Source organism: Leisingera sp. G5_S3_59_S7 (assembly GCF_054968485.1).
Genome location: NZ_JBQKUH010000030.1, coordinates 1 through 53466 on the forward strand (window position 1 = coordinate 1; position 53466 = coordinate 53466).

Consider the following 53466-nt stretch of genomic DNA (forward strand, 5'->3'; position numbering starts at 1 on the left):
GCGGCTTCGCCTGTTGCCTCCCTGCCCCGCTTTGCGGCGGATGCCGCTTCCCTCCGCGAAAACCTTGCCCCGTTCCGGCACAGGTCCTATTCAATCGGAAACCCGGTTGAAGACGGCAGGCAGACACCCCATGCGCATTCTGATCACCAATGACGACGGCATCAGTGCCGAAGGGCTCACCATCCTCGAATCCATCGCCCATGCGGTCGCAGGCCCCGATGGCGAGGTCTGGACCGTGGCGCCCGCCTTTGAGCAATCCGGCGTCGCCCATTGCATCAGCTATACCCGCCCCACCATGCTCAGCCAGCTGGACGAACGCCGTTTTGCCGCCGAAGGCTCACCCGCCGACTGCGTGCTGGCGGGACTGCATGTGGTGATGCACGGCCAAAGGCCCGACCTGGTGCTGTCCGGTGTGAACCGCGGCAACAACTCGGCGGAGAACGCGCTGTACTCCGGCACGCTGGGCGGCGCGATGGAGGCCGCGCTGCAGGGCATCCCGGCCATGGCGCTGTCGCAGTATTACGGGCCTGCCAACCGGGAGACAGACAATCCGTTTGAGGCCGCTGCCGTGCACGGCGCCGCGCTGATCCAAAAGATCCTGGCCGCCCAGCCGCAGGATGCGCAGGACTACCGCCTGTTTTACAACATCAATTTCCCGCCGGTCCCGGCCGCGGACGTCAAGGGCGCCCGCGTGGCGCCGCAGGGGTACCGCCATGGCTGCCATTTCTCGGCTGAGGAGCAGCTGTCGCCCACCGGGCGCCGCTATCTGTGGATCCGCGGCGGCAACCAGCATGTGGAAGCCACGCCCGGCTCAGACGCCGCAGTCAACCTGGACGGCTATATCTCCGTCACCCCGATGCGCGCCGACCTGACCGCGGGCGATGCCATGGATGCGCTGAAGGCGGTCGAATGGACGGGCGAGTGAGCGCAGCAATGAACGGACCCGATCCGGAAACCAAGATGCAGTTCCTGTACTCCGTGCGCTCGCGCGGGGTGACGGACCAGAAAGTGCTGGAAGCGATCGAAGAGATCGACCGCGGCCTGTTCGTGCGCGGCATCTTTGCACAGCGTGCCTATGAGGACGTGCCGCTGCCGATCGCCTGCGGCCAGACCATTTCGCAGCCCTCGGTGGTGGGCATGATGACCCAGGCGCTGCAGCTGTCGCAGCGCGACACCGTGCTGGAGGTGGGCACCGGCTCCGGCTATCAGGCGGCGATCCTGTCGAAACTGGCACGCCGTGTCTACACCATCGACCGCCACGCCCGCCTGGTGCGCGAGGCGCGGGCCGTGTTCGACGGCCTGCGGCTTTCCAATGTGACATCGCTGGTGGGCGACGGCAGCCACGGTCTGCCGGACCAGGCGCCGTTTGACCGCATCATCGTGACCGCGGCCGCCGAGGATCCGCCCGGGCCGCTCTTGGCGCAGCTTAAGACCGGCGGCATCATGGTGCTGCCAGTGGGGCAGTCGGACCATGTGCAAACCCTGATCCGGGTGCGCAAAACCGATGACGGGCTGGAGTATGACGAATTGCGCCCGGTGCGGTTTGTGCCGCTGCTGGAAGGCCTGGGCAAGGACAGTTAGGACCGCTGCCGCAGTTCGCAAGCTGCGTTTGATATTCCTGCGCCGCCCCCGTAAACTGACGGCGGAATTCAGCCGCCGGCTGGATTGCATGGGCTATAGTGATTGACGCGAGAGAATCCCCGCGAAAAAGGGGAAGCGTGTTTTGAGGAGAGCAAGATGACCCGGACCACCCCCACCCGGACCGCATCCCGCGGGCTGCCCCGTATTATGCTGCCCCGGGCACGGCTGCTGGCCCTGCTGCCGCTGGCCGGGGTGCTGGCCGCCTGCCAAAGCCCGCTGGATTACGACCTGCGCGGCCAGCTTGGCGCCTTCAACACCGCCACCGCCGCCCAGTCGGCCACCTCCAGCCGGCCCGCTCCGGACGGCCGCGGCCTGATCACCTACCCCTCTTACCAGGTGGCGGTGGCGCAGCGCGGCGACACCGTCTCGGATGTAGCCGCGCGCATCGGCCTGCCACCGGAGGAGGTCGCCCGCTACAACGGCATGGAGACCGGCGACAAAATGCGCCAGGGTGAAGTGCTGGCCTTGCCGCGCCGGGCGCCTGCCAGCCTGTCCGAAGGCGGCAGCTCCACCCCGGGCTCTGTGGATATCGCGTCCCTGGCCGGCCAGGCGATCGAAACCGCACCGCTGACCTCGCCCAATCCGGGCTCGGTGACGACCACCGCGATCCAGCCGGCGCCCAAGCCGCAGCCTGCCAAGGTGCAGCGCGGCCCTGAACCGGTGCGCCACAAGGTGAAACGCGGCGAGACCGCCTATACCATCTCGCGGCTGTATCAGGTGCCGGTGAAGTCGCTGGCGGAATGGAACGGCCTGGGCAGCGATTTCGCGGTGCGCGAAGGCCAGTTCCTGCTGATCCCGCTGAAAGCAGAGCGCACAGCGGAGGTGACCCCTGCCGCAACCGCCGTTCCGGTGGCGGTGACCGAACCCGGCACCGGGTCCGAAACGCCGGTGCCGCCCAGCGCCAGCAAGCCTTTGCCGGAAGAGAAAGTGGAGCCCGCCGCAGTCAAGCCCGCGGCCGAGACCCTGCCCAAACCGGAACTGCCGAAACCCACCCGCGCCAGCAGCGCGGCGATGGCCTATCCGGTGCGGGGGAAGATCATCAAGACCTACTCGAAGGGCCGCAATGACGGGATCGACATCGCTGCCGCGCCCGGCGCGCCGGTCAACGCCGCCGAAGCCGGCACCGTGGCCGCGATCACCAAGGATTCCAACAACGTGCCGATCGTGGTGATCCGCCACAGCCAGAAGCTGCTGACGGTTTACCAGAACGTCGACAACATCACCGTCAAGAAGGGCGAGAGCGTCGCCCGCGGCCAGCGCATCGCCTCGTTGCGCGGCGGCGATGACGCCTACGTGCATTTCGAGGTCCGCGACGGATTCGAAAGCATCGACCCGCTGAGCTACCTGAACTGACAGAGGTAAAGCTCTGTTAACATGCAAAAGCCCGGCTGGCTGGCCGGGCTTTTCCCGTTTCCGGCAACTCTCAGCGCCCTGTGTGTCCTAGCGCAGCGCCACCCCGTGCCGCCCGGCCAGATCGGTGAAGAATTGCCAGGCGACCCGGCCAGAGCGCGCGCCCCGGGTGGCCTGCCACTCTACCGCCTCCGCCCGCAATCCCTCTGCGTCCACCTTGACACCGTAAGCGGCGCAATAGCCCGCGATCATCGCCAGGTAGTCGTCTTGATCGCAGGGGTGGAAGCCCAGCCACAGGCCAAAGCGGTCCGAAAGGGAGACCTTCTCCTCCACCGCCTCGGACGGGTTGATGGCGCTGGAGCGCTCGTTCTCGATCATGTCCCGCGGCATCAGGTGGCGGCGGTTGGAGGTGGCATAGAACACCACATTCTCCGGCCGCCCCTCGATCCCGCCGTCCAGCACCGCCTTGAGGCTTTTGTAATGCTGGTCGTCATGGCTGAACGACAGGTCATCGCAGAACAGGATAAACCGGTGCTCCGAGCCGCGCAGGTGGTTCAACAGCCGCGCGACCGACGGCAGATCCTCGCGCTGCAGCTCCACCAGTTTCAAGTCCGGGTGATCGCCGGCCAATGCCCCGTGCACGGCTTTGACAAGGCTCGACTTGCCCATGCCGCGGGCGCCCCACAACAGCGCGTTGTTGGCGGCGAACCCCTGCGCAAAACGGCGGGTGTTCTCCAAGAGCGTATCGCGGGAACGGTTGATGCCGACCAGCAGGTCGAGATCCACCCGGTTCACCTGTTCAACGGCCTCCAGCCGCTCCGGCCCCACATGCCAGACAAAGGCGCTGGCCGCGTTGAAATCGGGGGTTTCCAAAGGCGCCGGAGACATCCGCTCCAGCGCCTCGGCAATGCGGGTCAATGCGATCTGGTCCATGGGGTGCCTCCGTCGGTAAGTCGACGGATTTCAAAGCATGTTCCGGCAAGGCCGGCAAGGGGAAGAACCGGCCTAAGCCAGGCCCTTGCGCCGCGCTGCCATTCTGCGGCCGTCCCGGATGTTCAATCCCATCATGGTGAGATTCAGCGCGCCGGCCAGCAGCTCAACGCCCTGCACAAAGACGAAGGCACCGTCAAAGTTTCCGGCACTTGCCTTGGCTTCAAGGAAGAAGGCCGCCGGCAGGAGGATCAGCAAACCGTTCGCGGCAATCAAGGGCATGCGTTTTTTCTTCGCAGCGGCCGGCGCATCTTTACGCCGCCGCCCGATGGCCATGCCAGATCCACCAGCGATGGCCATCGCCGGGATCAGGGCAAACATGCCAATAAGGATTCTGGATTTGACCAGGGCTATGGTTTCCGGTGTTCCAAAGGCCTCGCTCAGCACCGTGGAACTCCAAAACGTCAGGATGATCAGAAAGGCGGTGACACCTGCGGCTGCGTGAATTTTCTGTTTCATGGCTGTTGCATCCCAAACAGGTCAGGCGACGCAATGGTTGGCGACTGCCAGTTTCTTGAACAAATGCGGCCGCGTGACCGCGCTTTCCGGGTATCGGGCAATCCGGCTTTGAAACTCGGGGTTCATGAAGGCCGCGCGAAAGCTTTGGACATCCTGCCAGACAGCATAATTCACGTATGTGGCGCTGCCTGCGATCCCCTTGTGCATCTGCGTCGAAATGTACCCGGGCTGCGACTTCATGAAGTCGGCGTCATGCGCCCAAGCCTCCAGCAAGGCCTGCTCATCAGACGGGTCGATGGTGAACACATTCATCAGAACAACAGGCCCTTCCCGGGCCTCCATCTGATCGGCAAGCGTGACGGCGGCGTCCAGTTCAGCAAGTCCAGGCATGTCGGTTCCTTTCAATTAATATAGCTTGCTATGTATCATTGCATAGCTTGCTATTCAAGTGCAGATGAGAACTATGGAATTCGAGAAAGAAAACTCCGCCGGTTATCTGGTCAACCACACCGCCCGCCTGTTTGCTGCCGGGCTGCAGGAGCGCATCACTCCGCTTGGCATCACCATCGGGCAATTCCCCATCCTGCTGGAACTCTGGGTCAAGGACGGGGTGACCCAGCGCGAGCTTCTGGAAAAACTGGCGCTGGAACAAGCGACCCTGGCCAATACGCTGAACCGCATGGAAAGAGACGGGCTGATCGTCAGAAAGAAACACCCTGCGGACGCGCGGTCGCAGCAAATTTGGCTGACAAAAAAAGGACAGGCGCCCCGGGACAGTGCCTACCAGGCCGCCAACGATCAGAATGAACATTCCCTAGCGCCCCTGTCAGACGAGGAAAGAGAGCAGTTCCTGGGCTTGATGCGGCGGATCATCAATGCTGCGCACAGCGGCTGACTGCACGCCCGGCGGCCTCCTCGCCCCCGGTCAAACGTAAAAAAAGCGCGCCCTCTCAGGCGCGCTTCTTCGTTTCAAACCGTCTCCGGCTTACTTGTCCTTGCCGTCCTCGGCCTCGAACTCGGCCATCATCGGATCGTCTGGATGGGCATCCATCTCATCCTCATCATCATAGTAGCCGTCGGCGCGCAGCTGCGCCTCGCGCTTGGCCTCGACCCGGCGGACCAGGAAGATCGAGATTTCATAAAGCCCGTAAACCACCACAAACAGGATGATCTGGGTGATCACATCCGGCGGCGTCACCAGTGCGGCCAGCACCAGGATCGCCACCACCGCATATTTGCGGACCGAGCCCAGGCCCTCGGCGCTGACCAGACCCGCCTTGCCCATCAGCGTCAGCAGCACCGGCAGCTGGAAACACAAGCCAAAGGCCACGATGAACTTGATCGTCAGGTTCAGATACTCCTGCGCAGAGCCCTGGAACACCACGCTGAGGCCCTGAGTGACCTCCTCGCCGGTAATCGCCTCGCCAGAGGCGCCGAACTGCTGGAAGCCCAGGAAGAAGTCATAGGCCAGCGGGGTGACGACGTAGAAGGCAAAGCTCGCGCCCAGCAGGAACATGAAGGGCGAGGCCACCAGGAACGGCAGGAACGCGCCCTTCTCAGACTTGTACAGCCCCGGCGCCACAAACCGCCACATCTGGAAGCCGATATAGGGAAACGCCAGAATGAAACCGCCCAGGAAGGAGATCTTGATCGCGACAAAGAAGCCCTCCTGCGGGCTGATGAAGATCAGCGAGCAGTCCTGGCCGCTCTCGGCCAGCACCTGGCACAGGGGCGCGGTGAGGAAGTTGAACACCGGCGTTGCCACGGTGAAACAGATCACCATGCCCACGATAAACGCCAGCACCGAATGGATCAGCCGGGTGCGCAGCTCGGCCAGATGTTCGATCAGCGGCGCGCTTGAGTCGTCGATCTCATCCGTGTTGCTCATGGCTTGGCCTCATCATCCGTCTTCAGCGCCGCCTCGGCGGCATCCGCCTTGGCCATCGCCTCTTCCGCCTCGCGCGCCTTGCGCTCCGCTGCGGCCCGCGCGGTGGAGGCCTGGATCTTCTTGGCATCCTCCGCGCGCTGCGCCGCCAGCTTTCCGGTCTCGCTATCGGGATCGAATTTGGTCGGGTCGATCGACGAGGCCATCTCCTGCGCCGCCTGCTTGACCCCGTCCATGGCAGAGCCCATAGGGTTCGACGCGGCCTTCAGGCCCTTGGCGACCTCATTGACTCCGGCCTCATCCGCCGCGTCATGCATCGCCCGGCTGAACTCGCGCGCCATCCCCTTGGCCTTGCCCACGAACCGCCCGACATTGCGGAACAGCACCGGCAGGTCCTTGGGGCCGACCACGATCAGCGCGACAATGCCGATGACCAGCAGTTCGGTCCACCCAAGATCGAACATCCGCGCTTAGACCTTATCTTTTTCGGTCTCGGGGGTCACGTCCTTGGCCGAGTCCGCGGAGTCCTGCTCCAGTTCATTGCTGCCTTCGCTGATGCCCTTCTTGAACGAGGTGATGCCTTTGCCGACCTCGCCCATCAGCGAAGAAATCTTGCCGCGGCCGAACAGGACCAGAACCACAACGGCGATGAGCAGCAGGCCAGGCAGGCCGATGTTGTTGAGCATGAAAGTCTCTCCTTACGTGATCCGGCGCGGATTGGCGGCGCCGGTGGAATTGTTCGCTACGGGTTTAGCGCGCGGGCTGCTTTGAGCGAAAGCAACAAGCCGTGCAGAAATGCCCCCCAGCGGGCGGATTTGGCAGTTTTTGCCGCCCGCCCGCATCCAACTGACAGGTTTATGTCAGTTGCGGTGCGGTAAATCCAGCCCATCACAGCAAATCAGGAGAAACGTGATGACCAAACATGTCGCCGAAATCGTGACCTTCAAACTGGCTGATGGCATCAGCACGGCGGATTTCACCGCTCTGATGCAGCGCACCGAAGGGTTTGTGCGCGCCCAGGCGGGCTTTGTCACCCGCCAGCTGAGCCAGGGCGCGGATGGCCGCTGGACCGACTACGTGGTGTGGAAGGACATGGCCACCGCGCAAAAGGTGGCGCAGGACTTCATGCAGCAGGATTTCAGCCCGGAGGTGATGGCGGCGATTGCCCCCGGCAGCACCCAAATGCGCCACGAAGAGGTTCAGTGGCAGATGGCCCCCTGACCCCTTGGGGCTGCGCCGCTCCCGGGCGGGCGCAGCCCTTGACCTCCTCCCTCCCCCGCGCGAAGGCTAGGGCCATGCGCCGCACCGACCGCCTTTTCGAAATCATCCAGATCCTGCGCGACGGGAAGCTGCACCGCGCCCAGGACATCGCCGAACGGCTGGAGGTTTCCACCCGCACCATCTACCGCGACATGGACACGCTGATGGCCTCCGGCGTGCCGGTGGAGGGTGAGCGCGGCGTCGGCTACATGGTGCGCGAGCAGATCAGCCTGCCGCCGCTCACCCTGACGCCGGAGGAGCTGGAGGCGCTGAACCTCGGCATGGCCATCGTGGCAGAGGCCGCCGATCCGGACCTCAAGGCCGCCGCCCAGTCGCTGGCGGCCAAGGTGGATGCGGTGCTGCCGGAGCAAACCATCGCCGAGGCCGACGCCTGGAAATTCGCGGTCTACCCGTTTGCGGACGCGGCGCGCGCCCTGGCCCACATGCCGGCGCTGCGGGCCGCGATCAAAGCCCGCCAGAAGCTGCAGCTGAGCTACCGCCGCATCGACGGCACCCTGACCGAACGCAAAATCCGCCCGCTGCACATGGAATACTGGGGCCGTGTCTGGACCCTGACCGCGTGGTGCGAAACGCGGCAGGATTTCCGGGTATTCCGGGTCGACCTGATCGAAAACGCACAGGCCCTGCCCGAGCTGTTCGTGGATGAACCCGGCAAACGTCTGCAGGACTACGATCCATACGGCTCCTAAGGTCCTCTCTTCTTCTGGCCGAAAATATCCCGGGGGAGCCGCCACAGGCGGCGAGGACAGCGCCCCCCTGTCCCAGCTCATAGCTTTCACGCCGGGTCTCAGGTCCGCCTCAGGACTGTACGCAGCGCCGCGGAACATCCGGGCGGGCTCACACAGCGCGGCTTGCACCGCGCAGACGCGGAACACTTGGCCTGCCTGCTGCGTTGAGATGCTGACAGCACCAGGAGCCCGCGCCGATGTCCCAATCCCCGCTTCCCCCTACCCTGCATATCGCCCCCACCCTGATCACTCTGCTCGCCGCCTATGCCGTCCTCGGCTGTTTGCTGCTGGCTGGTTCGGTGATAGCCGCCGATTTCGTCGTGCCGGACCATGACTGGGTCGCGGACACGATCAGCGACCTTGGCGCGGGGCGCTATGAATTCATCGTTGATTCGGGGCTCTATGCCTTCTCCGCCGCGCTGGTGGCCATCGCTGTTGCCGCCTCCCATGTGCATCTGGGCGGCCGCGGCTGGAGTTTCGGAATCGTCGCTTTTGCGCTGATGGGGCTGATTGTCTTCCTGGTCGGCGCGCGCAACGAATACGGCGACAGCGACAACGAGGGCGTGGTGATCCACATCTACCTCGTCTACGCACTGGGGGTGCTGATGGCGGTCGCGCCCTGGGTGATGGCAGGTGCGGCGGGTCAGATGGGCCAAGGCTACACCCGGATGCTGCGGGCCATTGCAGTGATCTGGACGCTGACGGCGCCGGTGTTCTTTTTCCTGCCCACCGGCATCGACGGCGTGTACGAGCGCGGCCTGGGCCTGCTGGCGATCGTGGCCGTCTGCACCATGGCGCACTTGCTGCTGCGGTACGGGCGCGCGTTGCGCTGACAGCTGCCGCACCAGCAGTCGATGTGCTGGGGCGGCGTTTACCTTTGTGCAAATACTCCGGGGGGGCCGCCAGCGGCGGCGGGGGAGCGCCCCCTAGCCGAGTTCGAAACTTGTCACGCCGAAAATCAGGTCCGTCTCCAGCTGCGGCGCGGCGCCCCGGTACATCCGGGCGGTCTCAAAAACCGGCGCCAGCCCGAGGCCGCGCGCCATGTCCACCGCCGCAGAATGGGGTTCCGGCACATCCAGGAACACCTCCTGCCCGGCCGGCAGCTCCTGCAGCAGGCGCGCCAGCACTGCCTCCGCCGCCGGACGGGAGGCCGCCACCAGCGGCCCGATCTTGCAGCCGCTGCCGCAGGGCCGAAGGGTGCCGAACCCGGCAAAGTCCCCATCCTGATACGCGGCAAAGGAGTGGTGCCCCTCCGCCCCCAGCCACTGCTGCCAGAAGGCCCGGCGCGGTGCCGGGAAAACGCGGGCGTCCAGCGCCTCCAGCTCCGGCGTGGGGGCACTCAGCGGGGACAGTTCAAAATCCGCAGACGCCTCCGGCCTGTCGGCAGGCACCCCGCCAAAGCGGATATTGCGGTACGCCAGCTCAAAGCCTGAGCGGCAGTAATTCCCTTGCTGATCCACCACCCCGTCAAGGCCGACAACCCGGTCCCCGGCATGTTCCAGCGCGTTCTGCCACAGCGCATAGCCATAGCCCTGCCCGCGGTATTCCGGCGCCACGATGTAGAAGCCGAGGAACGAAAACGCCTGCCCGTAATTCACCACTGAGATGCAGGCGATCATCTGCCCGTCCAGGAAGCCGCCCCAGAATCCTTCGGGATCAACGCTGGCAAAGCACGCCGCATCGCTGTGCCCTGGGTTCCAGCCTTCGCGCGCGGCCCAGTCCACAGCGGTCTCGATTTCAGCCCGCGTCAACGCCCGGATCTGATAGCTGCCCTGCATCTGCACCTCCTGTTTCCCCGGGTGCAGAATGCCCCTTGAACCTCAGGCGGGAAAGACGAAACAGCGGTTGCGGCGCACTGTCAGCCACATCACCCGGCCCTTTTCCGGCAGGAAGACATTCGGCACCGTCGCCTTAAGGACTGAGCCGTCAAAGTCCATGCGGAACTCGACCAGGCTTTCGCTGCCCAGGAAGCGGGCACGCTCCACCACTGCGCGCGCGGCAACACCATCGCTGGGGGTGGGCAGCGGCCCCTGGCCGCCGCGGTCGAAGTCGATGCGCAAATGCTGCGGGCGGAACACGATCTCCACCGCGGTGCCATCGGCCACCCCCGGCGCGAGGAACTCGCCAAAGGCGGTGCGCGCCAAGGCGCCGTTCACCTCGGCCTTCAGCACGTTTACATCGCTGAAGAACGCCACCGCCGCCTTGTCCACCGGGTGAGTATAGACGTTGTAAGGCGCGCCCTGCTGCACGATCTTGCCGCCCCGCATCAGGGCGATCTCGTCGGCCATCCGCATCGCCTCTTCCGGCTCATGCGTGACCAGTAGGACGGCGGCGTCCTCTTCCTTCAAGAGGCTCAGCGTCTCATCCCGGATGCCGTCGCGCAGCCGGTTATCAAGGCCCGAGAACGGCTCATCCATCAGCATGATCCGCGGTTTGGGCGCAATCGCGCGCGCCAGCGCCACCCGCTGCTGCTCACCGCCCGAGAGCTGGTGCGGGTAGCCGTCGATAAAGCGCTTGAGCGACACCCGGTTCAACAGCTCCTCCACCCGCGCGCGCTTCTCGTCCTTGCTGCCCTTCAGGCCAAAGCCGACGTTGTCAGCAACGCTCAGGTGCGGGAACAGGGCAAAGTCCTGGAACATCAGCCCGATCTTGCGCCGCTCCGGCGGCACCCGGAACACGGTGTCGCAGATCAGTTTGCCATCGACATAGATCTCGCCGCTGTCCTGCATCTCCACCCCGGCGATCATCCGCAGCGTGGTGGACTTGCCGCAGCCCGAGGGCCCCAAAAGGCAGGTCACCTGCCCTGCCTGGATCTGCAGTGAGACATCGTCGACCACCGCGCGGCCCTCGAAGAAGCGCCGGATATTGCGGATCTCCAGCCGCGGCGGGGCCATGGTGCTGTGCATCTCGGCGGGGGCAGTGTTCATGAGGCCTCGGGGCTGTTTCCGATGAAAACGCTTGGGTTCACGCCGGGATAGCAACCCTGCTCAGCCGCCGCAAGCGGTCAGAAAAGCCGCGGACGGTCAAGAAACCACGCTGAGGGCGGCGTCCGTCCGAGGGCGGGGAAGCGAAGCGTCCGCCCGTGCGGGCGGACGGACGCTGCCCGGCGGTGCCGCCGGGCGGTAGATTTCAATTGCGAATGGACCGTTCTAACAACACCCTGGCGCGGCGCCGTTCTGCTCCAGCCCGTTGAAAGGCGAATTGCCGCCGCAGCCGGCAAAGATCCCATAATGGGTTTCAAACGAGCCGATGAACTCGAAATGCGGCGCCAGGCGGGTGTCCTGCAGCATCATCCAGGTATTGCCGCAGACCGGAAACACCTTGCCCGCTTCGATGATGTGGTGGTCGTCCAGTGCAAACACATGCGGCGCGTGCTCGATTGTGCCTTTATAGATCACCGCCTGGCCGTAATCCTCGCAGGCGGGCTCCAAGGCAGGCAGCTTGAACAGCCGGTAGGTGGCTGACAGAAACTTGAGCGGCTGCACCCGCTTCTCCAGCACCGGATTTTCGATGGTCAACAGGCGCGAGGTTACCATCCGCGGGTCCTTGAACCCGGTTTCCTTGGCGATGCTCAGGAAGTCATTCCAATACAGCGCCCCGGACAGGCATTCGCCATAGAGCACCTCATCCTCCGCCATCGCCTGCGGCACCCGGCGGTCGGCGTAGACGTCGGAGAAATACATCTCGCCGCCCTCTTTCAGCAGATGATAGGCGCCGCGCAGCACAGCGCCCTTGTCGGTGGCCAAGTTGATCACGCAGTTGGAGACGATGATGTCAAAGGAGCCCGGCTCCAGGTCCAGTTCCTCCAGCTTCTCAATATAGCCGTGGTGGAACTCAACATTGGACTTGGCATAGCCAAAGGCCTCAGCGTGATAGTCCTGATGGCGCCGCGCCACCTCCAGCTGCGCCGGTGTCATGTCGACACCCACCACCTTGCCATGCTCCCCCACCAGCGCCGACAGCGCATAGACATCGCGGCCCGCGCCGCAGCCCAGATCAAGGATGCGCGCGCCCTCCAGCGCCTCCGGCGCGATCAGGCCGCAGCCGTAATAGCGGGTCAGCACCTCGTCATGGATCTTGGACAGAACCGCCTTCACATGGTCCGGCAGATCGTCCGGCGTGCAGCAGGCGTTGGTCTGGAGATCGCCGCTGCCCTGCAGCACCTCGCCGTAATAGGTCTGCACGTTTTCATGTTTCATGGGGGCGCCTTTCCTGATGGTTCCGGACCATTGGGATAGCGCCCCCCAAGCACCCGGGCAATCGGGCTGGCGGGAAGTCTGACGCAAGTGTGATTGAGTGTGCGATACAAAGCTCTGAGGACAGTGCCGGTCCGCGGACGGGCGCTGCCCGGCGTGCCGCCGGGCGAACGAGGAGTGTGTACGTTAACTCACCCTTCCGGCAGCAGCTCAAACGCTGCCTCGGCGCGTACCTTGCCGTTCACCATCAGTTCGATCCGGTGCGGCCCGGGCACCAGTTTGAAGGTCGTCGCATCCCCCTTCAGCTTGTGCTTCTTGCCCAGCTCCAGCGTGCCGCCGGCGATCCTGGCCTGCTTCAGTTTGAACACCTTGGCCGACGCTTTCCCGCCAGGGCGCTGGAAATGCAGGATATAATCCACCAGCACCGGCGCGCCCGCAGCGCCTTCCAACCGGCAGGAGAGCTCCAGCGCCTCGCCGATGCGCACAGCCTCGGGAACTGTGACAAACGCGTCCAAGGCCAGATCCGGATCATACCCCAGCATCGCCATCGCCCGCGGATGGCCCGCCTTGACCAGCCCGCGCAGGGCGTGGGAGGTCATCCAGTCCAGCTCCTTGCGGTCCTGCTGTCCAGCCTCGCGCCAACTTTCCAAGCGGTCCATGACCAGATCTGGATCCTTCTTGGCAACGTCATTCAGATGATTGGCAACCGAGCGGGTGACATAGCGCGTGCCGTCCCCGTGCAGCCGGTCCAAAAGCGGCAGCGGCTCTGCCAGTTGCAGCCCCACCGCTTCACCCCAGGGCAGCCGCGGGCGGGTGCCTTCACTGACCAGCCGCCGCACATGATAACTGCTGTGTCCGGCCCAGTCGTTCATCCGTTCCAGCACCTCCGCGGGCCAGCGGTTCAGGAACGGCCGGATCGCCCATTCCATCGAAAACCGCTGGGTGATCTCTTCCAGCAGGTCCAGCGACAGATCCCGGTGCGCCTCAAGCCCCCGCGCGGCGACATACTCCCCCAAGGGGGCAAAGATGAAATCGCCAAAATCATCATCCGTCTTATCCGGGTCCAGCGGCGGCGGCAGCGCTTTCACCAGCACCGGCGCTGCCTCCGGCAACGGGTCCGGCAAGTGATCCGCCAGCACCTGCGCAATCAGCGTGATCCGCTGCTTCAGCTCCAGCGCCGGCAGCTCCGCCATCACCTGGGCTTCAAAGGTTTCAGCATCAAACCCAGTCTCAGCCGCGGAAAAAAGGCCCGCCAGATAGCGGACCTTGCCGCGGTTGAACAGCTGATCCTTCAGGGAAAAACCGCTGGCCATGCACGGCTCCTTACATCGTGGTGTTGGTGGCGCCGCCGTCCAGCAGGATGTTCTGCCCGACCATGAACCCCGCATGCTGCGAGCACATGAAAGCACAGGTCGCGCCGAACTCCTGACGGGTGCCGTAACGGCCCGCCGGGATGGTGGCACAACGCTGCGCCTTGGCGTCCTCCACCGAGATCCCCTGCGCCTTCGCGGCTCCTCCGTCCAGCGCCTCTGCCCGGTCGGTGGCATGAATGCCCGGCTGCAGGTTGTTGATGATGACGCCCTTTCCCGCCACCTGCCGCGCAGTGCCCGCGACATAGCCGGTGAGGCCCGCCCGCGCCGCATTCGACAGCCCCAGCACCGGGATCGGCGACTTGACCGAGACTGAGGTGATATTGACCACCCGCCCCCAGCCGCGCTCCATCATGCCCGGCACCAGCGCCTTGATCAGCGCAATCGGGGTCAGCATGTTGGCATCCAGCGCCTTGATGAAATCCTCGCGGTCCCAATCGGTCCACATGCCCGGCGGCGGCCCGCCCGCATTGGTGACCAGGATGTCCACGCCCTCAGCCGCATCCAGCACCTGCTGCTGCCCCTCCGGCGTGGTCACGTCGGCGGCCACCGTCACCACATCCACGCCATAGGCGTCACGGATCGCCTGCGCCGAGGCCTCCAGCGCCTCCGCCCCGCGGGCATTCATCACCAGGTTCACGCCTGCCTCCGCCAGCGCCTCGGCGCAGCCCAGACCCAACCCCTTGCTGCTGGCACAGACCAGCGCGCGCTTGCCCGAAACACCCAGATCCATTGTCGTCCTCCCTCGGGAATCTTCACCGTTCGCGCGGAGCTTGCACTGACCGCCCCGCGAAAGCCAGCCCCGCGCGCCCTGCCCCAAACGTTAACTGGTCGGAAAATCCGCCTCTTCCGGACCGTTTTCTGCCACATTTCTGCGGCAAATCTATTGGACAGCGCCCCGCACGGGCCCACAGTGGGAACGAAACACAAAGCCGCTCATGGGACAGACCTTGACCGCCAGCCTCACCTCCGTCCAGGCCTGCCTGGCCGAGCATTTCCGTGCCGAATGCGGCGCCAATGCAGGCGACCCGCTGGGCGTGCTCGAGGATCTGGTGCTGGATGACGTCTACATGCTCGATGCCGCCTCTGCACAGCGGCGGCTGGGCATCGCCGCCCATCACGACGGCAGCCTCTCCATTGCGGAGAACTCCGCGCTTGGCACCCCCGGCGCCGCGCTGCACCTGGATTGCCTGCTGACCCTGATGCCCGACCGCGGCCCCAACACCGAAACCCTGGTGATGGTGGAGGCCGACGCCGAAGGCTACATCGCTGGCATCTACCTGGTGCCGCTCGCCCCCTTGCAGCCGCAGATGCCCTATACCCTGGTCAAGGCTGAGCGCGAGCCTGCCCGGCGCAAGCTGGCGCAGTCGGCCTGCGTCTCCTTTACCCGCGGCACCTGCATCACGCTGTCCACCGGCGCGCAGCGCCCCATCGAAGACATGCGCCCCGGCGACCGCGTCCTCACCCGCGACGACGGCATCCAAGAGGTGCGCTGGGTCGGCCAGTCCACCCTGCGCGCGGTCGGCGATCTGGCCCCGGTCCTGATCCGCAAGGGCGCCTTGAACAACGCCCGCGACCTGATCGTCAGCCCCGCCCACCGGCTGATGGTCTACCAGCGCAGCGACGAGATCGGCGCCGGCGCCCCAGAGATCCTGGTCCGCGCCCGCGACCTGGTGAACGGCGACAGCGTGGTGGTGCTGGACGGCGGCTTTGCCGATTACTTCCAAATCCTGTTCGACCGCCACCACATCATCTACGCCGAGGGCATCGCCGCCGAGAGCACCTTCCTCGACCCCGTCACCCGCCCCGCGCTGCCGGAGGATATCTGGGTCACGCGCTCAGCACACCAGCACGCCCCCCTGCCCGCCGCCCACAAGCGCGGCGCCCATGGGCTGGATGTGAGCCGGTCACTCTTGGACCGGCCTGATGCGGTGGGGCTGCTGAAGCGGGCTTCGTTGCGGTAGGTGCTCAATGAGGCCCCGGCCTGCCAATCCGCTGTGCCTTCAAGCGCCGCCTGATTTGCTCCGCGAAAGTTGAAGTCCTGATCAGGGTGTCACCGCAAAATGCGCTCCAGCAGTTCATGCCGGCGGAACGGTTTTGAGAGGAAGTCGTTCATGCCTGCAGCCAAACAGGCTTCGACATCGCTGGGTTGCGCGTTGGCGGTCAGTGCAATGATCGGACATTCCGGCAGCTCAGCTTGCTGTTCATGCTCGCGTATCAGGCGCGTTGCTTCCAGCCCGCCAAGGACGGGCATGGACAGGTCCATCAGGATCAGGTCACTGCCATCGGCCTTGTAGGCATCCAGCGCAATCTGGCCATTTCCGGCGAAACGAAGCTCGGCACCGGTCGATTTCAGCATCTTGCGAACAACCAACTGGTTGGTTCTGTTGTCTTCGGCCACCAGAATGCGCATGCCCGAAAGCGCCTCTGGCGGCATTCTGGGAACCGGAATGCCGGATTGAATGTTAAGCGCGGTCCTGTGAGCCTGGGAACGGACCGCCGCCGAGGTGCTTGCCTGTTGTGCAGCGCGCCAGTCCGGCTGCGGCAGATCCAAGCCCACCGTAAAGACCGACCCTTCGCCGGGCATGGACGATGCGGTGATTGTGCCCCCCATCCGCTCCACCAGCGCCCGGGTGATCGCCAGCCCCAGGCCGGTCCCCTCAATCACACGCGCAGCGCGGCGGTCGACCTGTTCGAACGCGGAAAAGATCCACTTAAGCTGAGTTTTCTCAATCCCTATGCCGGTGTCGCTGACCTGAATGCGCAGGGGCAAGGTTGCGGCCCCGGGATCATAGGTGACGCTGACGCACACATGTCCGTCTTCGGTGAATTTGATCGCGTTGCCCAGCAGGTTCATCAGAATCTGGCGGATCTTGCTGGCATCGCCGGTAAATTCGCGGGGTGCGTTGTCGGGGTAATCCGTGCGCAGTTCAATGCCCTTGTAGGCGGCTCTGGCCCACAGCAGGGTTCCAACATCCTGAACAAGCTCCAGCAGTGAAAACGGCGCGTCGTGAAGCGATATCTTGTCGGCCTGGATCTTGGAAAAGTCGAGCACGTCATTGATGACACTGAGCAACGCAGTCGCCGAGTTGAAGATCGTGTCTGCAAACAGCTGCTGCTGCTCGTCCAGTTCCGTCTCCTTCAGCAACTCACAGATTCCGATGATTCCATTCATCGGCGTCCTGATTTCATGGCTCATATTGGCCAGAAACCGCTCCTTGGCCTGGCTCGCCTCCTCGGCCTTATCGAGGGCCAGTTTGGTGAGCTCCAGGGCCTCGTCCCGCTCCCGTTCCGATGTGACATCAGACGAGGAGCCGACCAAGTAAGTCAGGCGGCCATCCTTGTTAAACACCGGCCGCAGTGTCGTGCTGAGGTATTTGGCCTTATGCTCCGTGGGAAGGACAATGTCATATGTCGCCTCCTCGCCGCTGCTGATGACTGCCAAATGATGGTTCAAGGCGCGGCGGCCGGTCGCCCCGCCATAAAGCTCAAGCGCCGTCTTGCCTGCGTAATCACTGTACTTGAACTTAGTGAACTGCCGCGACTTAGTATTCATGGCGACATAGCGCGGCAACCCGTCTTTGCCCACCTCCAGGACGATCACGGCAAGTTCAACTGCGTCCAGAATTTCAAAATGATCGGAGAATTCACCCAGTTGCACGTGCCGGTCCTAAAACGGATAAGTCTATAAGTTCCTGTACCACACAGGCCTAGCGTAAACGTTACAGAAAAAGCGTTAGCAAAATACAGGCAAGACAGAATTCGGTCCTGTCCAGCGGCCAGGATACGGGGACAGCCGTTTTCCTTGCCTCTTTCGCGGTTTGTGGATACAGCCACCCGCATGTTGGACACCGCTGCAAACCGCCCCGAACTGCCGCCCGAAATAGCGCGGCGCCGGACCTTTGCGATCATCTCGCACCCGGACGCCGGCAAGACCACGCTGACTGAAAAGTTCCTGCTGTACGGCGGCGCGATTCAGATGGCCGGACAGGTGCGCGCCAAGGGTGAGGCGCGGCGCACGCGCTCGGACTTCATGCAGATGGAGAAGGACCGCGGGATCTCCGTCTCCGCCTCGGCGATGTCTTTTGATTTCAGCGGCTTCCGCTTCAATCTGGTAGACACGCCCGGCCACTCGGACTTTTCCGAGGACACCTACCGCACCCTGACGGCGGTGGATGCGGCGGTGATGGTGATAGACGGCGCCAAAGGTGTGGAAAGCCAGACCCAGAAGCTGTTCGAGGTCTGCCGCCTGCGCGACCTGCCGATCCTGACCTTCTGTAACAAGATGGACCGCGAGAGCCGGGACACCTTTGAAATTATTGACGAAATCCAAGAAATGCTGGCGATCGACGTGACCCCCGCCAGCTGGCCTATCGGGGTGGGCCGCGATTTCATCGGCTGCTACGACATGCTGCGCGACCGGCTGGAGCTGATGGACCGCGCCGACCGCAACAAGGTGGCGGAAAGCATCGAGATCAACGGCCTGGACGACCCCAAGCTGGCCGAGCATGTGCCGGAGCATCTTCTGGAAAAGCTCTTGGAAGAGGTTGAGATGGCGCGCGAGCTGCTGCCCGCCCTGGACCCGCAATCGGTGCTTGAGGGCCACATGACGCCGATCTGGTTCGGCTCCGCCATCAACTCCTTCGGCGTCAAGGAACTGATGGACGGCATCGGCAAATACGGCCCCGAGCCGCAGCCCCAATCCGCCGAGCCCCGTCAGGTCAGCCCGGAGGAAAAGAAGGTCGCCGGATTTGTCTTTAAAGTTCAAGCCAATATGGACCCCAAGCACCGCGACCGGGTGGCGTTTGTGCGGATGGCAAGCGGCCACTTCAAGCGCGGCATGAAACTGACCCATGTGCGCACCAAAAAGCCGATGGCGGTGTCCAACCCGGTGCTGTTCCTGGCCTCCGACCGGGAACTGGCGGAAGAAGCCTGGGCCGGCGACATCATCGGCATCCCCAACCACGGCCAGCTGCGCATCGGCGACACGCTGACCGAGGGAGAGGCGATCCGGGTGACCGGCATCCCGTCGTTTGCGCCGGAATTGCTGCAAGGCGTGCGCGCCGGCGACCCGATGAAGGCCAAGCATCTGGAAAAGGCGCTGATGCAGTTTGCCGAGGAAGGCGCGGCCAAGGTGTTCAAACCCTCGATCGGCTCCGGATTCATCGTTGGTGTCGTCGGGCAGCTGCAGTTTGAGGTACTCGCCTCCCGGATCGAGATGGAATACGGCCTGCCGGTGCGGTTTGAAGCGAGCCAGTTCACCTCGGCCCGCTGGGTCAGCGGCGACAAGGCGGCGGTGGACAAGTTCACCAACGCCAACAAGCAGCACATCGCCCATGACCACGATGGTGACATCGTCTATCTGACGCGGCTGCAGTGGGATATCGACCGGGTGGTGCGGGATTATCCCGACCTGCACCTGACCGCGACCAAGGAAATGATGGTCTGACAAGAACGCCCGGCCTTCCGGGCGTTCTTCCTTGCATCCTTCTGCGGCCGCCAGCAGATTCGCCGGCCCGGCCGCAGCACCGCAATTGCCCTGGACACTTCCCGGATTCCGGGTGATTTGTTTCCTTTCTGCATAGCCAGCAGGCAAAAATACTGGAAAATCCGGCATTAATTGACGATGGCCCGGGATTTTGATATGCCCCGCAGCGAGCCGGAAGCTGCCATCCCGCATGACCTTTGCGGATCCGGCTGGAACACACACGCGCGGGCCAGGTCAGTGTCCGCAATGACGGACACAGATGACAAAATTTACCGATCTGAACCTGAATCCCAAGGTCCTCAAAGCTATTGAGGAAGCTGGTTACGAAACCCCCACGCCGATCCAGGCCGGTGCGATCCCGCCCGCGCTGGAAGGGCGCGATGTTCTGGGAATCGCCCAGACCGGCACTGGCAAGACCGCGTCGTTCACGCTGCCGATGATCACCCTGCTGGCCCGTGGCCGCGCCCGCGCCCGGATGCCGCGCAGCCTGGTGCTGTGCCCGACCCGTGAGCTGGCCGCCCAGGTGGCGGAAAACTTCGACACCTATGCCAAGCATGTGAAGCTCACCAAGGCGCTGCTCATCGGCGGTGTGTCCTTCAAGGAGCAGGACGCGCTGATCGACAAGGGCGTCGACGTGCTGATCGCCACCCCGGGCCGCCTGCTGGACCATTTCGAGCGCGGCAAGCTGCTGCTCACCGGCGTGCAGATCATGGTGGTGGACGAGGCCGACCGGATGCTCGACATGGGCTTCATTCCGGATATCGAACGCATCTTCTCGCTGACGCCGTTCACCCGCCAGACGCTGTTCTTCTCCGCCACCATGGCGCCGGAGATCGAGCGGATTACCAATACCTTCCTGTCGGGTCCGGCCCGCATCGAAGTGGCCCGCCAGGCCACCGCGTCGGAGACCATCGAACAGGCAGTGGTGCAGGTCAAACCGTCGCGCCGCGACCGCGAGGGCAGCGAAAAGCGCACGGTCCTTCGCGCGCTGATCGACGGCGAGGGCGACAAGCTGACCAACGGCATCATCTTCTGCAACCGCAAGACGGACGTGGATATCTGCGCGAAATCGCTGAAGAAATACGGCTATGACGCCGCTGCCATTCACGGCGACCTGGACCAGAGCCAGCGGACCAAAACGCTGGACTCCTTCCGTGACGGAGCGTTGCGCATCCTGGTGGCTTCGGATGTGGCCGCACGCGGCCTGGACGTGCCCAGCGTCAGCCATGTGTTCAATTTCGACGTCCCGGGCCATGCCGAGGACTATGTCCACCGCATCGGCCGCACCGGCCGTGCCGGCCGCGAGGGCAAGGCAATCACCATCTGCACGCCGCGCGACGAAAAGGCGCTGGATGCGGTGGAGAAGCTGATCCAGAAGGAAATCACCCGCCTGGAGAACCCGGTGAAAACGGAGCCCAAACGGGAAAAGCCGTCCCGCTCCGCCAAGCCGGACACTGCCAAGCCGGAGAGCGCCAAGCCGGAGGCCAAGGCAGATGCTGAGGCGCGCGCACCGCGCAAGGAGGACAAGCCCGCGCAGAAGCCCGAGCGCTCCTCGTCGCGCGGGAAATACGGCAAGCGCGACGACAAGGCCGTGGTTGGCATGGGCGACCACCTGCCGAGCTTCATCGCGCTCAGCTTTGCCGAACGCCGCGCCAGCTGACCAGCGCGACAGAACATTTCGCGGCCGCTCCTTTTGGGGCGGCCTTTTTATTTGCGGCGCCTGCGGCTGCGGCCATGCAGATGCAGCATAAGGACCTTTGCACTTGCAGCATACCGGGTCTTCGAACTTGGCCAGTGTCAGCCCGCGGCAACGGGCGTATAGGGAACGCAACACTGAAACGCGCCATTGATGATGGGCTGAGCCATGAACACCAAAGACACCCAAACCCTGACCATTTCCCACTTCCAGGCCATCGAGGCCCGCGCCCACGAGCTGCGCGCAGAGGCCTTTGCCAACATGATGCGCAGCCTGTTCCGCGCCCTGTTCCGCGCCCCGCGCAAGGTGGTCTCCTGCCCCAGCTGCGCCCGTCCGCTGCACGGCTAAGGCTCCTGCCGGTTTCCGGCAGCAGCAGGAAAATGAAAACGCCGCGCGCCCCAAGGGGCCGCGGCGTTTCCTTTTGGCAGCCGGTGTCACTGCTCCCGGTTCAGGAATTCAACAGGATTGAACACGTCCTCATAGGTCCCTGCATCCGCGTACCAGCCTTCAAAAAAATTCTCAGGCTTGGCGATTTCGAGCGCCCTGCTTGTCATGGCAATAATGGCCTCGGTGCCGTCGAAGCCCCAGGTCATCAGGACGCCGGGATCCGGGAGATGCAGCCCCCAAACGGCTGAACTTGTGATGCTTTTCGGCAGCAAGTAGCAGGGCTCAGCCTTTCTGAATACCGAAAGCGGCACCGTGTCGCTGTAGTGCCTGAACTCATCCCAGGCTGTGGCATGTCGGCAGCCGAAACAGGAGAGGAACTCCTGCACAACGGGCTCCAGTATGGCGGGCAGCCCGTCGTCCTCAGGCAGGTACAGCTGGTTTTCCTGGCAGTAGGCGGCCAGCCGCATCTGCAGGCCGATGCCGGCGCGGTCCTGATAGCCGATACAGGCCAGCAGCCAGACCGCCAGGTAAACCTCACTCCTCGGCAGGTCCGGCGCGACGGCCTGATGAACCTCCGCCCAGGAGACCGCGTCTCCGCGTGACTTAATCCTGTCACCGAAATTCTCCGGCCGGTCATCGCAAGGAAGGACGCCTTCATAGATTTCGCTGCCAGCGAGAGAGACCAACATCTCCGCTTTCCGGATCCGGTAAAAGGGATGAAGCGCGACAAACACCTGGTCATAGATCCCTTCCCACCAGGTCAGGATGGGCACCCTGCAGCTGGGATGCTGGATCGCTCTGTTGCCCGTCATGATATCCGCACCTCGAAAACACTTGCTGAGGCAGTCTAATCGGGCGGCCGCCGGACGCAACAGCGCCGCGGGCCCGTCAGGGCGCGCGGCGCTCGGCCCAACGGGACCTGCTGCATTTTTGATGCGGCTTGGGCCGGGCGGGAGAACCGCCCTGCCCCAAAGGATCAGCGCATGCGGCTGACCACCACCGTGACCTCTGGCTTCTTGCCGATTTCACTGAAAGCGCTCTGGCGGGCGATGCGGCGCAGTTCCTGCTCCAGCTTGTCGTCATCGCGCAGGGTCTTGGCCCCGGCGCGCATCAGGAACTGGTTCAGGTCCTCCTCCATCACGTCCACCAGGGCGGCCTTGGAGCTGCCGGTCTCGGGCAGGCCCTTGACGTCGCACCAGGGCTCGCCCAGCGGCTCGTCCTCTTCATCGAGGATCACCGTGACCACCACATGGCCATTCAGCGCCATGCGGATACGGTCGCGGACAATGCCGTCCATGGCGCCGTATTTGACGGTGCCGTCCAGATAGGTGCGCCCGGTTTCGATCCACTCGGTCACCTTCGGCGCATCGCCGGTCAGGTCCATCATCATGCCGTTCACCACAACGGCGCTGGCAATGCCCTTTTCCTCGCCCAGGCGGGCGTGCTGGCGCAGGTGGCGGTGCTCGCCATGCATCGGGATCAGCATCTTGGGCTTCAGCAGTCTGTGGATCTCCTCCAGGTCCGGGCGGTTGGCATGGCCCGAAACGTGGTAGAGGCCGGAACTGTCGTCGACCACATCCACGCCCATTTCCGAGAATTGGTTGATGATGCGGATAACACCCTTCTCATTGCCCGGAATGGTTTTGGAGGAGAACAGGAACAAATCGCCCTCCTTCAGCTCCAGCCCGCGGTACTTGCCGCGCGCCAGCTGCGCGGTGGCGGCGCGGCGCTCGCCCTGGCTGCCGGTGGTGATCAGCATCAGGTTGTCGCGCGGCACATTGCCGGCGTCTTCGGGGCTGATCGTTTTGGGGAAGTCCACCAGAACGCCGGTCTCCACCGCCGCCTCGATCATCCGGCGCATGGCACGGCCCAGCAGGACCACGGACCGGCCTGCCTTTACCCCCGCCTCCGCGAGGGTCTTCACCCGTGCGACGTTGGAGGCGAATGTGGTGGCTGCGACCAGCCCCTTGGCCTCGGAGAACAGCTTGGTGATTTCCTCCGGCAGTTCCGCTTCGGAGCGGCCCGGATGCTGCGAGAACACGTTGGTGGAATCGCAGACCAGCGCCTGGACGCCGTCCTTGGCGATCTCTGACCACATCTCCGGGTCAAAGGGCTCCCCCACCAGCGGATTGGGGTCAAGCTTGAAGTCGCCGGTATGCACCACCCGCCCTGCCGGGCTGTCGATCACCAGCCCGCCGCTCTCCGGGATCGAGTGGCTCATGGGCGCAACGCCGATGGTGAAGGGCCCGAGCTTGGTCACCTCGGGCCAGGCCTGCACGGTGTGCACATTGGCCGGATCGTGGCCAGCCTCCTCCATCTTGCGGCGCGCCAGATTGGCAGTAAAGGCGCGGGCGTAGACCGGCACGTTCAGATGCGCGTACATGTGGGCGATGGCGCCGATGTGGTCCTCGTGCCCGTGGGTGATGAAAATTCCCTCCAGCCTGTCGGCGCGGTCCTTGAGCCAGGTCATGTCCGGCATGATCAGGTCCACGCCCGGGGTGGTGTCCATGTCGGGGAAGGTCACGCCCAGGTCAACCAGGACCAGCCGCTCCTGGCCCTGCGGGCCATAGCCATAGACATAGGCGTTCATGCCAATTTCACCCGCCCCGCCGAGGGGCAGGTAGATCAATCTTTCACTGCTCATGCGTCAGTACCATTTTCCTTGTTGTATTTATGGATGATCTGCAGCCCATGCATGGTGAGATCGTCCTCATATGCGTCGAACAGATCGGCAGATTGCTGGAACAAAGGCGCCAGCCCGCCTGTCGAGATCACTTTCATGGGCACGCCGCGCTCTGCCTTGATGCGGGTGCAGATTTCGCGGACGAGGCCGACATAGCCCCAGAACACGCCGGACTGCATGCAGGCCACTGTGTTGGTGCCGATGACATTTTCAGGTTTGGATATATCCACATGGGGCAGCGCCGCGGCGGCCTGGTGCAGCGCCTCCAGGCTGAGGTTCACGCCCGGTGCGATCACCCCGCCGACATAGGCGCCGTCCTCTGCCACCACGTCAAAGGTGGTTGCGGTGCCAAAGTCCACCACGATCAGATTGCCGCCATGGGCATCGAAACCGGAGACCGTGTTGACCAGCCGGTCGGGGCCGACGGCTGTGCCTTCGTCCACCCGCACTGCGACGGGCAGAAGGCACTCGGGTTTGCCCACCACCAGGGGCCGCGTGTTGAAATAGCGGTCCGCCAGCACACGCAGATTGAACACCACGCGCGGCACGGTAGAGGAGATGATCATGTCGGTGATATCCGCCTCGATCCCCTGCAGCCGCATCAGCGTGTTCAGCCAGACGTAATACTGATCAGCCGTGCGCTGCCAGTCGGTGGCAGTGCGCCACATGCCGACGAATTTCTCCCCGTCGTAGATCGAGAAAACGGTATTGGTGTTGCCGCAGTCGACTGCCAGAAGCATTGCTGCCCCTTCCTAGAAATAGATATCCGCCGCGGGGATGCTGACGCGGCCCTTGGCGGTGTTTAGGACAAGGTTGCCGCTGGCGTCCACCGTTTCAAAGGTGCCCTCGGTTTCTGACGACGCGGTCTTGGCAGTAATCACCTCGCCCAGCTTGGCCGCGCGGGCCAGCCATTCGGTGCGGATCGGCTCAAAGCCGTAGGTCGCGAACTGCTGTTCATAGCGGGCAAACGCCTCGGCCACGGCCTCCAGGAATTCTTCCGGCGTGACCTGCACACCGGTCTCCGACAGCAGCGACACCGGGTAGACCGCACCGGGTTCCAGCCATTCCTGCATCGGGGTCTCCACCAGGTTCACACCGATGCCGACAAACAGGTGGGTGACTCCCTGCCCGTTGCCCGCGCTTTCCAAAAGAATGCCAGCCAGCTTGCCGCCCTTCAGCAGCACGTCGTTGGGCCACTTCAGCGACAGGCCCTCGCTGCGGCCCGTGACCGCGACGCAGGCGTCGTAAACAGCCAATGCGGCGACAAAGCTGCGCAGCGCCGCCAGGTCCGGCGCGCCCTCAGGCCGCATTACCAGGGTGGCGGCGAAATTGCCCTTGGGGTCTTTCCAGTCGCGGCCGCGGCGGCCCCTTCCTTGCGTCTGGCGCAGGGCCAGGATCCACTCCGGCCCCGCCAGTTCCCCGGCGATGCGGGCGGCCTCATTGAGGGTGCTGTCCACCTCGGCAAGCACCCGTTTTCCATATCCTGCTGGCCAGCTCATCTGCGCTCCTCGAAAGTGCGAAAAGGCCCGGTCGCGTGACCGGGCCTTTTCAGCCTGCCTGAAAAGCAGATCAATTTACAAGGGTTGCTGCAGCAGCAGCCGCCGCAGTGTCGATACCGAACTGATAGACCAGCCCGACCAGCATCATCGCGGCTGAGGCCATCAGCGCTACGGTCAGCACCGGCGAGCCCTTCGCCTCCACATCGTCCTCGCCAGTGCCGAAGTACATGTAGAAGACAATCCGGATGTAATAGAATGCACCGATGACCGAGGCGATTGCGGAGGCCACGACCAGCCCCATCAGGCCCGCGTCGACGCCGGCTTTCCAAACGCCCAGCTTGGCAAAGAAGCCCAGCATCGGCGGCACGCCGGCCAGCGAGAACATCAGGATCAGCACCGCCAGCGCCTTGCCCGGCTCGCGCGCGGCGAACTGGTTCAGGGCCAGGATGTCGGTGACGGGCTTGCCATCCTTTTCCAGCATCAGGATGAAGGAGAAGGTGCCGATGTTCATGGTGACGTAGATCGCGAGATACACCAGCATCGCGGTGATGCCCGCTTCGGTACCCGCTGCCAGGCCGATCATCGCATACCCCATATGGGCGATCGAAGAGAACGCCATCAGGCGTTTGATGTCGCGCTGGCCGATCGCCGCGATGGCGCCCAGGAACATCGACAGCACCGACAGCACCACGATGATCTGCTGCCAGTCGGCAATGGCGCCGCCGAAGGCGTCGTGCAGCACGCGGGCAAACAGGCCCATAGCCGCAACCTTGGGCGCGGTGGCAAAGAAGGCGGTGACCGGGGTCGGCGAGCCTTCATAGACGTCCGGGGTCCACATGTGGAAGGGCACCGCCGAGACCTTGAACGCAAGACCCGAGATCATGAAAACCAGGCCGAACAGCATGCCGATGGACATATGGCCCTGCTCGGCCACCTGGATGATGCCTGCGAACTGGGTGGTGCCGGCAAAGCCGTAGACCAGCGAGGCGCCATAGAGCAGCAGGCCGGAGGACAGCGCGCCCAGCACGAAGTACTTGAGGCCCGCCTCGGTCGACTTGACGCTGTCGCGGCGCATGGCGGCGACGACGTAAAGCGACAGCGACTGCAGCTCCAGCCCCATATAGAGGGACATCAGGTTGCCCGCGGAAACCATCATCATCATGCCGACGGCGGCCAGTGCCACCAGAATCGGGTATTCGAACCGCAGCATTCCGCGGCGGGCCATATAGTCCTGCCCGACCAGCAGCACCGCAGCGGCGCCCAGAAGCAGCGCCACTTTGGCAAAGCGCGAGAAGCCGTCGTCGATGAACATGCCGCCAAAGGCGGTCTGAGTGCCCGCAGGGCTGGAGGCGATCCAGAATGCCACCGCGGCCATCAGTGCTGCCGTGCTCCAGACCAGCGGGGCCGCCAGCTTGTCCTTGGTGGTGTAGACCGCGCCAATCAGCGCAGCCATGGCGTAAAGCGCCAGAACGATCTCTGGCAGGATTACAGTAAGATCAGCTTGGATCATCTGCCTGATGCTCCCTTAATGCGAAGCAATCTGGGTGGCTGCCGAGGTGTCGGCCGCTGCCAGAGACTGGTTGAAGTTTGCAATCAGCGCCTCGGTCGAGGGACCGATAACGTCGGTGACCACTGCCGGATAGACGCCCAGGATCAGTGTCATGGCAACCAGCGGCGCAAAGACGAAGCGCTCGCGCGCGGACATGTCCTTGATGCCCATCAGGCTGCCCTTGATCAGGTCGCCGAACACCACGCGGCGGTAGAGCCACAGCGCGTAGCCGGCCGAGAAGATCACGCCGGTTGCCGCCACCGCGGTCACCCAGGTGTTTTTCTGGAAGGCGCCCATCAGGGTCAGAAATTCACCGATGAAGCCCGAGGTGCCCGGCAGGCCGACGTTGCCCATGGTGAAGAACATGAACACCAGCGCATAGGCCGGCATCCGGATCACCAGGCCGCCGTAGGCGTCGATGTCGCGGGTGTGCATCCGGTCATAAATCACGCCGACGCAAAGGAAGAGCGCGGCGGAGATGAAGCCGTGCGACAGCATCTGGAAGATGGCGCCGTCGATGCCCTGCTGGTTGGCGGCAAAGATGCCCATGGTGACAAAGCCCATATGCGCAACCGAGGAATAGGCGATCAGCTTTTTCATGTCTTCCTGCACCATCGCCACCAGCGAGGTGTAGACGACGGCGATGGCCGACATCCACAGGACCACATCGGTCATCACGTCCGCGCCCACCGGGAACATCGGCAAGCTGAAGCGCAGGAAGCCGTAGCCGCCCATCTTCAAGAGGATCGCCGCCAGCACCACGGACCCCGCGGTCGGCGCCTGCACGTGTGCGTCCGGCAGCCAGGTGTGCACCGGCCACATCGGCATCTTCACCGCGAAGGAGGCAAAGAACGCCAGGAACATCAGCGTCTGCGCGCCGCCCACTATGTGGACGCCCAGCACGTCGAACGACGCCGCAGAGAAGTTGTGGGTCAGCAGGGTCTCAATATCGGTGGTGCCGGCATCCACATACATGAACACCATCGCCACCAGCATCAGAACCGACCCGAAGAAGGTATAGAGGAAGAACTTGAAGGATGCGTAGATCCGCTCCTTGCCGCCCCAGATGCCGATGATCAGGAACATCGGAATGAGGCCCGCCTCGAAGAACAGGTAGAACAGCACCAGGTCCAGCGCCATGAAGACGCCCAGCATCAGCGTCTCCAGCAGCAGGAAGGCCACCATGTATTCCTTCACCCGGTCCGTGACCGACCAGCTGGCCAGGATGGTCAGCGGCATGATGAAGGTGGTCAGCATCACGAACAGAACCGAGATGCCGTCTACACCCATCTTGTACTTGAGGCCAAAGATCCACTCCCGGTCCTCGACAAACTGGAAGCCGGTATTGGCGGGATCGAACTCGAAATAGATGCCAAGGCTCACCAGGAAGGTGATCGTGGTGGCAAAAAGCGCAACAAACTTGGCGTTGCGCTGCGCCGCCTTATCCTCGCCGCGCAGGAACAGGGCCAGGATGGCCGCCGCGAGCGCCGGAATGAAGGTGACAATAGAAAGGAGATTGTCCATCAGTGCGCTCCTCCGCCGATCGACATCCAGGTGACCAGGGCTGCGATGCCCAGCACCATCCAGAAGGCATAAGTAAAGATGTAACCGGACTGTGCCCGGCCCGCGAGGCGGGTAAAGAAGGGCACGACACCCATGGCCAGGCCATTGAGGAAGCCGTCGATGGTGCCGCCGTCGCCGCGCTTCCAGAAGAAGCGTCCGATTGCCAGAGCGGGCTTCACAAAGATCACATTATAGATCTCGTCAAAGTACCACTTGTTCAGCAGGAACAAGTACAGCGGACGCTGCTGTTCAGCCAGGCGTTTCGGCAGCGACGGGTTCCAGATGTAGAACCACAGCGCCAGCACCAAGCCGCCCAACATCGCCATGAACGGGGACAGTTTCACCCATTTCGGCGCTGCATGCGCGTCTTCCAGGATGTGGTTGTCCGGTGCGATGTACAGCGCACCCTCGCCCGGCTGGCCGGCAAACACATAGTGGTGCTCGCCCGCTGCCGCGGCTTCGCCGTGGCCGGCGTCCTCGCCGTGTGCAGCCTCTTCGCCATGCGCGGCTTCCTCGCCTTGACCTGCCTCTTCGCCATGTGCGGCAGCAGAAGCTTCGGCCACCGGGATGCCATAGAACTTGCCGACCTGATCGGCGTGGCCGAAGAAGCTGCTGTACCAGATCATGCCTGCGGTGACCGAGCCAACGGCCAGCACGCCCAGCGGCACCAGCATGGTCCAGGGGCTTTCATGGGCGTGGTCGTGGGTGTGCTTGTCACCGCGGGCCTCGCCGTAAAAGGTCATGAAGATCAGGCGCCAGGAGTAGAAGGAGGTCATGAAGGCCGCGATCACCAGCGCCCAGAAGCCGAACATAGAACCGCCTGCATAGGCGCTTTCGATGATCGCGTCCTTGGACACGAAACCGGCAAAGCCAACCCAGCCGCTGAGCGGGACACCCACACCGGTAATCGCCAGCGTGCCGATCATCATCGCCCAGAAGGTATAGGGGATCTTTTTGCGCAGCGCGCCATAGTTCCGCATGTCCTGCTCGTGATGCATCGCGTGGATCACCGAACCGGCGCCCAGAAACAGCATCGCCTTGAAGAAGGCGTGGGTGAACAGGTGGAACATGGCGGCGGAATACATGCCGACGCCTGCGGCCACGAACATGTAGCCCAGCTGCGAGCAGGTCGAATAGGCGATCACGCGCTTGATGTCGTTCTGCACAAGCCCGACGGTTGCCGCGAAGAACGCGGTCGCAGCGCCAAGAACGGTGATGAAGGCCGCGGCCTCTGGCGCGAACTCGATCAGCGGCGACATGCGGCAGACCAGGAACACGCCCGCGGTCACCATGGTTGCGGCGTGGATCAGCGCCGACACCGGTGTCGGGCCTTCCATCGCGTCCGGCAGCCAGGTGTGCAGCAAGAGCTGCGCCGATTTGCCCATCGCACCGACAAACAGCAGGAAGGCAATCAGGTTTGCCGCGTTCCATTCAGTCCACAGGAAGGACACTTGAGTTTCCGCAAGCGTCGGCGCCGCGGCAAAGATGTCTGCCAGGTTGATGCTGTCTGTCAGGAAGAACAGACCGAAGATCCCCAGCGCAAAGCCGAAGTCGCCAACCCGGTTGACGATAAACGCCTTCATCGCCGCGGCATTCGCCGAAGGCTTGCGGTAGTAAAAGCCGATCAGCAGGTAGGAGGCAACGCCCACGCCTTCCCAGCCGAAGAACATCTGCACCAGGTTGTCGGAGGTCACCAGCATCAGCATCGCGAAGGTGAAGAACGACAGGTAGGCAAAGAAGCGCGGCTTATAGCTCTCGCCCTCTTTCCACTGCGGGTCATGGTCCATGTACCCGAAGGAGTAAAGGTGCACGAGCGAGGACACCGTGGTGATCACGATCAGCATGATCGCGGTCAGCCGGTCCAGCCGGATCGCCCAGGAGGTCGACAGCGAGCCGCTTTCGATCCAGCGGAAGATCTCGATGTTCTGGGTCACCCCGTCAAAGGACAGGAAGACGATCCAGCTGAGCAGCGCCGACAGGAATAAGAGCGCCGTAGCCGTCACAGTGGCGGCTTTCTCGCCGATCATCTTGTGGCCGAAGCCGCAGATCACGGCCCCCACCAGCGGGGCAAAGAGGAGGATGGTTTCCATGTTTCTTTAGCCCTTCATCACGTTGACGTCTTCGACGGCGATGGTGCCGCGGTTGCGGAAGAAGCAGACCAGGATCGCAAGGCCGATGGCGGCCTCAGCCGCAGCCACGGTCAGCACGAACAGGGTAAAGACCTGCCCCACCAGATCGCCCAGGAAACTGGAGAATGCGACCAGGTTGATGTTCACCGCCAACAGCATCAGTTCGATGCTCATCAGGAGGATGATCACGTTCTTGCGGTTCAGGAAGAGCCCGAAAATGCCGATAACGAACAGCGTCGCCGCGACGGTCAGATAATGTTCAAGTCCAATCATTGGATCACAGCCCCTGCCCCGGTTTCACGTCCTTGAGCTCCATCGCGGCAGCCGGGTCGCGCATCATCTGCGCAACCACGTCCTGGCGCTTTACGTCTGTGCGGTGGCGCAGGGTCAGCACGATCGCGCCGATCATCGCCACCAGCAGGATCAGGCCCGCCAGCTGGAACAGAAGGAAATATTGATCATAGATGATGAGGCCGAGCGCCTCGGTGTTGTGGCGGTCCGCAGGCACCGGATTGGCCAGCAGCTCAGGCGCCTTGTGCGCGGTTTCCCAGACGCCGAAGGCCATCACGAACTGCATCAGGATCACCAGGCCGATCAGCAAGGCGAGCGGCATGTACTTGGCCATCTCCGCCTTCAACTCGGCAAAATCCACATCCAGCATCATCACCACAAACAGGAACAGCACCGCGACCGCGCCCACATAGACGATGACCAGCAGCATGGCGACGAACTCCGCCCCCAGCAGCACAAACAGCCCGGCCGAGGAAAGGAAAGCCAGGATCAGCCACAGCACCGAATGCACCGGCTGGCGGCTGATCACGGTGAACAGCCCGCCGGTGATGGCGCTGATGGCGAAGAGGTAGAAGGCAAAAACGCTCATTTCTCATCGTCCTTGTTGTCGTCCATGACCGTCTGCGCCAGATCCAGCGCCCGGTTCATGGCCGGAATGCCGGCAAAAACCGACATCTGTCCGATCGTTTCCACGATCTCTTGTTTCTTGGCGCCGGCTTCCAAGGCATGGCGCACGGTCTGGCGCACCGCCGAGTCAGCCTGCGCGCCCTGGCAAGTCAGCCCGGCCAGCGTCAGCAGCAGCCGGGTCTTGGCATCCAGCCCGTCCTTGTTGACGGTGTTGCCGAACATCATTTCCATGACCTCTTTGGGCATGGTGGGCCACAGCGCCTCGAACTCCTTGAAGGCCTCGGAGGGCGAGAAGTTCTCCAGCGCCGGGTTGAACGCCTTGGCCATCTGCTGGGCCTGGGCCTGCATCTGTTCCATCATGGCCTCAAACGGATTGGGCGGCGGCTTGGTCACGTCTTTTCCTCCGGTCCAAGACTTTTCTGAAAAGTCTTGGCAAAAGTTTTCAGAAAACTTTTGCCTGGCAATTTCATCGGTACGGTGCGTCGATTTCCAGGTTGCGGGCAATCTCGGCTTCCCAGCGCTCGCCGTTGGCCAGGAGTTTCTCCTTGTCGTAGAACAGCTCCTCGCGGGTCTCGGTGGCGAACTCGAAGTTCGGGCCTTCGACAATCGCGTCCACCGGGCAGGCTTCCTGACAGAAGCCGCAGTAGATGCATTTGGTCATGTCGATGTCATAGCGCGTGGTGCGGCGGCTGCCGTCCTCGCGCGGTTCCGCGTCGATGGTGATCGCCTGCGCCGGGCAGATCGCCTCGCACAGCTTGCAGGCAATGCAGCGCTCCTCTCCATTCGGGTAGCGGCGCAGCGCGTGCTCGCCGCGGAAGCGCGGCGACAGCGGCCCCTTCTCGTGCGGGTAGTTCAAGGTGGCCTTGGGCGCGAAAAAATACTTCAGCCCCAGTTTGAAGCCGACCCAGAAATCCTGCAGCAGGAAGTATTTGGCGGCGCGGGTGTAGTCGATGTTTGCCATCGGTCAGCCTCCCACGGTCCAGCGGGCGAAGATGCCCCAGAACCAGTCAAATTTTGCAGCAAAGGATACGAAGACCACCCAGGCCAGCGAGAACGGCAGGAACACTTTCCAGCCCAGGCGCATCAGTTGGTCGTAGCGGTAGCGCGGGGTGATCGCCTTTACCATCGCGAAGAGGAAGAAGAAGAACGCCATTTTGCCGACCATCCACAGCACGCCATCCGGCAGGCCCGGGATCGGGGACAGCCAGCCGCCGAAGAACAGCAGGGTGGTCAGCGCGCACATCAGGAAGATGGCGATGTATTCCCCGGCCATGAACAGCAGGAACGGCGTGGCCGAGTATTCCACCTGGTAGCCCGCAACCAGTTCCGATTCCGCTTCGGGCAGGTCAAACGGCGGCCGGTTGGTCTCTGCCAGTGCCGAGATGAAGAACAGGAAGACCATCGGGAAATGCGGGATCCAATACCAGTTCAAAAGGCCCAGATCGCCGTCCTGCGCACGTACAATGTCGCCAAAGTTCATCGAACCGGTGGAGATGATCACGCCGATGATGATCAGACCGATGGAGACCTCGTAGGAGATCATCTGCGCCGCGGAGCGCAACGAGCCCAGGAACGGGTATTTCGAGTTCGACGCCCAGCCGCCCATGATCACGCCGTAAACTTCCAGCGAAGACACCGCGAAGACATAGAGGATGGCGACGTTGATGTCAGAGAGCACCCAGCCGTCGTTGAACGGGATCACCGCCCAGGCGATCATCGCCAGCACGAAGGAGGTCATCGGCGCCAGGATAAAGACGGTGCGGTCGGCGCCGGCCGGGATCACCACTTCCTTGACCACATATTTCAGCGCATCGGCCACCGATTGCAGCAGGCCGTAGACGCCCACCACGTTCGGGCCCCGGCGCATCTGGACCGCGGCCCAGATCTTGCGGTCCCCGTAGACGAGGAACAGGAGCGAGATCATCACAAAGGCAACAACTGCAAGCACTTGCGCCAGGATCAGAACAGCGATGCCGCCTGGAGTGTTAAAGAAATCAGCCATAGGTCCTCACACCGTGGGTATTCCGTTCGCCGCGCAATCCGCGACCACGACTTCGGCGTCGATGGTGCGCAGGCCGCGCGGCAGAGAGGGCGAAATCAGATAGACCGCATCAGCGGTCCGGCTGCCCCCTGCCTGTTTCATTGTTGTGCGCACATGGCGCGCAAATCCATAACCCCGGATCAGCGCGTATTGCGCGGCGGCACATTCCGCATAATTGTCGAGATCTTCCTGCACGGCCGCGCCGCGCATGGAGACGTGAAACTGAACCAGGTCGCCCTCCAGCAGGCTGGTTTCCACCCCTTCATACACCGGGGCAGGCCGCACGCCTTCAGTGCCGGGCGCCATTGCACAGGCGGCCAGCAGAACAGGCGTTATGAGGGCAAGACGGATCATTCGGCGGCCAGCTTCCCGGTTGCGCGGGCTTTCACGCCTGCCGACAGCTCTGCCATCAGCGTTGAGGCGCGGGCAATCGGGTTAGTCAGGTAGAAGTCCTTGATCGCGGGCAGGAAGTCAGCCTTACCGAGCTTGTCCTGTTCCAGCGGCTCGCCGTCCTTTTCGGCCACTTCGTCAATCCGGGCAAGATGCGGCACCTCGGCCACCAGGGCCTGGCGCAGCTGAGCCAGCGAGTCATAGCCGAGCTTGGCATCCGCTTCGGCGCTGAGAGCACGCAGAATAGCCCAGTTTTCCTTGGCCTCACCCGGTGCAAAGCTCGCACGCATCGCCAGCTGCGGACGGCCTTCTGTGTTCACGAACAGGCCGTTTTCCTCGGTGTAGGCGGCGCCCGGCAGGATCACGTCGGCGCGGTGCGCGCCGCGGTCGCCGTGGGAGCCCTGATAGATCACAAAGGCGCCTGCGTCGATTTCGACCTCATCGGCGCCGAGGTTATAGATCACCTCGGCCCCGTCGATGGCCGCTGCCATGCCGCCTTCGGTCACAGCGCCGATGTCCATTGCACCCACGCGGGAGGCGGCGGTGTGCAGCACCAGCAGCTTGGAACCGGTGTCTGCGGCCAGCTTCTGCGCGGCGGCCAGAACCGCCAGGCCGTCGGCCTCGCGCAGGGCACCCTGCCCCACGATCACGAGGGACGGCGCGTCCGTGACGGCGCCGTAGTCCTTGTTCAGCAGGCTTTCCAGCGCGGCACGGTCGGTGCCCACGTGCGTGTAGTCATAGGTCAGGTCTGCCGGCTGGCCGACCAGGCCCACTTGCGCGCCGTTCAGCCATGCCTTGCGGATGCGGGCGTTCAGCACCGGCGCCTCGTCGCGCGGGTTGGTGCCGATCAGCTGGATGAACTTGGCGCTGTCGATGTCCTCAATCGTGGCGGTGCCGGCGTAACCTGCGCGGTTGCCGATCGGCAGTCGGGCGTTGTCGGTGCGGCATTCCACCTTGCCTCCCAAGCCCTCGACAAGCTGTTTCAGGGCAAAGGCCGCCTCAACCGGGACCAGGTCGCCGATCAGGCCCGCAACCTTCTTGCCCTTCATGGCGTTCGCCGCAGCGGCCAGAGCTTCCGGCCAGGTGGCAGGCTTCAGCTTGCCATCGACGCGCACATAGGGGCGGTCGAGGCGCTGGCGGCGCAGGCCGTCCCAGACGAAGCGGGTCTTGTCGCTGATCCACTCCTCGTTCACGCCGTCGTGGTTGCGCGGCAGGATGCGCATCACTTCGCGGCCCTTGGTGTCGACGCGGATGTTCGATCCCAGCGCGTCCATCACGTCGATGGTTTCGGTCTTGGTCAGTTCCCAGGGCCGTGCGGTGAAGGCATAGGGCTTGGACGTCAGAGCGCCCACCGGGCACAGGTCGATGATGTTGCCCTGCAAGTTCGATTGCAGGGTTTCGTTCAGGTAGGAGGTGATCTCCGCATCCTCGCCGCGCCCGGTCTGGCCCATCTGGGTGATGCCCGCGACCTCAGTCGTGAAGCGCACGCAGCGGGTGCAGGAGATGCAGCGGGTCATTGCGGTGCCGACCAGCGGCCCCAGATCCAGATCGTCCACCGCGCGCTTGGGCTCGCGGAAGCGGGAGAAATCCACGCCATAGGCCATCGCCTGGTCCTGCAGGTCGCATTCGCCGCCCTGATCGCAGATCGGGCAATCCAGCGGGTGGTTGATCAGCATGAATTCCATCACGCCTTCGCGGGCCTTCTTGACCATCGGCGAGTTGGTCTTCACCTGCGGCGCCTGGCCTTCGGGGCCGGGGCGCAGATCGCGGACCTGCATCGCGCAGGAGGCGGCAGGTTTCGGCGGGCCGCCCACAACTTCGACCAGGCACATGCGGCAGTTGCCCGCAATGGACAGCCGCTCGTGATAGCAGAAGCGCGGGATCTCGACACCGGCCTCCTCACAGGCCTGGATCAGGGTCATCGCCCCATCCACCTCGATCTCGGTTCCGTCAATGTTGATCTTGCGGAGGTCAGACATGGTCTATTTCGCCCTCAGTAACACGCCGATCGCGCTGTTCTTTTCGATTTCCGCGCGGCCATAGGCGCAGAAGGTTTCCGGTTTGCCGTAATCCACGCCGTTCTGCGCCAGGAGCTTCTCTCCCTTGGCACGCATCCGGTCCTTTTCGGCATCAGAGTCGATGTAGTCGCGGATTTCCGCGTCCGTGTATCCCAGCGCGTTTGCCCGCGCTTTGAGCCGGCGCAACTCCCCCAGCCCTTTCAGGTAGCGGGGGGAGATATCATCGCAGTAGTCGGACACTTCCTTGGCCACGGCGACGGCAAACAGCGGGTCTTCGATTTCCTGCACGTCGCGCAGCGACGGCTTGGCCAGCGCCGCGGCAGGCAAGGCAACAAAGGTGGACAGGACAACGGCGATCAATGCACGCATGGCAGGGGACTCCTTCAATTTGAAAGACCCCATGCGCAGGCATGCGGCGCTGCTATTCAATAGCAGACCGGCCTTTCGGCCCTGATATGCCGGAAATCCGCTCACGGGGTGCAGGTTCCCTGGAAGGTTGCGCGGCCATCGGTCAGCGTCAGCGGCGCTGTCTCGTCGCTGGGATCCGTTGCCCAGGCGATTTTCGAAGAGCCATAAGTGACCACGCAGTATTTCGTGCCGGCATGATGCGCCGCCTGACGCGCGCCCTTGACGGAGCGGTCGGCGCCCTTGATTTCGACGTAGAACGCGGCCGGGTCTGTCTTCTTGTCGACCGGCTTGGTCTTGGCCTTGAACGGCACGCCGTCGTACAGCAGCCGGTCCCTGTTGCTGACGGAGGTCCCGCAGGCCGTGACCAGCGTTACCGCTGCAAGGCAGGCCATCGGCAGTGCCATCCGGTATGTTTTCAAAATGCTCAAAATACTGCCACCAAAGTCAAAAGTGCCAGGCCGGCCATGCAGGCCCAGCCAATCACGTAAAAAACCGACCGCAGCCCGCCATGCGGTTTGCCGGACCCGCGCAAATGGATAACGATCATGATCAGCCGCGACACCAGCGCCAGCGACGCCAGCAGGTTCACCCAGAACGGCGCCGCACCGGCCAGAATGGCCGCCAGCGTCACGGTCAGGAAGGCCGGCAGCGTCTCGCAGCCGTTCAGATAGGCCCGGTTCAGACGGTAGGCTTTGTCCGCATAATCCTCATCTGGCGTGGCCCCGGGAGCGAGGCCCGACTTCTGCTTGGCCAGCGCCGAAACCGGCGACAGTGCCAGGATGATCAGGGTAAAGATCACCAGCGCAGCCAGAGCGTGGGAATATGCGGCGAAAGCTTCCATCAATAGTTATTCCGCCGCCATCGCGCCCATGCGGCCCGCCTTCTGGGCCTTGATGCGGTCTTCGATTTCCTCGCGGAAGTTTTTGATCAGGCCCTGGATCGGCCAGGCCGCCGCATCGCCAAGGGCGCAAATGGTGTGGCCCTCGACCTGCTTGGTCACGTCCCACAGCATGTCGATCTCTTCCAGCTCAGCCTCGCCCTTCACCAGGCGGTCCATGACGCGCATCATCCAGCCGGTGCCTTCGCGGCACGGCGTGCACTGGCCGCAGCTTTCGTGCTTATAGAACTTGGACAGCCGCCAGATCGCCTTGATTATGTCGGTCTGCTTGTCCATCACGATCACCGCGGCGGTGCCGAGGCCGGAGCCCAACTCGCCGCGCAGGTAGTCGAAGTCCATGATCGCGTCGCGCATGTTCTCGCCGCGCACGCACGGGACGGAGGAGCCGCCGGGGATCACCGCCAGCAGGTTGTCCCAGCCGCCGCGGATGCCGCCGCAGTGCTTCTCGATCAGCTCCTCAAAGGAGATCGACATCGCTTCTTCGACAACACAGGGGTTGTTGACGTGGCCGGAAATCGCAAACAGCTTGGTGCCCGCGTTGTTCTGGCGGCCGAAGCCCGCGAACCAGTCGGCGCCGCGGCGCAGGATGGTCGGCACGACGGCGATGGATTCAACGTTGTTCACGGTGGTCGGGCAGCCGTAAAGACCCGCGCCAGCCGGGAACGGCGGCTTCATCCGGGGCATGCCCTTCTTGCCTTCCAGGCTCTCAATCAGGGCGGTTTCCTCGCCGCAGATATAGGCCCCTGCCCCATGGTGCAGGAAGATGTCGAAGTCCCAGCCGGACCCGGCCGCGTTCTTGCCCAACAGGCCCTGGCCGTAGGCTTCGTCAATCGCCGCCTGCAGCGCCTCGCGCTCGCGGATGTATTCGCCGCGCAGGTAGATGTAGCAGGTGTGCGCGTTCATCGCGAAAGAGGCGATCAGACAGCCCTCGATCAGCGTGTGCGGATCGTGGCGCATGATTTCGCGGTCCTTGCAGGTGCCGGGCTCCGATTCATCGGCGTTCACAACCAGATACGCCGGACGGCCGTCGCTTTCCTTGGGCATGAAGGACCACTTGAGGCCGGTCGGGAAGCCCGCACCGCCGCGGCCGCGCAGACCGCTGTCCTTCATGGTCTGAATGATCCAGTCGCGGCCCTTTTCGATCAGCCCCGCGGTGCCATCCCAATGTCCGCGCGCCTTGGCGCCCGCCAGCGTGCGCTCGTGCATCCCGTAAAGGTTGGTAAAGATCCGGTCCTGATCCTTCAGCATGTGTGCCTACCTTTGGCTGTCCCGGCGCATGCGCCAGAGTTGAAATATGTTGACCAGGGCATAGATCATGCCCGCCAGCGCGGCGAAGTCGAACAGCAGCGCAAAGCGCCCCGGCAGCCCCAGCATGGGGCCGATGAACAGCGACAGGACGATCCACAGCGAGATGGTCCCGGCAATCACAAGCGCGATATGCCGGCCCTTTGCTGCAATGGCCTGGTCCTGCTCCTTGTTCATCTGTTCCCTATCACCCAAGCCCGGCCCGCAGGGGCCGCGGCGTGATTATTCGTCGTCGCCGTAGATGTGCGTTTCTTTGGCACGTCTGGCGAATTCGGTCTCATCGCCCACTTGCAGCCGTTTCGCCTGTTCGACCCAGCCATCGCGGGTGATCCGGCCCCGGAACTGCAGACGGGAATCGACCCAGGCGATCTCCTCCTCGGTCCAGTCGGCGATCTGATCAAAGTGGAAGAAGCCAAGCTCATTCAGCTTTGCCTCCAGTTTGGGGCCAACGCCCTTCAGCATCTTGAGGTCGTCGGCCAGGCCGCCGCGGGCTTCCTTCAGAAGCTCCGGCTCGCTTTCCTCGGTTGCCTTGGCTGCGGCCCCCTCAGGCGAGGCAGGTTCAGCCGCGTCGGATTTTTTCGACGGGGCAGTCTTAACCGCTTCCGATTGCCGGGCCGCGGGAACCGGGGCTTCGGGCGCCTTGGGCGGCTGGCCCTCGGCGGCGCGGCCGGCAACGGTGCCGTCTTTGCCGATCCACGGGGTCAGCAGCGGCACCTCATCGCCCTGAATGCGCTTGACGCCGTCCTTGATGTCCACCGCCAGCTGCACCGAGGCATTGTACTGCGTCTTGCCGCTGTCGAAGTCAGTCAGTGTGGTGAGGCCCGACTTCGGCTCTGCCGCGTAGCGGCCGTTCTGCGGGCCGGGCGTGACGTCCGTGCCCGCGGCCAGATCGTCCAGCAGCTTGGTGAAGCTCTCGACGGTCAGGTCCTCGTAGTAGTCCTTGCCGATCTGCGCCATCGGGGCGTTGGTGCAGGCGCCAAGGCACTCGACCTCTTCCCAGGTGAACTTGCCGTCCGCCGACAGGGTGTGCGGCTTCTCGGCAATCTTTTCCTTGCAGACCGCAACCAGGTCCTCGGCGCCGCAAATCATGCAGGAGGTGGTGCCGCAGATCTGGATATTGGCAACGGAACCGGTCGGTTGCAGCTGGAACATGAAGTAGAAGGAGGCAACCTCCAGCACCCGGATATAAGCCATGCCGAGCATGTCAGCGATGGCTTCGATGGCCGGTTTGGTGACCCAGCCTTCCTGCTCCTGCGCGCGCCACAAAAGCGGAATGACCGCCGAGGCCTGGCGCCCTTCAGGGTATTTGGTGATCTGCGCCTCGGCCCAGGCCTGGTTGGCCGGGGTGAAGGCAAAGCTGTCGGGTTGTTCTGAGTGGAGGCGGCGCAGCATCAGATCACCTTTTGCTGGGTGTTGCCCGCGCGGAAGCCTCCGGCGGGAGTATTTTCAGAAAGATGAAACAGCGGGGACTGGCTCAACGGTCAATCTCCCCGAACACGACGTCCATGGTGCCGATGATGGCGGCGACGTCGGCCAGCTGGTGACCCTTGGCAACGTGGTCCATCGCCTGCAGGTGCAGGAAGCCCGGCGCGCGGATCTTGGAGCGGTAGGGCTTGTTGGACCCGTCCGCCACCAGATAGACGCCGAACTCGCCCTTGGGCGCTTCGACGGCGGCATAAACCTCGCCCGCCGGAACGTGGAAGCCTTCGGTGTACAGCTTGAAATGGTGGATCAGGCTTTCCATCGAGGTCTTCATATCGGTCCTCTTGGGAGGGGTCAGCTTGCCGCGGGCCAGCACGTCGCCGGTGGCTTCGCGCAGCTTGGCAATCGCCTGGCGGATGATCGAGGTCGACTGGCGCATTTCTTCCATGCGGCAGAGATAGCGGTCGTAGCAGTCCCCGTTCTTGCCGATCGGCACCTGGAACTCGAACTCGTCATAGCATTCATAGGGCTGCGCGCGGCGCAGGTCCCAAGCCAGGCCGGAACCGCGCACCATGACGCCGGAGAAGCCGTATTCCTGGATATCTTTCTCGGTCACCACACCGATGTCGCAGTTGCGCTGCTTGAAGATGCGGTTTTCGGTCAAGAGGCCGTCGATGTCGTCCAGAACCTTGGGGAATTCCATCGCCCAGAGGTCGATATCGTCCAAGAGCTCATCCGGCAGGTCCTGATGCACGCCGCCGGGGCGGAAGTAGGCCGCGTGCAAGCGCGCGCCGCAGGCCCGCTCATAGAAAATCATCAGCTTTTCGCGTTCCTCAAAGCCCCACAGCGGCGGGGTCAGCGCGCCGACGTCCATCGCCTGCGTTGTGACGTTGAGGAGGTGGTTCAGCACCCGGCCGATTTCCGAGTAGAGCACCCGGATCAGCTGGCCGCGGCGCGGCACCTCGGTGCCGGTCAGTTTCTCAATGGCCAGGCACCAGGCATGTTCCTGATTCATCGGCGCCACATAGTCGAGGCGGTCGAAATACGGCAGGTTCTGCAGGTAGGTTCGGCTTTCCATCAGCTTTTCGGTGCCGCGGTGCAACAGGCCGATATGCGGGTCGCAGCGCTCGACAACCTCGCCGTCAAGCTCCAGCACCAGACGCAAAACCCCATGCGCCGCAGGGTGCTGCGGGCCGAAGTTAATGTTGAAGTTGCGGATCTTCTGCTCGCCGCTCAGCGCGTCGACGCTGCCGTCGTCAAATTTGGAGCCGTCCATCATTGCGCCCCCTCCTTCTCGTCGCCGGGCAGGATGTATTCAGCACCTTCCCACGGGGACATGAAATCGAACTGGCGGTACTCCTGCACCAGCTTCACCGGCTCATACACCACGCGCTTCTGGGCGTCGTCATAGCGGACTTCGGTATAACCGGTGGTCGGGAAATCCTTGCGCAGCGGGTAGCCGCGGAAGCCGTAGTCGGTCAGGATCCGGCGCAGGTCCGGGTGGCCGGAGAACAGGATGCCGAACATGTCGTAGACTTCCCGCTCAAACCAGTTGGCCGAGGGGTGCACGTTCACGATCGAAGGCACCATCTCATCCTCGCGCACGGCGGCGCGCAGGCGGATGCGCTGGTTCCGGTACATCGACAGAAAGTGGTAGACCACATCGAACCGCTTGGCCCGCGCCGGGTAATCCACCGCAGTGATGTCCACCAGGGTTGAAAACTTGCAGTTGGCGTCCGATTTCAGGAATTCCACCAGGCCGGCGATATTCGAGGGCGTGACGTCGAGGTTCAGCTCGCCAAAGGACACATCCCAGGCCACCACGCAATCGGGGCGTTTGGCCTCGATCTGGGCGCCAAGCTCTTTCAGTGCTTCAGTCATATCTGTTCCGCCCTCCTTAGCGCACCAGGGTGCCGGTGCGGCGGATCTTGCGCTGCAGCTGCATCAGGCCATAAAGCAGCGCCTCGGCGGTCGGCGGGCAGCCGGGCACATAGACGTCGACCGGCACAACCCGGTCGCAGCCGCGCACAACCGAATAGCTGTAGTGGTAATAACCGCCGCCATTGGCGCAGGAGCCCATCGAGATCACATAACGCGGCTCGGGCATCTGGTCGTAGACCTTGCGCAGGGCCGGCGCCATCTTGTTGGTGAGAGTGCCCGCGACAATCATCACGTCGGACTGGCGCGGGGAGGCGCGCGGCGCGATGCCGAAACGTTCGGCGTCATAGCGCGGCATCGAGGTGTGCATCATCTCCACCGCACAGCACGCGAGGCCGAAGGTCATCCAGTGCAAGGAGCCGGTGCGCGCCCAGTTGATGATGTCCTCGGCTGAGGTGAGCAGGAAGCCCTTGTCCTGAAGCTCGGCATTCAGGGCCCGGGTGACAACTTCCTTGTCCACACCGGCGGTGTTGGCTCCGGTCATCACTGCCATTCCAGGGCCCCTTTCTTCCACTCATAGGCGAATCCGATGGTCAGCACGCCCAGGAACACCATCATCGACCAGAAGCCGGTGTCGCTGATGTCCTTGAAACCGACGGCCCAGGGAAACAGGAAAGCGATTTCCAAGTCGAAAATAATGAAGAGAATCGACACCAGATAGAACCGGACATCGAATTTCATACGGGCATCGTCGAAAGCGTTGAAACCGCATTCATAGGCGCTGACCTTCTCCGGGTCCGGGTTGCGGACCGCCAGCACAACGGCTGCCAGGATGAGGACAATCCCCAATCCTGCCGCGACGGCCAGGAAGACCAGGATCGGCAGGTATTCCCTCAACATCTCTTCCAAGAGCAGCTCCTTTCCCCGGCGGTTTCCCGCGCGACGTCAATTGGCGTGTTGATTTGGACCGTGTCTACCCCTCCGCCCCTACAGCGTCAACTAAGGCAAGGTTAATCATCGGGGGTTTGTGACAGGAAAAAGCACTGCCGCAACATGTCTGTAATCTCTTAGTGATTTCATAAGAAAAGCGGCCGCAACGAAAGTTGCAGCCGCCCTTCAAAAGTGAGTCGAAGATGCCGGTTTTTCAGACCTGCCAGCCTGGCTTGCGCTTCTCGAAGAAAGCGCTGATGCCCTCACGGGCTTCCTCGCCTTCCCAGCGCTCCACAAGCGCCTCAATCGTGTGGTCGATCACCGCATCATCCAGCCTTGGCCCAAGGTCGCGGGCCAGTTGCTTGGCGGCCGCCACGGCCCCCGGCGCGCAGTTCAGATAGGGGGAAACCTCCGCCTCGACTGCCTCAGCCAGCTGGTCCGCCGGCACTGCCTTGGCCAGCAGGCCAAGCTCCACCGCCTCGTCCGCGCCGAACAGCCGCGCCGACATGAACACGCGGCGCGCCTTGGCCTCGCCCATGCGGGCAATCACATAGGGGCCGATGGTGGCGGGAATCAGCCCCAGCTTGGTTTCGGTCAGGCCCATCTTCAGATGATCCGCGCCGATCGCCACATCGCAGACCGAGGCCATGCCGACGCCGCCGCCAAAGGCATTGCCCTGCAGCGCGCCGATCACCGGCTTGGGCAGGGTGTTGAGCGCCATCAGCATCTCTGCCAGCACCCGCGCCTCGCGGCCGCGGGTTTCGGCATCCGCATCCATCTGCTGGCGCATCCAGCCCAGGTCGCCGCCCGCGCAAAAGCTCTTACCCGCACCGGTCAGCACCACCACGCGCACGGTTTCGTCCGACGCCAGCCGCTTGGCCGCCAGGGTCAGCTCCTGCAGCATCTGGCCGGACATCGCGTTGTGCTTGTCCGGGCGGTTCAGCGTCAGGGTGCAGACGCCGCGGGCGTCGGTGTCCAGGGTGATCGTTTCAAACATCTTGCTTCTCCGCTGAAATCTTACTGCAGGCCGCGCATGGCGCGGGCCATCGCGGCGGCTTCGGCCAGCACATCCGCGTCCAGCCCGGTATCATAGCCCAAATCCGTCAGGCGCTTGTGCACCGCTTCGGTAGCCACGTTGCCCGCGGCCCCCGGCGCATAGGGGCAGCCGCCGAGGCCGCCCACGGCGGCATCAAACACCCGCACGCCAAGCTCCAGCGAGGCTTCGATATTGTCCAGCGCCCGCCCCGCAGTGTCATGATAATGACCGGCAAGCCGCCCGGCCGGGACCTGCTGGACCACGGCCCGCAGCATCGCCGAGATCGTTTCCGGCGTGCCTTGCCCGATGGTGTCGCCCAGCGAGATCTCATAGCAACCCAGGTCGAACAGCCGGTGCGCCACCTCCGCCACCTTCTGCGGCGGGGTCGGCCCGTCAAACGGGCAATCCGTCACGCAGGAGACATAGCCCCGCACCGGCAGGCCGATGTTCTTTGCGGCCTCCAGAATGGGCAGAAAGCGGGTGATGCTTTCCTCGATGGTGGCGTTGATGTTGGCCTTGGAAAAGCCTTCGGACGCCGAGGCAAAGACGGCGATCTCATCCGCCCTTGCCGCCACCGCATCCTCAAACCCGCGCATGTTGGGGGTCAGCGCCGCATACCGCACCCCTTCGGCCCGGGTGATGCCCGCCAGCACCTCGCCAGAGCCCGCCATCTGCGGCACCCATTTGGGCGACACAAAGCTCGCTACCTCGATGCGCTTGAACCCGGCGCGCGACAGGCAGTCGGTCAGCGCCACCTTCTCGGCCACCGGGATTTCGCGCTTTTCGTTCTGCAGCCCGTCACGCGGGCCCACCTCGAAGATCTCGGCAAATTCGCTCATGGAACGCCCCTCTGGCTTCATCTTTCCAAAAAATACTCAAACTGCTGCCAGGGCGGCACTCACACCGCCTGCAGATCCGGATCAGCTATCCTCGTCTTCCAGCCGCACCAGCGCGGCGCCGGCCTCGACCTGATCACCGGCAGAGGCCAGAACCTCGGCCACAACCCCATCGCGGGCGGCCAGCAGCGAGTGCTCCATCTTCATGGCTTCCAGAACGGCAAGCCGGTCGCCCTCCTTCACCGCCTGGCCCGCTTCGGCAAATACCGCCTTGACCAGGCCTGGCATCGGCGCCTCGACCACGTTCATGTCGCCACCGGCTGCGGCTGCGCGGTCCAGCGGGTCCACCACGGTGAACTCCAGCCCGTAGGCATCATGCACGGTGATCAGCGCTCCGGATTGCGAAACGGTTGGCATCCGGCGCTCGCCGATGCGCCATTGGCCCTGGCTGCGCTCCGCCACGACGGTTTCGCCGCCAATGGTCCACAGCTGCCGGTCAGGCCCGTCCACCTGCACATCGGCGGTGAACTCTTCGCCCGCATGCGACAGGGTAACAGCCCGGTGCAGCGGTGCCCAAAGGCTGAAGCCAGTGTGCGCCGCAGCCCCCGCCAGGTCCAGCGCCACCATGCCCGCCGCCGCCTTGTGGCGCAGCTCCACCTCCGGCGCGGCCACCAGAGCGTCCAGATCGCGGGCGATCAATCCGGTGTCCACGTCGCCGTTGGCAAACTCCTTGTGCGCCGCCAGCGCGCCAAGGAACGCCAGGTTGGTGACCGTGCCGCCGACCTCAGTATCCTCCAGCGCGCGCGCCAGCCGCGACAGCGCCACCTTGCGGGTGGAGCCGTGCACGATCACCTTGGAGATCATCGGGTCGTACCAGGGGCTGATGGTGTCCCCTGCCCTGACGCCGCTGTCGGCGCGGCACTCAGCCGGGAAAGACAAATGCGTGAGCGTGCCTGTCGCCGGAAGGAAGCCCTTTGGCACGTCTTCTGCATAAAGCCGCGCCTCAAACGCATGGCCGGTGATGGTGAGGTCCTCCTGCTTGGCAGGGAGGCTCTCGCCCGAAGCAACGCGCAGCTGCCAGTCCACCAGATCGACACCGGTGATCAGCTCGGTCACCGGATGCTCCACCTGCAGGCGGGTGTTCATTTCCATGAACCAAAAGCCGTCGGGGCGCAGCCCGTCGGAGCCGTCGACGATGAATTCCACCGTGCCAGCGCCCTTGTAGCCGATGGCTTCGGCCGCGCGCACGCCGGCCTGGCCCATCGCTTCACGCATCTCCGGCGTCATGCCGGGCGCGGGAGCCTCTTCGATGACCTTCTGATGGCGCCGCTGCAACGAGCAGTCGCGCTCAAACAGATGCACCGCTTTTTCGCCGTCGCCAAAGACCTGCACCTCGATATGGCGGGGCTGCTGGATGTATTTCTCGATCAGAACGTCGGGATTGCCAAAGGCCGTGGTTGCCTCGCCCTGCGCGCTTTGCAGTCCATCTGCAAAGTCTTCCGGTTTCTCAACCAGCCGCATCCCCTTGCCGCCGCCGCCGGCCACCGCCTTGATCAGCACCGGGTAGCCGATCTTCTCAGCCTCGGCGGCCAGGAACTCCGGGTCCTGGTTGCTGCCGTGATATCCCGGCACCACCGGCACGCCGGCCTCTTCCATCAGCGCCTTGGCGGCGTCCTTGAGGCCCATCTTGCGGATCGCATCCGCCGACGGCCCGATGAAGACAAGGCCCGCGGCCTCCACCGCCTCGACGAACTTGGGGTTTTCCGACAGGAAGCCGTAGCCCGGATGGATCGCCTGGGCGCCGGTTTCCTGCGCCACGCGGATGATTTCATCCCCTTTCAGGTAGCTGTCCGCCGGGGCCGGGCCGCCGATATGCACCGCCTCGTCCGCCATTTGCACATGTTTTGCGGCGGCGTCGGCGTCGGAATAGACCGCCACCGTGCGCACGCCCATGGCGCGGGCAGTTTCCATCACACGGCAGGCGATTTCGCCGCGGTTGGCAATCAGGATCTTGTCAAACATGGGGTTGGTCCTTTGTCTGGATCTCTGGACCGGGGGCTGCCTGCCCCCGGACCCCCGGGGATATTTCTGGCCAGATGAAGCGCGGAATTTACATCCGGAAGACGCCGAAGCGTGTATCTTCAATCGGGGCGTTCAGCGCCGCGCTGAGCGAAAGTGCCAGCACGTCGCGGGATTTGCGCGGGTCGATGATGCCGTCATCCCAAAGGCGCGCCGAGGCATAGAGCGGGTGGCTCTGCTCCTCGAACATCTCGATGGTGGGGCGCTTGAAGTCGGCTTCTTCCTCGGCGCTCCAGCTGCCGCCCTGGCGTTCGATGGCATCGCGTTTCACAGTCGCCAGCACGCCCGCCGCCTGCTCGCCGCCCATCACCGAGATGCGGGAGTTCGGCCAGGTCCACAGGAACCGCGGCTGGTAGGCGCGGCCCGACATGCCGTAATTGCCGGCCCCGAAGGACCCGCCGACCAGCATGGTGATCTTGGGGACGTTGGTGGTGGCAACAGCGGTCACCATCTTGGCGCCGTGGCGGGCGATGCCCTCGTTTTCGTATTTGCGGCCGACCATGAAGCCGGTGATGTTCTGCAGGAACACCAGCGGGATCTTGCGCTGGCTGCACAGCTCGACGAAATGCGCGCCCTTCTGTGCGGCTTCGGAGAACAGCACACCGTTGTTGGCGACAATGCCGATCGGGCAGCCCTTGAGGTGGGCAAAGCCAGTGACAAGCGTTTCGCCGAAGCGCGGCTTGAATTCGTCAAAGCGGGAGCCGTCGACCAGCCGCGCGATTACCTCGCGAATGTCGTAGGGCGTGCGCAGGTCGCCGGGCACCACGCCCAGGATTTCCTCGGGGTCGTAGGCAGGCTCTTCCGGGCTGGCCCAATTCACCGTCAGCGGCTTGGTGATGTTCAGCGACTGCACCGAGCGCCGCGCGAGCGCCAGCGCGTGGGCATCATCCTCGGCCAGGTAATCGGCCACGCCGGACAGGCGCGTGTGCACATCGCCGCCGCCCAGGTCTTCGGCGCTGACAACCTCGCCCGTCGCGGCCTTCACCAACGGCGGGCCCGCCAGGAAGATGGTGCCCTGCTCCTTCACGATGATGGTCACATCCGACATCGCTGGCACATAGGCACCGCCTGCGGTGCAGGAGCCCATGACGACGGCAATCTGCGGGATGCCCTTGGCCGACATCCGGGCCTGGTTGTAGAAGATGCGCCCGAAGTGGTCGCGGTCGGGGAATACCTCGTCCTGATTGGGCAGGTTGGCGCCCCCCGAGTCGACAAGGTAGATGCAGGGAAGACGGTTCTCCTCCGCGATCTCCTGCGCGCGCAGGTGCTTCTTCACCGTCATCGGGTAATAGGTGCCGCCCTTCACGGTGGCGTCGTTGCAGACCACCATGACCTCTTGGCCGTGCACCCGGCCGATGCCTGCGATCACACCTGCCGCAGGTGCCGCACCGTCATACATGGCGTGCGCCGCTGTGGCGCCGATTTCCAGAAACGGGGAGCCGGGATCGAGGAGGTTCGCCACCCGGCGGCGCGGCAGCATCTTGCCGCGGCTCTCGTGGCGGGCGCGGGATTTCTCGCCGCCGCCCATGCGCGCGGCCTCGGCCGCTTCGCTGATCTGCGCGAGGGCGTCCAGATGCGCCTCGCGGTTCTGCTTGAAGCCTTCCGAAGAGGGCATCGCCTTGGATGTGAGTTTCATGTCCACTCTCCCGTTATAGGGTTGAGATCTATATTTCCGGTTGGCGCAGCGTACGCCGGGTGTGCAACACCGTAGGTCATTGGCTTGCATCCCCGGCCACAACTTCACTGCGCAGCAAAATTCTCAGCTTAAGCCATTCTGAAAGTGCTTCGGAATAGCGGCACGCTGTTTCGGGTGGCAGATTGGGGTCAAAGACCTTGGTGCAATCCGGCGCGTCGGCCAAAGCAGGCAAAGACAAACCTTCGTGCCAATTGTCATCAAGAACACTCTCATCAAAACCGGGCATTTGACTGACGATGCTTGCCCCATCCGCCTCCATCCAAGCCGCGGCAAGGTCAGCACAATGCTGCAAAGCCTTCATTTCGCGGCTCAAGTTGCACATGCGGACTGCCTGCGAGACGCATTGAGTGTCCATCGGCACCGCAAAGGCAACATCCGGGACAAACACCGTGCACGCGGATAGAAAACCAGGTGTATCAAAATGGGAGTGCTCATCACCTGTCGCTGCAGGTGGTGACACCATGCCCAAAGCAAAGACACTGGCTGCAATTGCGAAAGGAGCTGGCTGTTTCATCAGTTCACCTCCCCCGCAGCCCGCGCCTTCAGCTCCTTGCGGATCACCTTGCCGGTCACGGTCATCGGCAGCGCGTCCAGGAACGCCACCTCGCGCGGATAGGAATAATGCGCGAGGCGGTCCTTGACGTAGTCCTGCAGCTCCTTCTCGGAGGCCGCGGCACCGGGTTTCAGCACCACATAAGCTTTGACGATCTCGGTGCGCAGGTTGTCGGGCTTGCCGACCACACCCACCGTCGCGACGCTTGGGTGAGTCAGCAGGCAATCCTCGATCTCCGCCGGGCCAATTCGGTAGCCGCCGGAGGTGATCACATCATCCTCGCGGCCGACAAAGCGCAGGTAATCGCCGTCCCAGATGCCGCGGTCGCCAGTGACCAGCCACTCGCCGCGGAACTTGGCGGCGGTCTCTTCGGGCCGGTTCCAGTATTCCAGCAGCATTGAGGCAGAACCGCGGCGGATCGCGACGTCGCCTTCGCCTTCGGTAGGGTTGCCCGCTTCGTCGATCACTGCCAGTTCATGCCCCGGCACAGCCTTGCCGATGCAGCCCGGCCGCGGATCGAAATCTGCCGCGCAGGAGGAGGCAACCATGTTGCATTCGGTCTGGCCGTAGAATTCGTTGATGGTCATGCCCAGCCGGCGCCGGCCCCAGGCGAGCATCTCTGCGCCCAGGGGCTCTCCGCCGCTGGCAACAGAGCGCAGGCCGTTGAGCCCCTGCCCTGCTGCCTTCAGCATCCGCAGCGCCGTTGGGGGGAAGAAGATATTGCGCACGCCTGCCTTGGCGATCAGACCGGCGCAGGCTTCAGGCGAGAACTTGTCCAGTCGCGCGGCAACCACCGGCACGCCCAGCGCCAGGCCCGGCATCAGCACGTCGAACAGCCCGCCGATCCAGGCCCAGTCGGCCGGCGTCCAGAGGACATCGCCGGGCTGGCCAAGGTGGTCGTGGCTGATCGCAACGCCCGGCAGATGGCCGGTCAGCACGCGGTGGCCGTGCAACGCGCCCTTGGGGCTGCCGGTGGTACCGGAGGTGTAGATCAGAACGGCAGGCGTATCCGGCGCGGTATCGGCGAAGGGGACCGGTGCCCCCTCCAGCCCGGCGCTGTCCGTCATCACCGCTTCGGCCAGATCGCCTAGCAGGCCGGCGCCCTCGGCGTCGGTGAAGACGAAGCGCACACCCGCGTCGCCGGCGCGTGACGCCAGCGCGTCGCGCTTGAACAGCTTGAACAAGGGCACCGAGATGCCGCCTGCCTTCCAGATCGCCAGATGCGCCGCGGCGCACCAGGGCGACTGGCTGAGCAGCACCCCGACCCGGTCGCCCGGCTGGATACGCTGCAGCAGGTAGCGGGCCAGCCCGTCGGTCATCTCCGCAAGCCCGCCGTAAGAAATGTCCCGCCGCGCCGGACCGGTCATATCAATCAGGGCGGTCTTTTCAGCCGGATGCGACAGGCATTGCGCGGCCATGTTCAGCCGCTCCGGCAGGTCCCAGCTGCCATCAGCGCGAAGCCCGGGAATGTTACAGGTGTCATGCATATTTAGACATTCCCGAAACGCATGGCGGACATGCAATTTTTCACCGGCTTTTCAAGGGGAAAGCGATCCGCCCCTTGATCCAGATCAGAGTTTTCGGCCGCGCCATGGGGCACCACTGCGGGGTAAACACAAGAAAAGGGACGCACCCGATGAAACGCATCGTTTCCGCTTTGGCACTGACTTCTGCCCTCGCCGCCCTGGCTGGCCCCGCGCTGGCCCAGCAGCAAGGCGACTGGACCGTTGGTGTTGGTATCGCCAACGTCAACCCGAAATCCGGCAACGGCACCCTGGCCGGCGCCGCAGCGGATATCGACGATGGCACCGCGCTTTCGCTGACCGTTGAATACTTCTTCCGCGACAACTGGGGTGTCGAGCTGCTGGCGGCCTCGCCGTTCGAGCATGACGTTCGCCTGAACGGCGCGTTTGCAGCGTCCGCCAAGCAGCTGCCGCCGACCCTGTCGGTCAACTACCACTTCCCGACCGCCGGCAAGGTCAAGCCGTTCCTGGGTCTGGGCCTGAACTACACCACCTTCTTTGAGGAAGAGACCGCGCTTGGCACGCTCGACCTCGATGACAGCTTTGGTGTGGCGGTCAACGCCGGTGCCGACTACCAGATCTCCGACAATGGCGCGCTGCGGTTCAACGTGCGCTGGATGGACATCGACACCGACGCAACCCTGAACGGCGCCGCAATCGGCACCGCAGAGATTGATCCGGTTGTCGTGAACCTCGCTTACGTGCACCGCTTCTGATCCTTAGTGACTTTGTTCCGGTCTGGCGGCTGGCCTCGTGCCGCCAGGCTTGTTTCAAACCCCGCGCCTCCCTGGGATGCGCGGGGTTTTCGTTTGTTACATGGTACCCATCAGCTCGCGGCCGATCAGCATCCGGCGGATCTCGCTGGTGCCTGCGCCGATTTCCATCAGCTTGGCATCGCGGAAGATGCGGCCGACCGGGTTGTCGGACAAATAGCCCGCGCCGCCAAAGGCCTGCACCGCCTGGTGCGCCTGGGTCATCGCCACCTCGGACGCATAAAGGCAGCAGGCCGCCGCGTCCTGGCGGGTCACGGTGCCGTTGTCGCAGGATTTCGCGACTTCGTAGACATAGGCCCGCGCCGAGTTCATCGCCGTGTACATGTCGGCAATCTTGGCCTGCATCAGCTGGAAGTTCCCGATCGGCTGGCCGAATTGCTTGCGCTCCGCCATGTAGGGCATCATCTCATCCATGCAGGACGCCATGATACCCAGGCCGATGCCCGCCAGCACCACGCGCTCATAATCCAGGCCGGACATCAGCACGCGCACGCCCTTGCCCTCTTCGCCCAGCACGTTCTCAAACGGGACTTCCACGTCTTCAAACACCAGCTCGGCAGTGTTGGAGCCGCGCATCCCCAGCTTGTCGAAATGCTTGGAGGTGGAGAAACCCTTCATCTCCTTTTCGATCAGGAAGGCGGTGATGCCCTTGGAGCCCGCCTCCGGATCGGTCTTGGCGTAGACCACCAGCGTATCGGCATCCGGGCCGTTGGTGATCCAGTACTTGTTGCCGTTCAGGCGGAAGTGGTCGTTGCGCTTTTCCGCGCGCAAGCTCATCGAGACCACGTCCGAACCCGCGCCCGCCTCTGACATCGCCAGCGCGCCGACGTGCTCACCAGAGATCAGCCGCGGCAGGTATTTCTGCTTCTGCTCCGCATTGCCGTTCAGTTTGATCTGATTAACGCAGAGGTTGGAGTGCGCGCCGTAGGACAGCGAAACGGAGGCCGAGGCCCGTGCGATTTCCTCAACCGCGACGGTGTGGGCGAGGTAAGACATGCCCGCGCCGCCGAATTCTTCCGGCACGGTGATGCCGAGCAGGCCCAGCTCACCCATCTCCTGCCACAGACCGGCAGGGAATTCGTTGTTCTGGTCGATCTCCTGCGCCATCGGCTTGACGCGGTCCTGCGCCCAGCGGTGAACCACATCGCGCAGGGCGTTAACATCCTCACCAAGATCGAAACTCATGCTTGCGTTGAACATCCCGCAGATCCTCCAGGGCACAGCCGATTATATGAACAGTTGTTCAATTCAATAGACCAGGGCACGATTCGGGTCAATCGTGTTCCTGTGCGGACACCGCAAACGGCAACGGGCGGCCCGCAAGGGACCGCCCGCACAATTTCGCTTTGGACCGGATCAGCGCACCACGTAGACCACCGTGCGGTCATCCGCCTCAACCAGCACAGGCAAGCCGTTCAGGTAGACATAGCGGTATTCGGAGTCCGGAACCGCGGTCAGCTCCACTTCCTCCGGGATCATGACGCCAGTCACCACTTCACCCTGCACGTACACCGGTTCGGTGGCATTGCTGCGCACATAGGTGACGACTTTCTCGTCCGGCACAGCGGCTTCCCCTGCGAGGCTGCCTGCCACGGCCCCCGCGACGACGCCGGCCGGACCGGCAATCAGGCCGCCGGTGATCGCGCCGCCGAGTGCGCCCATTGCTGCATCGGTTTCACCGGTTTCAGTGGTGGTATAGGTCACGGTGTTGAACTTGACAGGGCTTTCCTTGGCAACCACCGGAACGAATTTTTCGGTGACGGCCCCAGTCAGGTATTCACCATAGGCCCAGCCGTCCGCACCATCGTATGCGACCTTGCACCAGTTGCTTTCCTCAAGGCAGCCCTCAAGATCAACCGAGCCGTCGG

The 53466-nt window shown here is 63.6% G+C and carries 56 protein-coding genes; 12 read left to right on the top strand and 44 right to left on the bottom strand.

Features of this window, described 5'->3' with window-relative positions; all coding sequences use genetic code 11:
• The first annotated feature begins 130 nt into the window (after positions 1-130).
• The 3 genes from surE (at position 131) to ACTRWG_RS13860 (ending at position 2994) form a co-directional block, all read left to right on the top strand.
• Positions 131-925, top strand: coding sequence for a 5'/3'-nucleotidase SurE (gene surE / locus ACTRWG_RS13850; RefSeq protein WP_027237134.1), 795 nt, complete (start codon positions 131-133; stop codon positions 923-925).
• 8 nt (positions 926-933) lie between these two features.
• Complete coding sequence (locus ACTRWG_RS13855) at positions 934-1581, top strand: protein-L-isoaspartate(D-aspartate) O-methyltransferase (RefSeq protein ID WP_027237133.1); 648 nt, start codon at positions 934-936, stop codon at positions 1579-1581.
• A 156-nt stretch (positions 1582-1737) separates the two neighbouring features.
• A complete protein-coding gene (locus ACTRWG_RS13860) occupies positions 1738-2994 on the top strand; it encodes a peptidoglycan DD-metalloendopeptidase family protein (RefSeq protein WP_027237132.1) in 1257 nt (418 codons plus the stop codon).
• Between the two features lie 87 nt (positions 2995-3081).
• On the opposite strand, the gene ACTRWG_RS13865 is transcribed toward ACTRWG_RS13860, so the two are convergent.
• The 3 genes from ACTRWG_RS13865 to ACTRWG_RS13875 all read right to left on the bottom strand — a co-directional run bounded on the left by ACTRWG_RS13865 (position 3082) and on the right by ACTRWG_RS13875 (position 4830).
• Positions 3082-3924 carry an ATP-binding protein gene (locus tag ACTRWG_RS13865; RefSeq protein ID WP_027237131.1) on the bottom strand — a complete coding sequence of 281 codons (843 nt, stop codon included), beginning with the start codon at positions 3922-3924 and terminating at the stop codon, positions 3082-3084.
• 72 nt (positions 3925-3996) lie between these two features.
• The gene (locus ACTRWG_RS13870) at positions 3997-4368 is read right to left on the bottom strand and encodes a hypothetical protein (RefSeq protein WP_245597390.1); all 372 of its coding nucleotides are present in this window, start codon (positions 4366-4368) and stop codon (positions 3997-3999) included.
• Positions 4369-4461: 93 nt separating this feature from the next.
• Entirely contained in the window at positions 4462-4830 is a 369-nt protein-coding gene (locus ACTRWG_RS13875; protein ID WP_027237129.1) for an antibiotic biosynthesis monooxygenase family protein, read from the bottom strand.
• Between the two features lie 73 nt (positions 4831-4903).
• Here ACTRWG_RS13875 and ACTRWG_RS13880 point away from each other — a divergent pair, with 73 nt between their 5' ends.
• Positions 4904-5335 (top strand): MarR family winged helix-turn-helix transcriptional regulator, encoded by a 432-nt coding sequence (locus ACTRWG_RS13880; protein ID WP_027237128.1) that lies wholly within the window; start codon positions 4904-4906, stop codon positions 5333-5335.
• Between the two features lie 90 nt (positions 5336-5425).
• Here the strand turns inward: ACTRWG_RS13880 and tatC are convergent, their stop codons facing one another.
• The 3 genes from tatC to ACTRWG_RS13895 are packed head-to-tail and all read right to left on the bottom strand — an operon-like array spanning position 5426 to position 7011.
• Positions 5426-6328, bottom strand: coding sequence for a twin-arginine translocase subunit TatC (gene tatC / locus ACTRWG_RS13885; RefSeq protein ID WP_027237127.1), 903 nt, complete (start codon positions 6326-6328; stop codon positions 5426-5428).
• Positions 6325-6789, bottom strand: coding sequence for a Sec-independent protein translocase protein TatB (gene tatB, locus ACTRWG_RS13890; protein ID WP_027237126.1), 465 nt, complete (start codon positions 6787-6789; stop codon positions 6325-6327). Before tatB ends, tatC begins: the two co-directional genes overlap by 4 nt.
• Positions 6790-6795: 6 nt before the next feature.
• On the bottom strand, positions 6796-7011 hold the full coding sequence (locus tag ACTRWG_RS13895) for a twin-arginine translocase TatA/TatE family subunit (protein ID WP_027237125.1): 216 nt from the start codon (positions 7009-7011) through the stop codon (positions 6796-6798).
• A gap of 226 nt (positions 7012-7237) precedes the next feature.
• Between ACTRWG_RS13895 and ACTRWG_RS13900 the strand changes: the two genes are divergently transcribed.
• The 3 genes from ACTRWG_RS13900 (at position 7238) to ACTRWG_RS13910 (ending at position 9167) form a co-directional block, all read left to right on the top strand.
• Positions 7238-7546: a hypothetical protein gene (locus tag ACTRWG_RS13900; protein WP_027237124.1), complete on the top strand. Its 309-nt coding sequence runs from the start codon at positions 7238-7240 to the stop codon at positions 7544-7546.
• Positions 7547-7620: 74 nt separating this feature from the next.
• Positions 7621-8295 (top strand): helix-turn-helix transcriptional regulator, encoded by a 675-nt coding sequence (locus ACTRWG_RS13905; RefSeq protein ID WP_027237123.1) that lies wholly within the window; start codon positions 7621-7623, stop codon positions 8293-8295.
• 236 nt (positions 8296-8531) lie between these two features.
• Positions 8532-9167 carry a DUF998 domain-containing protein gene (locus ACTRWG_RS13910; protein ID WP_051357819.1) on the top strand — a complete coding sequence of 212 codons (636 nt, stop codon included), beginning with the start codon at positions 8532-8534 and terminating at the stop codon, positions 9165-9167.
• A 93-nt stretch (positions 9168-9260) separates the two neighbouring features.
• On the opposite strand, the gene ACTRWG_RS13915 is transcribed toward ACTRWG_RS13910, so the two are convergent.
• From ACTRWG_RS13915 to ACTRWG_RS13935, 5 genes are all read right to left on the bottom strand, one after another.
• Positions 9261-10112: a GNAT family N-acetyltransferase gene (locus tag ACTRWG_RS13915; protein WP_462829468.1), complete on the bottom strand. Its 852-nt coding sequence runs from the start codon at positions 10110-10112 to the stop codon at positions 9261-9263.
• A gap of 42 nt (positions 10113-10154) precedes the next feature.
• Positions 10155-11261 carry an ABC transporter ATP-binding protein gene (locus ACTRWG_RS13920; RefSeq protein ID WP_259956770.1) on the bottom strand — a complete coding sequence of 369 codons (1107 nt, stop codon included), beginning with the start codon at positions 11259-11261 and terminating at the stop codon, positions 10155-10157.
• Between the two features lie 222 nt (positions 11262-11483).
• Positions 11484-12533 (bottom strand): methyltransferase domain-containing protein, encoded by a 1050-nt coding sequence (locus tag ACTRWG_RS13925; RefSeq protein ID WP_462829469.1) that lies wholly within the window; start codon positions 12531-12533, stop codon positions 11484-11486.
• 188 nt (positions 12534-12721) lie between these two features.
• Positions 12722-13843, bottom strand: a complete 1122-nt coding sequence (locus tag ACTRWG_RS13930) for a hypothetical protein (protein WP_462829470.1) — start codon at positions 13841-13843, stop codon at positions 12722-12724.
• A gap of 10 nt (positions 13844-13853) precedes the next feature.
• On the bottom strand, positions 13854-14633 hold the full coding sequence (locus ACTRWG_RS13935; RefSeq protein WP_027237117.1) for an SDR family oxidoreductase: 780 nt from the start codon (positions 14631-14633) through the stop codon (positions 13854-13856).
• A gap of 205 nt (positions 14634-14838) precedes the next feature.
• Between ACTRWG_RS13935 and ACTRWG_RS13940 the strand changes: the two genes are divergently transcribed.
• Entirely contained in the window at positions 14839-15864 is a 1026-nt protein-coding gene (locus ACTRWG_RS13940) for a Hint domain-containing protein (protein WP_027237116.1), read from the top strand.
• A gap of 89 nt (positions 15865-15953) precedes the next feature.
• Here ACTRWG_RS13940 and ACTRWG_RS13945 read toward each other — a convergent pair whose 3' ends face one another.
• Positions 15954-17561 carry an ATP-binding protein gene (locus ACTRWG_RS13945; RefSeq protein ID WP_027237115.1) on the bottom strand — a complete coding sequence of 536 codons (1608 nt, stop codon included), beginning with the start codon at positions 17559-17561 and terminating at the stop codon, positions 15954-15956.
• A gap of 180 nt (positions 17562-17741) precedes the next feature.
• Between ACTRWG_RS13945 and ACTRWG_RS13950 the strand changes: the two genes are divergently transcribed.
• From ACTRWG_RS13950 to ACTRWG_RS13960, 3 genes are all read left to right on the top strand, one after another.
• Positions 17742-19349, top strand: a complete 1608-nt coding sequence (locus tag ACTRWG_RS13950) for a peptide chain release factor 3 (RefSeq protein WP_027237114.1) — start codon at positions 17742-17744, stop codon at positions 19347-19349.
• A gap of 298 nt (positions 19350-19647) precedes the next feature.
• A complete protein-coding gene (locus ACTRWG_RS13955; protein ID WP_027237113.1) occupies positions 19648-21048 on the top strand; it encodes a DEAD/DEAH box helicase in 1401 nt (466 codons plus the stop codon).
• A gap of 204 nt (positions 21049-21252) precedes the next feature.
• Entirely contained in the window at positions 21253-21432 is a 180-nt protein-coding gene (locus tag ACTRWG_RS13960) for an RSP_7527 family protein (protein ID WP_027237112.1), read from the top strand.
• A gap of 86 nt (positions 21433-21518) precedes the next feature.
• Here ACTRWG_RS13960 and ACTRWG_RS13965 read toward each other — a convergent pair whose 3' ends face one another.
• The 30 genes from ACTRWG_RS13965 to ACTRWG_RS14110 all read right to left on the bottom strand — a co-directional run bounded on the left by ACTRWG_RS13965 (position 21519) and on the right by ACTRWG_RS14110 (position 50789).
• Positions 21519-22283: a hypothetical protein gene (locus ACTRWG_RS13965; protein WP_462829471.1), complete on the bottom strand. Its 765-nt coding sequence runs from the start codon at positions 22281-22283 to the stop codon at positions 21519-21521.
• A 164-nt stretch (positions 22284-22447) separates the two neighbouring features.
• Positions 22448-24115 (bottom strand): ribonuclease J, encoded by a 1668-nt coding sequence (locus ACTRWG_RS13970; RefSeq protein WP_027237109.1) that lies wholly within the window; start codon positions 24113-24115, stop codon positions 22448-22450.
• The gene (locus tag ACTRWG_RS13975) at positions 24112-24894 is read right to left on the bottom strand and encodes a type III pantothenate kinase (protein WP_027237108.1); all 783 of its coding nucleotides are present in this window, start codon (positions 24892-24894) and stop codon (positions 24112-24114) included. The genes ACTRWG_RS13970 and ACTRWG_RS13975 overlap by 4 nt, the downstream gene beginning before the upstream one ends.
• Before the next feature lie 12 nt (positions 24895-24906).
• Positions 24907-25653 carry a biotin--[acetyl-CoA-carboxylase] ligase gene (locus ACTRWG_RS13980; RefSeq protein ID WP_027237107.1) on the bottom strand — a complete coding sequence of 249 codons (747 nt, stop codon included), beginning with the start codon at positions 25651-25653 and terminating at the stop codon, positions 24907-24909.
• Between the two features lie 70 nt (positions 25654-25723).
• The gene (nuoN, locus tag ACTRWG_RS13985; protein ID WP_027237106.1) at positions 25724-27163 is read right to left on the bottom strand and encodes an NADH-quinone oxidoreductase subunit NuoN; all 1440 of its coding nucleotides are present in this window, start codon (positions 27161-27163) and stop codon (positions 25724-25726) included.
• Between the two features lie 15 nt (positions 27164-27178).
• Positions 27179-28726 (bottom strand): NADH-quinone oxidoreductase subunit M, encoded by a 1548-nt coding sequence (locus ACTRWG_RS13990; RefSeq protein WP_027237105.1) that lies wholly within the window; start codon positions 28724-28726, stop codon positions 27179-27181.
• Positions 28726-30855 carry an NADH-quinone oxidoreductase subunit L gene (gene nuoL, locus ACTRWG_RS13995; protein ID WP_027237104.1) on the bottom strand — a complete coding sequence of 710 codons (2130 nt, stop codon included), beginning with the start codon at positions 30853-30855 and terminating at the stop codon, positions 28726-28728. The genes ACTRWG_RS13990 and nuoL overlap by 1 nt, the downstream gene beginning before the upstream one ends.
• Before the next feature lie 6 nt (positions 30856-30861).
• The gene (nuoK, locus tag ACTRWG_RS14000; RefSeq protein WP_008553673.1) at positions 30862-31167 is read right to left on the bottom strand and encodes an NADH-quinone oxidoreductase subunit NuoK; all 306 of its coding nucleotides are present in this window, start codon (positions 31165-31167) and stop codon (positions 30862-30864) included.
• A 4-nt stretch (positions 31168-31171) separates the two neighbouring features.
• Complete coding sequence (locus tag ACTRWG_RS14005; protein WP_027237103.1) at positions 31172-31774, bottom strand: NADH-quinone oxidoreductase subunit J; 603 nt, start codon at positions 31772-31774, stop codon at positions 31172-31174.
• A complete protein-coding gene (locus ACTRWG_RS14010) occupies positions 31771-32172 on the bottom strand; it encodes a carboxymuconolactone decarboxylase family protein (protein ID WP_036797832.1) in 402 nt (133 codons plus the stop codon). The genes ACTRWG_RS14005 and ACTRWG_RS14010 overlap by 4 nt, the downstream gene beginning before the upstream one ends.
• A 106-nt stretch (positions 32173-32278) precedes the next feature.
• Positions 32279-32773 (bottom strand): NADH-quinone oxidoreductase subunit NuoI, encoded by a 495-nt coding sequence (gene nuoI, locus ACTRWG_RS14015; protein WP_027237101.1) that lies wholly within the window; start codon positions 32771-32773, stop codon positions 32279-32281.
• Positions 32774-32776: 3 nt separating this feature from the next.
• Positions 32777-33814, bottom strand: coding sequence for an NADH-quinone oxidoreductase subunit NuoH (gene nuoH, locus ACTRWG_RS14020; RefSeq protein WP_027237100.1), 1038 nt, complete (start codon positions 33812-33814; stop codon positions 32777-32779).
• A gap of 6 nt (positions 33815-33820) precedes the next feature.
• Positions 33821-34207 carry a hypothetical protein gene (locus ACTRWG_RS14025; protein ID WP_027237099.1) on the bottom strand — a complete coding sequence of 129 codons (387 nt, stop codon included), beginning with the start codon at positions 34205-34207 and terminating at the stop codon, positions 33821-33823.
• On the bottom strand, positions 34204-36222 hold the full coding sequence (gene nuoG, locus ACTRWG_RS14030; RefSeq protein WP_027237098.1) for an NADH-quinone oxidoreductase subunit NuoG: 2019 nt from the start codon (positions 36220-36222) through the stop codon (positions 34204-34206). The genes ACTRWG_RS14025 and nuoG overlap by 4 nt, the downstream gene beginning before the upstream one ends.
• A 3-nt stretch (positions 36223-36225) precedes the next feature.
• Positions 36226-36630: a DUF5333 domain-containing protein gene (locus tag ACTRWG_RS14035; protein WP_027237097.1), complete on the bottom strand. Its 405-nt coding sequence runs from the start codon at positions 36628-36630 to the stop codon at positions 36226-36228.
• 101 nt (positions 36631-36731) lie between these two features.
• Complete coding sequence (locus tag ACTRWG_RS14040; protein ID WP_036797486.1) at positions 36732-37073, bottom strand: hypothetical protein; 342 nt, start codon at positions 37071-37073, stop codon at positions 36732-36734.
• A gap of 20 nt (positions 37074-37093) precedes the next feature.
• Positions 37094-37510 carry an MAPEG family protein gene (locus tag ACTRWG_RS14045; protein ID WP_027237095.1) on the bottom strand — a complete coding sequence of 139 codons (417 nt, stop codon included), beginning with the start codon at positions 37508-37510 and terminating at the stop codon, positions 37094-37096.
• A 6-nt stretch (positions 37511-37516) separates the two neighbouring features.
• On the bottom strand, positions 37517-38815 hold the full coding sequence (nuoF, locus tag ACTRWG_RS14050) for an NADH-quinone oxidoreductase subunit NuoF (protein WP_027237094.1): 1299 nt from the start codon (positions 38813-38815) through the stop codon (positions 37517-37519).
• A gap of 6 nt (positions 38816-38821) precedes the next feature.
• Positions 38822-39049, bottom strand: a complete 228-nt coding sequence (locus ACTRWG_RS14055) for a DUF5337 domain-containing protein (RefSeq protein WP_462829472.1) — start codon at positions 39047-39049, stop codon at positions 38822-38824.
• 45 nt (positions 39050-39094) lie between these two features.
• Positions 39095-40264, bottom strand: a complete 1170-nt coding sequence (locus tag ACTRWG_RS14060) for an NADH-quinone oxidoreductase subunit E (RefSeq protein WP_462829473.1) — start codon at positions 40262-40264, stop codon at positions 39095-39097.
• A gap of 82 nt (positions 40265-40346) precedes the next feature.
• On the bottom strand, positions 40347-41570 hold the full coding sequence (locus ACTRWG_RS14065) for an NADH-quinone oxidoreductase subunit D (RefSeq protein ID WP_259959358.1): 1224 nt from the start codon (positions 41568-41570) through the stop codon (positions 40347-40349).
• A complete protein-coding gene (locus tag ACTRWG_RS14070; protein ID WP_027237090.1) occupies positions 41570-42175 on the bottom strand; it encodes an NADH-quinone oxidoreductase subunit C in 606 nt (201 codons plus the stop codon). The genes ACTRWG_RS14065 and ACTRWG_RS14070 overlap by 1 nt, the downstream gene beginning before the upstream one ends.
• A gap of 16 nt (positions 42176-42191) precedes the next feature.
• A complete protein-coding gene (locus ACTRWG_RS14075; protein WP_027237089.1) occupies positions 42192-42725 on the bottom strand; it encodes a NuoB/complex I 20 kDa subunit family protein in 534 nt (177 codons plus the stop codon).
• Complete coding sequence (locus ACTRWG_RS14080; protein ID WP_024090668.1) at positions 42716-43081, bottom strand: NADH-quinone oxidoreductase subunit A; 366 nt, start codon at positions 43079-43081, stop codon at positions 42716-42718. The genes ACTRWG_RS14075 and ACTRWG_RS14080 overlap by 10 nt, the downstream gene beginning before the upstream one ends.
• A gap of 235 nt (positions 43082-43316) precedes the next feature.
• Positions 43317-44099, bottom strand: a complete 783-nt coding sequence (locus tag ACTRWG_RS14085) for a crotonase/enoyl-CoA hydratase family protein (RefSeq protein ID WP_027237088.1) — start codon at positions 44097-44099, stop codon at positions 43317-43319.
• A 20-nt stretch (positions 44100-44119) separates the two neighbouring features.
• Entirely contained in the window at positions 44120-44977 is an 858-nt protein-coding gene (locus ACTRWG_RS14090) for a hydroxymethylglutaryl-CoA lyase (RefSeq protein WP_027237087.1), read from the bottom strand.
• 81 nt (positions 44978-45058) lie between these two features.
• On the bottom strand, positions 45059-46996 hold the full coding sequence (locus ACTRWG_RS14095) for an acetyl/propionyl/methylcrotonyl-CoA carboxylase subunit alpha (protein WP_027237086.1): 1938 nt from the start codon (positions 46994-46996) through the stop codon (positions 45059-45061).
• A gap of 88 nt (positions 46997-47084) precedes the next feature.
• The gene (locus ACTRWG_RS14100) at positions 47085-48689 is read right to left on the bottom strand and encodes a carboxyl transferase domain-containing protein (RefSeq protein ID WP_462829475.1); all 1605 of its coding nucleotides are present in this window, start codon (positions 48687-48689) and stop codon (positions 47085-47087) included.
• Positions 48690-48765: 76 nt separating this feature from the next.
• Positions 48766-49263 carry a hypothetical protein gene (locus tag ACTRWG_RS14105; RefSeq protein WP_154667796.1) on the bottom strand — a complete coding sequence of 166 codons (498 nt, stop codon included), beginning with the start codon at positions 49261-49263 and terminating at the stop codon, positions 48766-48768.
• Positions 49263-50789: an AMP-binding protein gene (locus ACTRWG_RS14110; RefSeq protein ID WP_027237083.1), complete on the bottom strand. Its 1527-nt coding sequence runs from the start codon at positions 50787-50789 to the stop codon at positions 49263-49265. Before ACTRWG_RS14110 ends, ACTRWG_RS14105 begins: the two co-directional genes overlap by 1 nt.
• A gap of 149 nt (positions 50790-50938) precedes the next feature.
• On the opposite strand from ACTRWG_RS14110, the gene ACTRWG_RS14115 reads away from it, so the two are divergent.
• A complete protein-coding gene (locus ACTRWG_RS14115) occupies positions 50939-51541 on the top strand; it encodes an OmpW/AlkL family protein (RefSeq protein WP_027237082.1) in 603 nt (200 codons plus the stop codon).
• A 96-nt stretch (positions 51542-51637) separates the two neighbouring features.
• Here ACTRWG_RS14115 and ACTRWG_RS14120 read toward each other — a convergent pair whose 3' ends face one another.
• Positions 51638-52798, bottom strand: a complete 1161-nt coding sequence (locus tag ACTRWG_RS14120) for an isovaleryl-CoA dehydrogenase (protein WP_027237081.1) — start codon at positions 52796-52798, stop codon at positions 51638-51640.
• Between the two features lie 156 nt (positions 52799-52954).
• On the bottom strand, positions 52955-53466 hold a 512-nt coding region (locus ACTRWG_RS14125; RefSeq protein ID WP_462829477.1), incomplete at its 5' end, for a DUF1236 domain-containing protein.

What these genes read in the sequence shown, in the direction of transcription:
- ACTRWG_RS13910 (WP_051357819.1), top strand. Translation starts at nt 8,532, where the DNA reads ATGTCCCAATCCCCGCTTCCCCCTACCCTGCATATCGCCCCCACCCTG.
- nuoK (WP_008553673.1), bottom strand. Translation starts at nt 31,167, where the DNA reads ATGATTGGACTTGAACATTATCTGACCGTCGCGGCGACGCTGTTCGTT.
- nuoG (WP_027237098.1), bottom strand. Translation starts at nt 36,222, where the DNA reads ATGTCTGACCTCCGCAAGATCAACATTGACGGAACCGAGATCGAGGTG.
- ACTRWG_RS14065 (WP_259959358.1), bottom strand. Translation starts at nt 41,570, where the DNA reads ATGGACGGCTCCAAATTTGACGACGGCAGCGTCGACGCGCTGAGCGGC.
- nuoH (WP_027237100.1), bottom strand. Translation starts at nt 33,814, where the DNA reads ATGGCTGATTTCTTTAACACTCCAGGCGGCATCGCTGTTCTGATCCTG.
- ACTRWG_RS14095 (WP_027237086.1), bottom strand. Translation starts at nt 46,996, where the DNA reads ATGTTTGACAAGATCCTGATTGCCAACCGCGGCGAAATCGCCTGCCGT.
- ACTRWG_RS14110 (WP_027237083.1), bottom strand. Translation starts at nt 50,789, where the DNA reads ATGCATGACACCTGTAACATTCCCGGGCTTCGCGCTGATGGCAGCTGG.
- ACTRWG_RS14055 (WP_462829472.1), bottom strand. Translation starts at nt 39,049, where the DNA reads ATGAACAAGGAGCAGGACCAGGCCATTGCAGCAAAGGGCCGGCATATC.
- ACTRWG_RS13920 (WP_259956770.1), bottom strand. Translation starts at nt 11,261, where the DNA reads ATGAACACTGCCCCCGCCGAGATGCACAGCACCATGGCCCCGCCGCGG.
- ACTRWG_RS13975 (WP_027237108.1), bottom strand. Translation starts at nt 24,894, where the DNA reads ATGCTTCTGGCAGTCGACTGCGGCAACACCAATACCGTTTTCTCGATC.
- ACTRWG_RS13875 (WP_027237129.1), bottom strand. Translation starts at nt 4,830, where the DNA reads ATGCCTGGACTTGCTGAACTGGACGCCGCCGTCACGCTTGCCGATCAG.
- ACTRWG_RS14035 (WP_027237097.1), bottom strand. Translation starts at nt 36,630, where the DNA reads ATGCGTGCATTGATCGCCGTTGTCCTGTCCACCTTTGTTGCCTTGCCT.
- ACTRWG_RS13935 (WP_027237117.1), bottom strand. Translation starts at nt 14,633, where the DNA reads ATGGATCTGGGTGTTTCGGGCAAGCGCGCGCTGGTCTGTGCCAGCAGC.
- ACTRWG_RS14120 (WP_027237081.1), bottom strand. Translation starts at nt 52,798, where the DNA reads ATGTTCAACGCAAGCATGAGTTTCGATCTTGGTGAGGATGTTAACGCC.
- ACTRWG_RS13980 (WP_027237107.1), bottom strand. Translation starts at nt 25,653, where the DNA reads ATGAGCTGGCCAGCAGGATATGGAAAACGGGTGCTTGCCGAGGTGGAC.
- nuoL (WP_027237104.1), bottom strand. Translation starts at nt 30,855, where the DNA reads ATGGAAACCATCCTCCTCTTTGCCCCGCTGGTGGGGGCCGTGATCTGC.
- ACTRWG_RS14045 (WP_027237095.1), bottom strand. Translation starts at nt 37,510, where the DNA reads ATGGAAGCTTTCGCCGCATATTCCCACGCTCTGGCTGCGCTGGTGATC.
- ACTRWG_RS13950 (WP_027237114.1), top strand. Translation starts at nt 17,742, where the DNA reads ATGTTGGACACCGCTGCAAACCGCCCCGAACTGCCGCCCGAAATAGCG.
- ACTRWG_RS13905 (WP_027237123.1), top strand. Translation starts at nt 7,621, where the DNA reads ATGCGCCGCACCGACCGCCTTTTCGAAATCATCCAGATCCTGCGCGAC.
- ACTRWG_RS14060 (WP_462829473.1), bottom strand. Translation starts at nt 40,264, where the DNA reads ATGCTGCGCCGCCTCCACTCAGAACAACCCGACAGCTTTGCCTTCACC.
- ACTRWG_RS14100 (WP_462829475.1), bottom strand. Translation starts at nt 48,689, where the DNA reads ATGAAACTCACATCCAAGGCGATGCCCTCTTCGGAAGGCTTCAAGCAG.
- ACTRWG_RS14075 (WP_027237089.1), bottom strand. Translation starts at nt 42,725, where the DNA reads ATGGCAGTGATGACCGGAGCCAACACCGCCGGTGTGGACAAGGAAGTT.
- nuoI (WP_027237101.1), bottom strand. Translation starts at nt 32,773, where the DNA reads ATGGCAAACATCGACTACACCCGCGCCGCCAAATACTTCCTGCTGCAG.
- ACTRWG_RS13940 (WP_027237116.1), top strand. Translation starts at nt 14,839, where the DNA reads ATGGGACAGACCTTGACCGCCAGCCTCACCTCCGTCCAGGCCTGCCTG.
- ACTRWG_RS13860 (WP_027237132.1), top strand. Translation starts at nt 1,738, where the DNA reads ATGACCCGGACCACCCCCACCCGGACCGCATCCCGCGGGCTGCCCCGT.
- ACTRWG_RS13865 (WP_027237131.1), bottom strand. Translation starts at nt 3,924, where the DNA reads ATGGACCAGATCGCATTGACCCGCATTGCCGAGGCGCTGGAGCGGATG.
- ACTRWG_RS14040 (WP_036797486.1), bottom strand. Translation starts at nt 37,073, where the DNA reads ATGGCACTGCCGATGGCCTGCCTTGCAGCGGTAACGCTGGTCACGGCC.
- ACTRWG_RS14115 (WP_027237082.1), top strand. Translation starts at nt 50,939, where the DNA reads ATGAAACGCATCGTTTCCGCTTTGGCACTGACTTCTGCCCTCGCCGCC.
- ACTRWG_RS13955 (WP_027237113.1), top strand. Translation starts at nt 19,648, where the DNA reads ATGACAAAATTTACCGATCTGAACCTGAATCCCAAGGTCCTCAAAGCT.
- ACTRWG_RS14010 (WP_036797832.1), bottom strand. Translation starts at nt 32,172, where the DNA reads ATGATGGAACAGATGCAGGCCCAGGCCCAGCAGATGGCCAAGGCGTTC.
- ACTRWG_RS13915 (WP_462829468.1), bottom strand. Translation starts at nt 10,112, where the DNA reads ATGCAGGGCAGCTATCAGATCCGGGCGTTGACGCGGGCTGAAATCGAG.
- ACTRWG_RS14070 (WP_027237090.1), bottom strand. Translation starts at nt 42,175, where the DNA reads ATGACTGAAGCACTGAAAGAGCTTGGCGCCCAGATCGAGGCCAAACGC.
- ACTRWG_RS13930 (WP_462829470.1), bottom strand. Translation starts at nt 13,843, where the DNA reads ATGGCCAGCGGTTTTTCCCTGAAGGATCAGCTGTTCAACCGCGGCAAG.
- ACTRWG_RS13880 (WP_027237128.1), top strand. Translation starts at nt 4,904, where the DNA reads ATGGAATTCGAGAAAGAAAACTCCGCCGGTTATCTGGTCAACCACACC.
- ACTRWG_RS14090 (WP_027237087.1), bottom strand. Translation starts at nt 44,977, where the DNA reads ATGAGCGAATTTGCCGAGATCTTCGAGGTGGGCCCGCGTGACGGGCTG.
- ACTRWG_RS13990 (WP_027237105.1), bottom strand. Translation starts at nt 28,726, where the DNA reads ATGGACAATCTCCTTTCTATTGTCACCTTCATTCCGGCGCTCGCGGCG.
- tatB (WP_027237126.1), bottom strand. Translation starts at nt 6,789, where the DNA reads ATGTTCGATCTTGGGTGGACCGAACTGCTGGTCATCGGCATTGTCGCG.
- ACTRWG_RS13970 (WP_027237109.1), bottom strand. Translation starts at nt 24,115, where the DNA reads ATGAGCAGTGAAAGATTGATCTACCTGCCCCTCGGCGGGGCGGGTGAA.
- surE (WP_027237134.1), top strand. Translation starts at nt 131, where the DNA reads ATGCGCATTCTGATCACCAATGACGACGGCATCAGTGCCGAAGGGCTC.
- ACTRWG_RS13900 (WP_027237124.1), top strand. Translation starts at nt 7,238, where the DNA reads ATGACCAAACATGTCGCCGAAATCGTGACCTTCAAACTGGCTGATGGC.
- ACTRWG_RS14085 (WP_027237088.1), bottom strand. Translation starts at nt 44,099, where the DNA reads ATGTTTGAAACGATCACCCTGGACACCGACGCCCGCGGCGTCTGCACC.
- ACTRWG_RS14025 (WP_027237099.1), bottom strand. Translation starts at nt 34,207, where the DNA reads ATGATCCGTCTTGCCCTCATAACGCCTGTTCTGCTGGCCGCCTGTGCA.
- tatC (WP_027237127.1), bottom strand. Translation starts at nt 6,328, where the DNA reads ATGAGCAACACGGATGAGATCGACGACTCAAGCGCGCCGCTGATCGAA.
- ACTRWG_RS13925 (WP_462829469.1), bottom strand. Translation starts at nt 12,533, where the DNA reads ATGAAACATGAAAACGTGCAGACCTATTACGGCGAGGTGCTGCAGGGC.
- ACTRWG_RS13965 (WP_462829471.1), bottom strand. Translation starts at nt 22,283, where the DNA reads ATGACGGGCAACAGAGCGATCCAGCATCCCAGCTGCAGGGTGCCCATC.
- nuoN (WP_027237106.1), bottom strand. Translation starts at nt 27,163, where the DNA reads ATGATCCAAGCTGATCTTACTGTAATCCTGCCAGAGATCGTTCTGGCG.
- ACTRWG_RS13895 (WP_027237125.1), bottom strand. Translation starts at nt 7,011, where the DNA reads ATGCTCAACAACATCGGCCTGCCTGGCCTGCTGCTCATCGCCGTTGTG.
- ACTRWG_RS14005 (WP_027237103.1), bottom strand. Translation starts at nt 31,774, where the DNA reads ATGAGCGTTTTTGCCTTCTACCTCTTCGCCATCAGCGCCATCACCGGC.
- ACTRWG_RS14105 (WP_154667796.1), bottom strand. Translation starts at nt 49,263, where the DNA reads ATGAAACAGCCAGCTCCTTTCGCAATTGCAGCCAGTGTCTTTGCTTTG.
- nuoF (WP_027237094.1), bottom strand. Translation starts at nt 38,815, where the DNA reads ATGCTGAAGGATCAGGACCGGATCTTTACCAACCTTTACGGGATGCAC.
- ACTRWG_RS13960 (WP_027237112.1), top strand. Translation starts at nt 21,253, where the DNA reads ATGAACACCAAAGACACCCAAACCCTGACCATTTCCCACTTCCAGGCC.
- ACTRWG_RS13855 (WP_027237133.1), top strand. Translation starts at nt 934, where the DNA reads ATGAACGGACCCGATCCGGAAACCAAGATGCAGTTCCTGTACTCCGTG.